Origin of the sequence: Marinobacter algicola DG893 (assembly GCF_000170835.1) — a bacterium.
Classification (GTDB): Bacteria; Pseudomonadota; Gammaproteobacteria; order Pseudomonadales; family Oleiphilaceae; genus Marinobacter; species Marinobacter algicola.
Map to the genome: position 1 here is coordinate 1 of NZ_ABCP01000013.1, position 56,942 is coordinate 56,942.

Here is a 56,942-nt window from a genome sequence, read left to right on the forward strand (position 1 = left end):
GGCGACCCATGCACCTAAGTTGGGTACAGGAATCACCGAATAAACAACTTATATACCATCTTGTGCGCCGTCGTTCCGTGCGGCGCATACACAAACTTGCCACTGTTGAACTTCTGCTTACTGAAAATCGCCCGTTGATGAGAGAAGGTCAGGAAGCCTTCCTTGCCGTGATAATGTCCCATCCCCGAATCACCAATACCCCCAAACGGCAGGTCATCCTGGGCAACGTGCATCAGCGCATCGTTGATGCACATGCCACCGGAATGGGTCTGGTTGACCACATGCTCCTGCATTGATTTGTCATAACCGAAGAAATACAGCGCCAGCGGGCGAGGACGGTCATTGATGTAATGAATGGCTTCGTCCAGATTGCCGTAGCTGATCACTGGCAGAATCGGCCCGAAAATTTCATCCTGCATGATCTTCATATCCGGCGTCGTCTTCAGCGCCAGCGTAATCGGCATCTTGCGGGTGCCATCCTTCAGGTTCTCGCTGGCCGGATTGATCTCAATCAGCTCGGCCCCTTTTTCCCGTGCATCCTCAAGGTACCCCTGCAGACGCTCGTATTGGCGCTCATTAATAATCGCCGTGTAATCCTCGTTGTCCCGCAGGCTCGGATACATCGCCGCAAACTGATTGCGATACTCATCCACAAACGCCTGCACACGGTCCGCCGGGCACAATACATAATCCGGTGCCACACAGGTCTGACCCGCATTCAGTGCCTTGCCGAAAGCGATACGCTGGGCGGCGTCTTCCATCGGAACATCCGGCGACACGATCGCAGGCGACTTGCCGCCCAGTTCCAGTGTTACCGGCGTCAGATTTTCCGCCGCCGCCCGCATCACCAGCTTGCCCACCGACGTGGAGCCGGTAAACAGAAGATGATCGAAAGGCCGGCTGGAAAAGTCTGCGGCGACATCCGCCTCACCGTTAATCACACAGACCAGATCCTCCGGAAACGCAGATTCGACAATCTCTTTGAACAAGGCAGAGGTGTGCGGCGTGAACTCCGACATCTTGATCATCGTACGGTTGCCCGCTGCCAGTGAGGCAACCAGCGGCCCGACCGCCAGATACAGCGGATAGTTCCAGGGCACGATGACGCCCACAACCCCCTTGGGCTGGTAGTGAACGCGGTTGCTGGCAGGCTGGAATAACACAGACACATGCCGTTTGGACGGCTTCATCCAGCCTTCCAGATTTTTCAGGGTGTAATTGATGCCCTGAATGGATGGCATCACTTCCGCAATCAGCGACTCATCCTTCGAGCGACAGCTGAAGTCCCGGTCGATGGCGTCCAGTATGCGTTCCTGATTGGACAGCAGAACCCGCTTGAGGCGCTTCAGATTCTCCTGACGCTCGGTCAGCGACGGCATCGGGTTGTTGCGAAACGCCTTCTTCTGGTCCTCGAACACACGATGCGTGTGCTGGATGTGCTTTTTGCTTTCAGTCAGCTGGACAACGGTGGCTACCATATCGCTCTCTCCTCGCGGCTCCGGGCCATGCCGGATCACCGCCCTTATTGTTCGTGGAACCGACGACAATTCCGGAATGCGGTGGTGAAAAAGTATTCAGTTTGCGCTTGGGGCTATTATTAGAGTATATACTCTAGGTAGTCAAGCTGGCCCTGATGGCTGATCGGGCCATCCACGCATACGAGGGCCGAAGCGCAGGCGCCCACTCAACAACACGCATTGCAGAGCCTATGAAAACCCGAGAAAAGATTCTTCTTTCGAGCCTTGATCTGTTCAACGAAAGGGGAGAGCGCAACGTAACCACCAACCACATCGCCGCTCACCTGGCGATATCGCCGGGCAACCTGTATTACCACTTCCGCAATAAGTCGGACATCATTTACGAGATCTTTCTCGAGTACGAAAAGCTGGTGGATTTTTACCTGGATATTCCGGAGAGCCGGCCCATTACCCTCGATGACCTGACCTTCTATCTTGAATCGGTCTTCGATGGCCTTTGGAGCTATCGGTTTTTTCACCGCGACCTGGAATACCTGCTCGATAGTGACCAGCGCCTGCGCCAGGACTACCGCGAGTTCACCAACCGCTGTCTGGCCGCGATCAGCCGGATATTCGAGAAGCTGGCGGAGGCGGGGATTATCGAGCCTCAGCCTGACGAGTTGCGTTCCGCAATGTCACTGAATGTGTGGCTGGTGATCACTAACTGGATGGCCTTCCTGAAAACCGCCCATGCCTCTGAGGCCTCTGCGAGCCTGACTCTGACCGAGCTGAAGCAAGGTATCTACCAGGTGTTGACGCTGGAAATCCCCTATCTGACGGCGGATTACCGGGAGCAGGTCATGGCGTTGCGGGAGAAGTATCGCCCGCGTTTGCCGGATTCGGCCGACGCACCGGTTTCAGGGCAGGGCGAACCCATCGGGAATCATTGAGGAACTTTTGATCAATTGGCGTGTCAATAGTTACGACATCGGGGATTCGGACATTCTCGGTGTCTCCTGAGTGAGTTCTCAGGTTTTAGCACGTCGCAAACCCTGACGTTTCACCGGCCTGTCTTCTGGCAGGTCGGTTTTTTATGCCACCGTTCCAAACCGACCTTCCATTGCATCCTTGTCAGAGCGTTTTAAATCCAATAGACTCGTGAATGTTACCGGTAACATATGCCGGCACAAAAACAATCAGGAGATACCAATATGTTCCCGACAAGACTCGCAGCTGGCCTTCTGTCAGCCACCCTGGCGTGCAATGCCCTTGCCGCCGATTTCACCTTCAAGTTCCAGTCTTCCGATCCTTCCGGCGTCAAGAACTTCGAGATCCAGCAGGCGTGGGTCGACCGAGTGGAAGCGATGACCGGTGGTCGTGTCGAGATTGACCTGCTGCCGGTGGGTAGCGTTGTCAGCCACACGGAAACCCTCGGCGCCATGAAAATGGGCGTGTTGGATGGCCATATTTCCGTGACCGGGTATTTCTCGGGAAAGGACCCCGCCTTCGGCCTGATCGGCAACACCGTGGGTGCCTGGTCCAGCCCGGACCAGCTCATTGACTACATCAACCACGGTGGCGGCTATGAGTTAATGAACGAGCTCTACAAGCCCTATGGCGTGAAGTTCGTCGGCGGTGGCGGTACCGGCGTCGAGTCGTTTGTGTCGAAGAAACCGCTTGATGGCGTCGAGGATCTCAAGGGTCTGAAGATGCGCGCACCGGAAGGGCTGGTGCAGTCCGTCTTTGCCGCCGCTGGTGCATCCCCCGTGAACCTGCCGGGGTCTGAGGTCTACACCGCGTTGAGTAAGGGTGTGATTGATGCAGCGGACTACACCGTGTTTTCCACCAACCATGAGGCGGGCCTGAACGAGATTGCACCGCACCCGGTCAATCCTGGTTTCCATTCGCTGCCGTTGATTGAGATTGCGATGGACCTCAAGGAGTGGAACAAACTGCCAGAGGACATCCAGGCGATCATGACGGTATCCGCCCGTGACTTTGCCCAGGATATCAGCACCCAGTTGGCGATGGCCGATCGTGAAGCCGTCAACGAGGCTCGGGCCAACCCGGACATTACCATCCACGACTGGTCCGCCGAAGAGCGTCGGAAGTTCCGCACCATCGCCCGTGACCAGTGGCAGGTCTACGCAGAACAGTCACCCAATGCCGAGAAGGTGTACCAGTCGGTGACCGAGTACCTGGAATCCCAGGGCCTCCTTTAATTCAAACCGCCTCCCTCGATATCTGCCTTCGGGTCCCTGATGGGTACCCGGAGCGAGGAGTTCGTTATGAACGATGAAGATGTAGGATTTACCTGGCTCGACAGGGCGATCGTCTGGCTGGGCAAAAAGTTGAGCCTGGTGTTTGCGGTGATCGTGTTGGTGTCCTTCTACGAAATCATCCGCCGCTATGTTTTTGATGCGCCGACCCTTTGGGTGCATGAAACCGTCACCTTCGCCGGCGCCACGCTGTTCGTTATTGGCGGGCTTTATGCCCTGGCCACCGACCGGCACGTCCGTATCGTGCTGGTCTACGATGCCGTTTCGCACCGCACCCAGCGCTGGCTGCGGGTCGTCCACCACCTGCTGGGCCTTGCCTTCTGCGGCATGCTGCTGTTCGCCAGCTGGTCGATGGCAAAGGGCGCGGTGCTGGCGCCCTGGGGCGGCATTCGCCTGGAAACCTCCGGCTCTGCCTGGAATCCGCCGTTTCCGGCGCTGCTGAAGGTGGCCATCCTGGTTGCGGTGGCGGTCATGACGCTTCAGTTCCTGTTGCACCTTATTCGCGACCTTCGTGGCAAGGGAGATAAATGATGTTTGAACTGGCCTCCCTTGGGATCGGCTATGGCAGCCTGTTGATGCTTGTCATGCTGATTGTATTGCTCCTGACCGGTATGCAGTTGGCGTTTGCCACCGGTCTGGTCGCTCTTGTGTTCGCGCTCGGCTGGTTTGGCCCGGATGCCCTGCCCATTGTCAGCAGCCGTCTGTACAGCTTTATCGGCAACTATGTGTTCCTGGCGGTGCCCATGTTCGTGTTGATGGCCTCGCTACTGGATCATTCCGGCATTGCACGGGACCTGTTCGATGCCATGGCCCGCCTGGGGCGCAAACTCCGTGGTGGCGTGGCCATCCAGACGCTGGTGGTGGCCGTGATCCTTGCATCCATGTCCGGTGTGATCGGTGGCGAGACGGTGTTGCTGGGTATCCTGGCGCTACCGCAGATGCTGCGCCTCGGATACGACCGAAAACTCGCCATTGGCACCACCTGTGCCGGTGGGGCGCTCGGCACCATGCTGCCTCCCAGCATCGTACTGATTATCTACGGGCTGACCGCCAACGTGTCCATTGGCGATCTGTTCAAAGGGGCCTTCTTGCCCGCACTGATACTGGCACTGCTCTATATGGGGTACGTGTTGGTTCGGGTATGGCTGAAGCCGGAGATGGCGCCGCTGCCTTCGGACCAGGACGCACCTGAAACGCCGATGCCGAACTTCTTCAAGGCACTGCTGTTTCCGCTGCTGTCCGTGGTTGTGGTACTGGGGAGCATCTATGGCGGTGTAGCGTCGGTTACGGAAGCCTCGGCCCTGGGTGTGATGGGCATTGCCATCAGCACCTGGATTCGTGGTGAGCTGTCCCTTGCCATGGTGCGCAAGGCCACCATCAGCACGCTGCGGGTGTGCGGCATGATCATCTGGATTGGTATCGGGGCCACTGCGCTGGTGGGCGTCTACAACCTCATGGGCGGTATCGACTTCGTTCGCGACATGGTTTTTGCCGTCAGCGGTGGCCATGGCCTGACGACGATCCTGTTCATGATGCTGATACTGCTTGTTCTGGGTATGTTCCTGGACTGGGTCGGCGTTGCCTTGCTCACCATGCCGATCTTTGTGCCGATTGTGACGGAGCTGGGTTACAGCCCCATCTGGTTCGGGGTGGTGTTCTGTATGAACATGCAGGTGTCGTTCCTGTCACCGCCGTTTGGCCCGGCGGCCTTCTATCTCAAGACCGTGACACCGAAAGACATCTCCCTGGGGGAGATATTCCGTGCCCTGCTGCCGTTCATCGCGCTTCAGGTGGTCGCCCTTGGTCTGCTGATTGCCTTCCCCCAGTTGGCGTTATGGTGGCAGTGACATGAGTGACAGGAAGACACCGAAAGTCGTTGTCATGGGCGTGTCCGGGTGCGGCAAAAGCCTCACCGGGACCAGGCTTGCAGAAGAGCTGGGCGTTCCGTTCTACGATGCGGACGATTACCACAGCCGTGCCAACGTGGAGAAAATGGCGGCCGGTATTCCGCTGACCGACGAGGATCGTCTCGGTTGGCTGGATGACCTTGCGGAGTTGATCCGGCGGGAAGAGGGCGGTCTGGTGCTGGCCTGTTCCGCCCTGAAGCGCATCTACCGCGAGCGTTTGCAGGGGCGCAGCCCGGAAACCCGGTTTGTCTATCTCAGGGGGGATTTCGAAACCATCTGGGCGCGGCATTCCAGTCGCACCGATCACTACTTCAATGGTCGCGCCATGCTGGAGAGCCAATTCCATTTGCTGGAAGAGCCGGGCCCCGCTGAAAATGCGGTTGCCGTCGATGTCTCCGGTACGCCGGAGCAAGTGATCCGTCACTGCCTTGCCGGGCTCGGGTATGATAGGCCCCTTTGAACGTTCTGGCTGGAGCCGTAAATGGTAAAGAACAAACGTCCCACATTGCAGGATATTGCGGACCGGGTTGGTGCCACCAAGATGACGGTCAGCCGTTGCCTTCGTGGCGCAGACAACGTCTCCAAGCCCATGCGGGAGCGGATCTTTGCCGAAGCCGAAGCACTGGGGTATATCCCCAATCGTGCGCCGGACCTGCTGTCCAAGTCCACCAGTCACGCCATTGGCGTGCTGCTTCCGTCACTGACCAACCAGGTTTTTGCGGATGTGATCAAGGGTGTGGAGTCGGTCACCGAGCCTGCCGGTTACCACTTGATGCTGTCCCATTACGGTTACAGCGCCGAGATTGAGGAACGCAGCCTGTCGTCGCTGCTGTCTTACAACGTGGATGGCGTGATTCTCTCCGAGAGCCAGCACACGGACCGCACCCTGAGGATGCTCCAGACGGCGGGTGTGCCGACGGTGGAAATCATGGACACGCACTCGGCCCCCTTCCAACAGGCTGTCGGCTTCGACAACGTCAGTGCTGCCAGGGACATGGTGCGGGAAATGATCCGCCTTGGGCGCAAGCGGGTGGTCTATCTTGCCGTGCGTCTGGATGCCCGCACCCTGCAACGTCAGGAAGGATACAGCCGTGCGATGGAAGAAGAAGGGCTGGCACCAGTCACCCTGCGCAGCGAGCAACGCTCTTCCTTCAGCGTGGGTGCCACCCTGATGGCGCGGATACTGGAGGAGAATCCAGACGTTGATGGCATCTTCTGCACCAACGATGACGTCGCCATTGGTGCGTTTTTCGAGTGTCAGCGCCGGGGTATTCCTGTGCCAGAGCGGATTGCGATAGCCGGTTTCCATGGCCACGATGTTGGCCGTGTGATGGTGCCGCCCCTGGCAAGTGTGATCACGCCAAGGGAGGCCGTGGGCCAGAGAGCGGCCCGGGAGCTGCTCGCCCGCCTGGGCGGTGCCGGCATCAGCGAGCCGCGTATCGACTTGGGATACCGGATAGAGCGTGGTGGCACGCTCTAGTTAGTCCTCGGTTTCCAGCCAGGCGGTCAGTGCCTCCCGGCACTCGTCGACTCCCCGTTTTGACGTTGCCGAGAACATGATCAGGTGTTCCACACACTGAAACGCTTCCAGCTTCTTCGAAATGCCCATCATGGCTGTCTTTGCCTGGCCAAACTTCAGTTTGTCGGCCTTGGTGGCAAGAATCATCAGTGGAAGGTTGTTATGTTCGCACCATTCCACCATCATTTGGTCGAAGTCCGTCAATGGGTGGCGTATGTCCATGACCAGTACCAGCCCCCGCAGGCAGCGGCGATCATTCAGGTAGTGGCCAAGGTGTTGTTGCCAGTCGTCTTTCATGTCCCGGGATACCTTGGCGTAGCCGTATCCGGGCAGATCCACCAGCCGGCAGTTTTCACGGTTGAGTGAGAAGAAGTTGATCAGCCGGGTGCGCCCTGGGGTCTTACTGGTACGGGCCAGTTTGCCGTTGGTGGTGATGCAATTGATGGCACTGGATTTGCCCGCGTTCGAGCGGCCGGCGAAGGCCACCTCGGAGCCGTGGTCCGGAGGGCATTCCTCCAGGCGCGAGGCGCTGATCAGGAACCGGGCGCTGTTGAACGAGAGGCTTTTTTGAGTCAGGTCAGATGACACGGGTGTTGGCATTCCTATTGGATTTCAGTTATCAGGGATTAATGTATAATGCTACACCAAATCCGGGCAGTACGCTGAGCGTTGCTGCTGAACAGCCCCGGTTTGAGCCTTCTTGGCCAGTGCCTGCCGGCTGCATAACGAAGAAAACTTTTGGATGAGAGAAGCGGAGCGAGCATGAAGAAACTGATCGCAGGAGTTGTTCTCGGTGTTGGCCTCACAGCGATGGCTCACGGGGCGGGAGATCCTGAAGCAGGCGAAGCAAATGCAGCGGTGTGTGCCGGGTGTCATGGCCAGGGTGGTGCCAAGCCGGTCATGGCGGTTTATCCGAAATTGGCGGGTATCGGTGAAGAGTATCTGCACCAGCAATTGGTTGCGATCAAGGAAGGCAAGCGTGAAATTGCCGAAATGACGGGCCTTTTGAGCGATATGTCTGACCAGGATCTGCAGGATCTTGCGGCCTATTTCGACAGTCAGGACATTACGGTGGCCCAGGCCAACCCCGATCTTGTGGATGAAGGGCAGGCACTTTACCGCGGTGGCAACATGGCCTCTGGCGTGCCGGCGTGTGCCGGATGCCACAACCCTCGAGGCATGGGAAATGAGCCTGCCGGCTATCCCAGGCTCAGTGGGCAGAACGCTGAATACGTTGAAAAGCAGCTAAAGGCTTACCGAGGTGGTGAACGTGATGCGGGTCAGAACGCGTCCATCATGATGGATGTGGCTGCCAAGTTGACCGATTCTGAAATCAAGGCCGTTGCGAGCTACGTGTCCGGTCTCCAGTAAGGTTTGGCACGCGCTACGACTAAAAAACCCCGCTGATGCGGGGTTTTTTATGGGTTGCCGCTGTTTAATCCATGCCCGGTGGAACTTTTCGTGCCTGCTGGGTCATAATCCCTTCACATCATCCAATCTGATAACCGGAGACCATGAATGATCCGATTAATCCGGAACGCCGCCGCACTATCCATCCTGGCTATGTCGTTTATTGCGCAGGCCAGTGCCGCCAACTGGGAAGAGGGGACGCACTACCAGGTGCTGGATACCCCGGTGAGAACCGCCAGTGAGAGTGGTATCGAGGTGGCTGAGGTCTTCTGGTATGGCTGCCCTCATTGCTATTCCTTTAAACCGATTGTTGAAAGCTGGGCGGAAGACCTACCGGAAGACGTCCACTACGTGAAAATTCCCGCGGCGCTCGGGCGTTCCTGGGAGCCCCATGCCAAGGCCTTTTACGCACTGGAAGCCATGGGAGAGCTTGATAAGGTCCACGACGCTCTGTTTGACGCGCTTGCGGGCGAACGTCGTCCACTGAACTCGGGTGAAGCTCTTGCCGATTTTGTGACAGGGCACGGTGTTGATGGCGAAGAATTCCTCAAGAATTACAACAGTTTCGGTGTAAACGCCAAAATGCAGCAGGCTCAGGCCAAGATTCGTGGTGCGCGTGTTACCGGCACACCGACTATGCTTGTGAATGGCAAGTACAGGGTTACAGCTTCCATGGCGGGTAGCCATGAAGCGGCACTGGAGGTTGTCGATTACCTGATTGAGCAGGAGCGTGCCGGTCAGGCCGAGTAAACGCATGGGCCCGGTCCGCTGGCCGTGACCGGGTCTTGTCAGGAGTCTGAGCTGCCATCATGTACAACCGTATTCGCAAGCAGCTGAATGGTATCCTCAGGTCGACGAACGGCCCGCGCGGGGCTTGTTCTGGCGATGAGCATGTTCCAGCGTTCGAGGCGCATCGTCATATTCGGCTACTGACCTTCAATATTCAGGTCGGCATCAACACTTCCTCCTACCGTCACTACTTCACCCGGAGTTGGCAGCACTTTCTGCCTCACCGCAACCGCATCCAGAACTTGGACCGTATCGCCACCCTGCTGAGTAACTACGATGTGGTCGCCCTGCAGGAGTGTGATGGTGGCAGTCTGCGCAGTGGTTACATCAATCAGGTGCAGTATCTGGCGGAGGCGTCGGGCATTCCTTACTGGTACCAACAGCTCAACCGAAACCTTGGGCAGCTGGCGCAGCACAGTAATGGCTTGCTGAGCCGCTATCGTCCCCTGGATGTGAAAGAGCACCGGTTGCCCGGACTGATTCCGGGGCGGGGTGCCATTATTGCCCGTTACGGGGCAGAGGAAGACCCCCTGGTGCTGGTGATGATGCACCTATCGCTCAGTAAGGCGGCTCAGCAGCGGCAGCTGGCGTATATTCAGGCGTTGATTTCCGAGTACCAGCACGTGGTTCTCATGGGTGACCTGAACAATCACGCTGAGGAGTTGTTGAGCAACACGCCGTTGAAGCATTCGAACCTGGTGCCGCTGCCCGAGACGGCTCACAGCTTTCCGAGCTGGCGGCCGGAGCGGGCACTGGACCACATACTGGTCAGCCCCAGCCTGGAGATACGCCGATCAGAGGTGGTCAGCTATCCGGTGTCGGATCATTTACCGATTGCCATGGATATCAAGTTGCCCAAAGGGTATCTGGAAACGTTTTAGGGCCAGGCACAAAAAAACCCGGCCGAGGCCGGGTTTTTTTTGGGTAACGAAAATCTTACTTGATCTTCGCTTCCTTGTACGCAACGTGCTTGCGGACAACCGGATCGTACTTTTTGATCTCGATTTTTTCCGGGGTGTTACGCTTGTTCTTGTTGGTCGTGTAGAAGTGACCAGTACCTGCTGATGAAACCAGCTTGATTTTCTCGCGCATGATGCGGCTCCTTAAAATTTCTCGCCGCGGGCACGAAGATCGGCCAGCACAGCGTCAATGCCTTTTTTATCGATAACACGCATACCCTTGGTGGATACGCGCAGCCTTACGAAGCGCTTCTCTGATTCAACCCAGAAGCGATGGTTCTGCAGGTTGGGCAGAAAACGACGACGTGAGTGGTTCATCGCGTGAGAAACGTTGTTACCGGTGACCGGTCGCTTACCGGTAACCTGACAGACTCTGGACATACTTGCCTCCGACCTGAGCTTTGGTCCTGAAAATGCGTATTTAAATCGTTTAATCGGGTCTCTGGTTGCTACCTGCGCCTCAAAAAATGCACGCTGCTCGCCAGACGCCGCCAGAAAGGGACGCTTTTATACCAGAACTGCCTCCCCAACGCAAAAATTTGTTGGGAATTTGGCCAGTTTTCCGATGAAGCACCGCCTGATTTACATCAGCCCCCGTTCTGCCAGCGATATTACCTCACCATGGCCGACAACCATATGGTCAAGAACCCTGATATCCACCAACCCCAGTGCCTCTTTCAATCGCCGGGTCAGTGAAATGTCCGACTGGCTGGGTTCTGCGACCCCCGAGGGGTGGTTATGGGCAAAAATAACGGCCGCTGCATTGAACTCCAGGGCTTGTCGAACCACCTCTCGCGGGTAGACAGCCGCGCCATCAATGGTCCCCCGGAACAACTCCTGATAGCGAATCACTCGATGCCGGTTGTCCAGAAACAGGCCTGAGAATACCTCGTGAGGGTAGGTGCCAAGGCGGCTGCACAGGAAGCGACGGGTATCCTCCGGTGAGCGCAATGGGTCCCCCTGGCGAAGCGGCTCGTCCATGACCCGTCGGGCCATTTCCATGGCGGCCTGGACCTGGGCGTACTTCGCGGTGCCGAGCCCTTTGACATCGCAGAATTGCCTGCGGGAAGCGGTCATCAATCCTCGCAGGCCACCGAAGGCTTCGGTGAGGTGACGGGCGAGTGCCATCACGGGCATGCCGGTGGTGCCGGTTCGCAAAAATATGGCCAGCAGTTCCGCGTCCGACAGGCTGGCGGCGCCATGGGCCAGGAGTCGTTCTCTCGGGCGTTCGTCGGTGGGCCAGTCTGAATTCGACATGATCGAGTCCTTTCTACCGTTATTGCGCGCATCCTGCGCCTGAAATACCGGGGTGGTGGTCGCCCGGTGAACGATTGGGATTCTAGCATGGCTGTGAGGCTGCCGGCAGCGCTCTGGCATGCTATCTTATAAGCCTTTCATTTCGTGATGAATACGGAGCCGTTGATGGCCGTTAAACGAATCCTGCTGGGTGTGACTGGTGGCATTGCCGCCTACAAGAGCGCAGAACTGGTTCGCCTGCTGAAAAAATCCGGTCACGAGGTGCGGGTCGTGATGACCCGTGGTGCCGAGGCCTTTGTAACACCGCTGACGTTTCAGGCGCTCAGCGGTGAGCCGGTCAGAACCTCTTTGCTGGATCCGGAAGCAGAGTCCGGAATGGGGCATATCGAACTGGCAAAGTGGGCCGATCAGGTAGTGATTGCGCCCGCCTCCGCGGATTTTATCGCCCGTCTGGCCCAAGGTATGGCCGACGATCTGTTGACCACTCTTTGTTGTGCCACAGAAGCTCCCATCGCGGTGGCTCCGGCGATGAATCAGGCCATGTGGAGCAACCGCAGGACCCAGAGAAACATTGAACTGCTGGCGGCGGATGCCCAGGTTACCCTGTGGGGCCCTGACCAGGGCGCCCAGGCCTGCGGTGATGTGGGGCCGGGCCGGATGCTGGAGCCCGCCGTGCTGTTTGACCTGATCTCCGGTGCTACCCAAGGCCCGCTGGCGGGGCGGCGTGTGGTTATTACTGCGGGCCCTACGCGAGAGCCGATTGACCCGGTGCGCTATATCAGCAATCACAGCTCTGGCAAGATGGGGTATGCGTTGGCCTCAGCCGCAAGAATGGCCGGTGCGAACGTCATCCTTGTCAGTGGCCCGGTGTCCATCGAAGCGCCGGTGGGCGTTGAGGTTCGCGGTGTGACAACCGCGCAGGAGATGCTGGAGTATGCCAGTGGCGCCGTGGATGAAGGCTGCGATCTGTTTATTGCGACGGCGGCGGTGGCGGATTATCGCCCCGACAGCTGTGCCGGCGACAAGATCAAGAAAACGGATGAAGGCATGAGTCTGTCGCTGGTGCGCAATCCCGATACCCTCGCTGCCATAGCGGCGCGTGCCGATGCGCCCTTTACCGTGGGGTTTGCGGCAGAAACCCGGGACGTAGAGCACTATGCCCTCGACAAACTGACACGCAAAAAGCTGAATATGATTGTGGCCAATGACGTGTCTGCACCGGGGTTGGGTTTTAACAGTGACAGTAACGCCGTGACCGCTTTCTGGCCTCAGGGCCGGGAGGCTATCGGGCCCGACACCAAGGTGGCAATCGCTCAGCGATTGATCGCACTGATAGGCGAACACCTCGAATCAAAGGCTGGCGCAGCCGGCACTCTGTAACAAGGAAAATCAATGACCCGCAAAACCTTTCAGGTACGCATCCTGGATGACCGGATCGGTCGTTCAGTTCCCTTTCCCGAATATGCGACGGATGGCTCTGCCGGCCTGGACCTGCGCGCCTGCCTGGACGCGCCGCTCACACTGAAACCGGGGCAGACCGAACTGATAAAGACCGGGCTCTCGATTCACATCGCGGATACTTCGTTGGCAGCGATGATTCTTCCCCGCAGCGGCCTCGGCCACAAACATGGGATTGTGTTGGGCAACTTGGTGGGCCTGATCGATTCCGACTATCAGGGCGAGTTAATGGTTTCCTGCTGGAACCGGGGCCAAAGCGAGTTCACCATCGACGTAGGTGAGCGCATTGCGCAGCTGGTGCTTGTGCCAGTGGTACAGGCAGACTTCGAAGTGGTGTCTTCCTTTGACGCCAGTGTGCGAGGTGACGGTGGTTTTGGTTCCACGGGAACGCGATGAGGCGCCAGGCGCAGATCGCTGCTCAGGGTCTATACTTCTCTGATCATTGAAGAATTCGGGCGAATAACACCTGCAGGATGGACTATGAAGCTTGGTAAAAAGAAGAACTCTGAGGACGCTGCACCTGATGCCAAACCGGACAGGACGCAGGGAAAAAAACAGAGCAAGGAGAAAAAAACAGCCACCGGCCCACGGCATAAACGGCTGACGTCCGTTGCTGTTTCCCAGGCTGTTGTGGTGGTGCTTGCCGGGGTGGCTTCGGCAGCACTGCTGTATTTTCTGTTGGCGGTTCCGGCAGAGTCCCGTCGTTACGACACCCAGGCTGCCCTTGAGGCAGACGCCGCGGCTGTGCGTGTCAATCAGCAGCTCGCCTTGTTGCAGGCCGCCGTTGAGGGTGTCGCCGATCAGGATTATGTGCGCGCCGCACTGAGAGGCGAGGCTTCCCTGAGCAGCGCAGCGGCGAATCTTGCCAAGGTGTTGCCGGATATTGAGGCGGTCTACCTCTTTCCCTACGGAGACATTCCCCGCACATCCTCCGAACCTACACTGGGTTTTTCCGGCCTGGATCTTGCCCGCCGCGCTGAGACGGGGCAGAGGCTTTTCCCGGATGCCTTCCCGCGCAGCGGCCAGTGGTATCTGCAGATGTCGACCCCGGTCCGCAACCCCCAGAGCCGAGCCGTCACGGGCAGTGTTCTGGTGGTGTTTGATGCCGTCCGCCTGCAACCCCTGATGACCGGTGTGAACTCGGCATTGGGCGGAGAGTTTTCACTGGTACAGTCGGTGAATGGTTCAACGCGTAACATCGTCAGCCGCGGTAGTGGCAATGGCCCGACGTACGAGCGGGATCTTGTCAACCCTGACTGGAAGCTCCGATACACACCGGCCTCCACACCAGCACCTCTTTTCAGTGGCACTTTGGCCGTCGCGTTTGCGTTGGCTCCGGCCCTGCTTGCCGCGATTATTGTCTGGGTCTTGCTCGGCAACGCCCAGCGAGGGCTGCGACAGGACGTGACAGCCGTTATCCAGTGGGCCCATAAAGTCTTTGGTGGCGAGCGGGTGAAGCCGCCGGCGCTGAAGTGGGACATGGTGGCGTCGACTGCGGAAGTGCTGCACCGGCTTGCCCAGATGGTGGAAAAACGGGTCGCCAAAGCCGGTGAATCGGCGCGGCCCAAACCAGGCAGTCGGCAGCCATCCCCGTCGACCGCCGATGAGCCATTGTTCCAGGACAAGGATGTGCTGGACATTGATATGCTTGATGGCGATGACGACGTGCTGGGCTTTGGCGGGTCCGATGGCCTTGATGATACGCCAGACGTCGAAGAAGTAAGCCTGCCTGAGGCCGAGGTCTCAGACACCATATTCAGGGCTTACGACATTCGTGGCATTGTTGGCGAAACCCTGACGGCGGATATTGTCACCGTCATCGGCCGTGCTATCGGCAGTGAGGCTATTGAGCGGGGCTTGGACAGTCTGTGCATTGGGTATGATGGCCGGCATTCCAGTCCGGACCTGGCCGACGCGCTGGCGCGGGGTGTCATGGCCACCGGATGCGACGTCATCCATGTGGGGGCCGTGCCCACCCCGGTACTCTACTTTGCGACCCACGAGCTGGATAACGGTTCCGGTGTCATGGTGACCGGCAGCCACAACCCGGCCAACTATAACGGTCTGAAGATCATGCTGGGCGGCGAAACCCTGTCGGGCGAGGCTATCCAGAAACTGCTGCAGCGAATCCGTACCGGTGACTTTGCCAGCGGTCATGGTTCCCAGTCTTCAGAAGATGTGCGCCGCGCTTATCTGGATCGTATCGTGGGTGATATTGCGGTTGCGGCACCTTTGAAAGTGGTGCTGGATGCTGGCAATGGCATCGCCGGCGAGCTCGCACCGCTCTTGATCGAAGAGTTGGGTTGCGAAGTGATACCGCTCTACTGTGAGGTGGATGGTGATTTCCCCAATCACCATCCCGATCCTGGCAAGCCGGAAAACCTGGTGGACCTGATCGAGCGTGTGAAGGCCGAAGGCGCCGATATCGGCCTGGCTTTCGATGGCGATGGCGACCGTCTGGGCGTTGTGACCAACACGGGAAAAATCATCTGGCCGGACCGCCTGTTGATGCTTTTTGCCCGGGATGTGGTGTCGCGCAACCCCGGTGCCGATGTGCTGTACGACGTAAAGTGCAGTCGTCGCCTCGCGGGTGTGATCTCCGAGGCCGGCGGACGGCCAATCATGTGGAAAACCGGTCACTCGTTGATGAAGGCCAAGATGAAGGAGTCCGGTGCCTTGCTGGCGGGTGAAATGAGCGGGCATATCTTCTTCGGCGAACGCTGGATGGGCTTCGATGACGGCTTGTACTCCGCTGCCAGACTGCTGGAAATCCTTGGCATCGAAGACCGGCACTGCGATGAGGTCTTTGAGGATTTCCCCGAAGATATCAGCACTCCGGAGCTGAACGTGGCCGTCTCCGACGAGACCAAGTTTCCGCTGATGGAGAAACTGAGTCGCGAAAGCGACTTCGGTGACGGAAACATCAGCACCATTGATGGCATCCGCGTTGAATTTACCGATGGCTGGGGCCTGTGCCGGGCTTCCAACACCACACCGGTGTTGGTGCTTCGCTTCGAGGCGGAAAACGAAGAGGCACTCGAACGTATCAAGGCGGTATTCCGTGAGCAGCTTCAAAAAGCGGCTCCGGACCTTGTCGCGGATTTCTGACAGCTCTGGAATAATGAACCGACTTTTCTGACTAACAAGGCAAGATGAATGGCTCTGGATCGTGAAACAGCAATGCAGGTGGCGGCCGTACTGAGTAAGGGGCTGCCCTATATCCAGCGGTTTACCGGAAAAACGGTAGTGATTAAATACGGCGGCAACGCTATGGAAAACGAGGAGCTGAAAAGCAGCTTCGCCCGTGATGTCGTTTTGATGAAACTGGTGGGTATCAATCCCATCGTGGTCCACGGTGGCGGCCCCCAGATCGGTGAATTGCTCGAACGTCTCAACATCAAATCCAATTTTGTGAACGGCATGCGCGTTACCGATAGCCAGACCATGGACGTGGTGGAAATGGTGCTGGGTGGCCAGGTTAACAAGCAGATTGTTTCACTGATTAACTCCCACGGTGGCACGGCTGTGGGCCTGACCGGGAAGGACGCCAATCTGATCCGCGCCCGCAAGCTGGAAGTCATGAACCGTTCTGCAGAACTGCAGCGTCCGGAAATCATTGATATTGGTCATGTGGGCGAAGTTGCCAGTGTGAACGTGGAAGTGATCGACATGCTTACCCGTAGCAATGTGATTCCGGTGATTGCTCCGATTGGCGTCGGTCCCGATGGCGCGTCCTACAACATCAACGCCGATTTAGTGGCGGGCAAGGTGGCGGAAGCCATGAAGGCGGAAAAGCTGATTCTGCTCACCAATGTGTCCGGCCTCAAGAGCAAGGAAGACAAAGTGTTGACCGGGTTGACCGCAAAACAGGTCAACGAATTGATAGACGATGGCACCATCCACGGCGGTATGCTGCCCAAAATCCGCTGCGCCCTGAGCGCTGTGGAGAATGGCGTTCGAACCTCCCATATCATTGATGGCCGTGTAGCCCACGCAACGTTGCTGGAAATCTTCACGGATGAAGGCGTCGGTACCCTGATCTCCCGTAACTGACCAGTGTCGCCCGTCGCCTCGCAGTGCGGGGCAGCACCCTGGCGTCACGCCCCAAGAGGATCAAATCATGAAGCGCCTGCTGACCTTTCTGGTTATCCTGGCCCTGATAGGCTACCTGTCGTTCAAGGGGGCTGTATGGTGGCTGGCTGACCAGCGGCTGGCCGATGCCCAGCAGGCAATTGAGGAACTGGGCGTTATTGATCGGGGGAATATTCGATCGGACCTCGTCGGCCGACTGGTGCTGGGTGATGGCAGCTACCAGGATTTCCGGCTTACCCGCCCGGTGGCGTTCGACCGGTTGATGTTCAATGCCGGGTCTCCGGTCGCCCTGGTGAGCGCGCTCTTGGACCCTGAGGACCTGCCCCCGCATTGGTCATTGGTGGCGGAGAACCTGAGCCTGGGGCTCGACACCAACATGTTCCGCAATTGGGTGACAGCAGCAGGCGACGCAACCCCGGCATTATTCTCACCGGTTTGCGGTCCTGACCATCGCCAGCAACTGGGCAGCGGCGATCTGATGCGCCTTGGTGTCGATGGTGTGTCCGGTGAGGCTATGGTCATTCAAAGCGACGATGGTCTCTACGCCGAGCTGACGACGGCCAACTCCGGCAGCGTGGAGCTGGACTGGCCCGGCGCGCGCCTGAATCCCCTGTCATTGCCGGCCCTGACGGAATCCACGCAGTCGCCGGTAACGGTGACACTGCGGGACGGAGGTCTGATGCGTCGTGTTGCGGCCTACTGTGCCCGGGAATCGGGTGTGGAAACCGGGGAATGGGCCGGAATCGTCATGGCAGCGTTTCGCGAGTCGCTGGCAGCTCGTGGCTTTGGCGCCAGTGACCAGTTGCTGGCTCTGTACCGGCAGTGGCTGACAGAAGGTGGAGAACTGACACTGGAATTGAATCCCCAGGCACCGGTATGGGGCGTGCCCGTTCGCAGCGATGAATCCGGAGACGCCAGCCTCGCTGTGCGCTACAACCGTTCGGTGGTGCCCGATGTCTATCTTGAGCGTGTCGAACCCGCGGTGCCGGACGTGCCGCGAGAAGTACTTGAACCGGTTGTGCCGGGAGAGAGTGCCCCGGTTGTTGATGGCTGGAACCTGGCCAACACGGAGAATGCGCAAACCTGGGTCGGGCGCACGGTGAGAGTTACGCTGGACAATGGTAATGTTGTGGAAGGCCGCCTGGCCAGCGTGGGTGACGAACGACTGGAAGTCGCACGGCTGATTGATGGCGGGGAAGTGGCGTATCCGATTGCCATTCGACTGATTGCAACGTTCGAGGTTTGGCGTCAAGGCCAGGCCCGCTAGCTCCAAGATAGGGGCGGAGAGTGTTTTATGTCCGGATCCATCCAACACCTGCCTGGCCTTCGCGAGATGCTCACCAGGCTGATTTCACAGCCGTCGATCAGCAGTGCGTCTGCTGAATGGGATCACAGCAACGAACCGGTGGTGCGTACCCTGGCCGAATGGCTGGAGCCCATGGGGTTCAACGTCGAGATACTGGAAGTACCCGGATTGCCCGGAAAATACAACATGATCGCCACACTGGGCAGCGGCCCCGGCGGTCTTGTGCTCTCGGGCCATACCGATACCGTCCCGTTTGACGACAAGCGTTGGCAAAGCGACCCGTTTACCCTGACCGAGCGGGACGACCGCTGGTATGGCCTTGGCACCTGCGACATGAAAGGCTTTTTTCCGCTGGCCATTGAAGCGGCCAAGGCCTTCGTGGACCAGGATCTGAAGCAGCCACTGATCATTCTTGCCACCGCCGACGAGGAAAGTTCCATGGATGGTGCCCGGGCGCTGGCCGAGGCCGGTCGTCCCAAGGCCCGTTATGCAGTCATCGGCGAGCCTACCGGCCTGAAACCGGTGCGTATGCACAAGGGCATCATGATGGAGCGACTGGTGTTCGAGGGCCAGTCCGGCCATTCCTCAGACCCTTCCCTTGGCCGCAACGCGATGGAAGGCATGCACGAGGCGCTGGGCGAACTGCTGGCCCTGCGGTCAGGGTGGCAGGCGAAATACAGCAACCCCAATTTCAAGGTTCAGTTACCGACCATGAACCTGGGTTGCATCCACGGTGGCGATAACCCCAATCGCATCTGCGCCCGCTGCGAATTGCACTTTGACCTGCGACCCTTGCCCGGCATGGACATGAAGGCACTGCGCCAGGAGATACTCGACACGCTGCAGCCGGTCGCGAAAAGCCGTGAGTTGTCGCTGACGTTTGAGCCGTTGTTCGATGGTGTGCCGCCCTTTGAAACCCCGGCCGAAGCTGAACTGGTCCGCGCCTGTGAGAAACTGACAGGCCATACTGCGGAAGCGGTAGCCTTTGCCACGGAAGCACCCTGGTTGCAGAAACTGGGTATGGAAACCCTGGTTATGGGCCCCGGTTACATCGACCAGGCACACCAACCCGATGAATTCCTGGAGTTGTCGCAGTTGGACCCGGCGGTAAAAATCCTCAAAGGATTGATCACAAAGTTCTGCCTTTGATCGTTTGGAAGGCAGCTCAGAGGTATAACGAGGGTATTGGCGGGACACTCTCCCAAAACCGTGGAGCCCCAGGGATGGCGCGACCGAGCCCTACAGGGACGTATTCACGGGCGTGTTTTGGGAGAGTGTCCCGCCAATAACCGAAAGACTCCAAAAAAAGCTGAAAACTCGCAGGAGAAGAGTTTGAAATCGAACGAATGGCTGCACGGATTCCGCCACTCATCGCCTTATATCAATGCACACCGTGGTCGCACTGTGGTATTGACGATTGGGGGGGATGCGATTGCCCATGACAACCTGATCAACATTATTCATGACATTGCTTTGCTTAGCAGTTTGGGTATCCGGCTCGTGGTGGCCTTCGGTGCAAGGCCCCAGATTCAGTCGCGTCTGGACGCGGCAAACGAAGAATCCACTTTCCACCGAGGCCTGCGGGTAACGCCGGAACAACAATTGACGCCGGTGCTGGAAGCCATTGGTGGGCTGCGGGCGTATCTGGAAAGCCAGTTGTCCATGGGACTGGTGAACTCACCCATGCATAATGCACGAATCAGGGTAAGCAGCGGCAACTATGTCACCGCGAGGCCGGTAGGCGTTCTGGACGGCATCGATTTTGGCTATACCGGGCAGGTTCGTCGGGTAGACGTGGCTGGAATCGAGAAGTTACTGGAGTTGGGGCATATCGTACTGCTGCCGCCGCTTGGGTACTCGCCAACCGGAGATGCGTTTAACCTGTCTTATGAGGATGTGGGTAGCCAGGTGGCCGCTGCGCTACAGGCTGAGAAGCTCATCATGTTTGCCGAGAATCAGGGTTTGCTGGATGAAAATGCCGGACTGATCCGTGAACTGTCCGCTCGTCAGGCATCTGACCGCCTGGCGGCAGGTATGGTGCAGGGGCATGATGGCGACCTGCTGCGGGCAGCCTGTGACGCCTGCGTGAAAGGTGTGCGTCGGGCTCATATTATCAGTTACGTCGATGATGGCGCGTTGCTGGAAGAGCTGTTTACCCGTGACGGAGCGGGCACGCTGGTCAGTGGCGACAACTACGAGCAGATCCGCCAGGCCCGGGTGGAGGACATCGGGGGTATCCTCGGTTTGATCCAGCCGCTGGAAGAGCAGGGCATTCTGGTGCGCCGTTCCCGGGAAATGCTGGAAACCGAAATCAGTCGGTTTGTGGTGGCTGAGCGGGACGGCACGATTGTGGGATGCGCCGCACTTTACCATTACCCCGATGAAGGTGCCGGAGAGCTTTCATGTTTCGCCGTGGACCAGGCCTATCGCCGCGCTGGTCGTGGTGATGACATCCTGGCGATGGTTGAGAAGCTGGCCCGGGGGCAGGGCATCCAACGGTTGTTTGTGCTGACCACCCAGACCGAACACTGGTTCCGTGAACGGGGGTTCCAGCCCTCCACGGTGCGTGAATTGCCGGGGCCGAAACTGGCCTCCTACAATACCCAGCGTAACTCAAAAGTCTTCGTGAAAGCGTTGTCCCAGACGGGATAGCCGGCGCTGGCGAATTTCCCGGGACTGACCTGCCAGGGTCTCAACCGCGTTATAGAAGTCGCTGAAGTCGCCAGCATGGTCACGGAGTAATTGCCGGAAGGCGGGCACATGCTGGTTGTATTGGCTGAACAGGGCGAGGTTGGCGTTGTTCAGTCCGGTCGGATTTTCTCCAAAGGGGCCAGGCTGTTCCCAGGTTGCCACCAGGGCCAGGTAATCGTCCTGGAGGGTCTGGAACAGCTGCGCTTTCTGGTGCCGGAGCTCCGTCTTGGGAAGGGTGTCCTGTTGCGCGTAGAGCGTTTCAAGCTGCCGTGATGCCTCCTCGATCAGGGCAAGGGTCTGGTTGCGCTGGCGCAGACGCGCCAATGCCTTTCGAAACCCCGAATCGTCGCCCTCTGTCTCCAGCCACAGCCGGAGCCCCTCCAGCTCCACGGCGGTTGCGAAGCTCTCATTAAAAGCCGTATCGTCGCTTATATAGACCACGCGATGCGCCAGTTCATGGAACATCAGCGCGACCATGCGGTCTTCTGACAAGGACGTGAAGCCGGTGTGCAGAGGATCGTCGAACCAGCCCAGGGTTGAGTAGGCGGTGACACCACCGATGAAGGTATCGTAGCCGTCCTCAATGAATAGTTGCTGCTCATCCCGGGCATTCTCCAACTCGTAGTAGCCCCGGTAAGCCTGGCAGCCGACCACTGGATAACACCACTGGTGGGCCTGGAGGGAAAACTCCGGAACGGCCACCAGGTTGACAACCACCCAGGGCCGCCCGAGCTCAGCGTATTCTGCAAAGGCATCTCCCACCGGCAGTGCCAGACGATGCGCGGCAAACTGACGGGCTTCGTTCGCCACCAGGAGTTTCTGTTTCAACGCCGTCGGCGTTGATGGTGCGTCGATCAGTCCGGACACGGATTGCGTGGACATCATCAGTGACAAGTGACCACTGACCGCCTGGCTGTAATAACCTAAAGTCGTACACCCTGAAAGTGTCGTTATCAGTAGCATAACGAGGTAGATCTGACTAAGCTGTTTCATAGTCCAGGCTGTTATTTTGTGGCTGGCTGGCATCGCTGCCAGGCGCTATATTACAGCCATGTTCCCCCAAAGTAGCAGGTAGCTACCGCTGCCTTTCAGGGATACCGGCCGGTGACAGAAACAGTTTACCCTATCGAGTCACTCGGCTTTACCAGATATCAGGTAGTTCATGGATCCGAAAGAACGTCGTTCTAGCCCCCGCCAACCGATTAAACTCGCTGCTCAGTTGGACGTTGGCAGTGGTGACAATCTGCCATGCCAGATCGCCGATTTTTGCGCGGAAGGCCTGTTTGTACGTTATTCCGGCGAAACGTCCAAAAAACTGGATCAGGTACTCTCACGGGGTGCCGAGGAACTGGTGGTGCGTTTTCGTAGCCCTGACGGCCGCAAGCGCCATGAGCTCCATGTGAATATCAGGCGGCGGATAGACGGCGCCATGGGGGTGAGTTTTACCCGCTCCAATCCGGAAGCGGTCAGCGCCATGCTGGAACAATGTGGTGCCAACCGCCATCAGGATCGTGCGTCACTAAGGGCGCCCAGTGACAAGGTCCAATTTGTTCTGCATCAATCCGCGAAGGCGGTGATTCAGTACATTGAGCCGTTGATGGATGCCTGTCTTGTGCAGATGACAACCGCCTTGCGGGATGCTGCCCAGAAAGCCGGTAATGACCAGCAGGCCAATGAATACATGGATGCCGCCGGCCAACTTCAGGCCCGTCAGCGGGTTATTTGGCACCAGATGGCGCGTAGCCTGGAGTCGCCACTAAAACCTGCTCCGAAGGGATTCCCTGGGTCTGAACTGTCGGTTGTCGATAAGGGCGAGTTCGAAGACTGGCTGACGATTCGGGTAATGGTCACGAAGGCGGATACCCAATATCGGGGTGAATTGCTTCAGTTGAAGTTGCGGCTCGATAAACTGGGTATTGCCAATTCCACGGGGCATCATAATCCGTTGGGGCCGTCGCTGATCTGCGAGTCCTTTCATGTTGGTTTGAGCCAGCTAAAGGCGGATCGCGAGGTTGAGAAAGTCTGCCTGCGTGTTTTCGAAAAAGCGGTACTGATGCACCTGGGGCCGCTATACCGGGAGTTGAACAGCATCCTGATTCGCCATGGTGTGCTGCCGGACCTGGATCTCAGCAAGTATCTCAGTGAACAGGCACCAAAGAAGCCCGAACAGCGCGAGGACAAACCAGCTGCGCCGCCGGAGGCACGGCAACCGGACGACTCTGGAACGGCGGTCAAGCAGGCCCCGGAGCAAAAGACCAGACGGCAGTCGTCCCACAAGTCGGTGACCGAGTTCCGAGGCTATGCCAGCGCCGCCCAGAACGCTTTCGCTACGGTGAAAAATCTCCTCGGAACCCTGTCTGCCAGCCGCCTGGCGAGGGGCGACGTTGCTCCAGCTGACTTTGCCCCCGGTGCGAGAGAGCTGTCAGCCGGAGAATTACAGAAGCAGTTGCAGGAACTCCAGGTTCAGGCTGCGACGGTAGCTCCGGACCAACCCTCTCTCCGCGAACGTGTCGTGGAAAGGGTTAAGGAAAGTGGTGAACATGCCCTGGGCGAAGAGCAACAGGGCACGCTGGATGTGGTGGACCGCTTCTTCAACAGTGTGGTGGAAAGCCCGAAACTCAGTGAATACGCCCAGTCACGGATGCGCCAACTGGAAGTGCCGGTGCTGAAAGTGGTGATGCGTGACCCGGAGTTTTTCGACGACCAGGAAAGCCCGGTGCGCGGCGTGATGAACCGCCTGGCCCAGTTGGGAGTGAAAGGCGGCCGCATCAATCCGGTGGTGCAGCGGCGTATTGATGAGCTGATCCAGCGGATAGCCACCGATTTTGAGCAGGATACCAGCGTGTTCGAGAACGCAGTGCAGGAGTTGGACTCGCTGATTGATCGCCAGAACCTGGTCTACCGCCGCAACGTGGAAAGGGTAACGGCAGCGGCGGAGGGTGCCCAGAAGGTTTCGGAATCCAAGAAGGCGGTTGCCCGGGTGCTGGAGCTGAAACTGGCTGGAAAAAAAGTGCCGAAAGCCGTGGTCAGTCTGCTGGATGGCGGCTGGCGAGACCTGCTGTCGCTGACCTGGATACGCCAGGGGGAAGACAGTCCGCTGTGGCAGGATTACCTGTCGGTGATCGATTCACTGATGACCTTCGCGGAGGATCCGCAGAGCAATGTTAATCTGCCCGAGTTACTGCGGGTGATCCAGGATGGGCTGGCGTCTATTTCCAGCAACCACATGCCATCGTCCCAGATACGCGACGAACTCAAACAGTTCCTGGTGCGCAGCCCTGAACACCCGCCCGAGATGGTGGAAATTCCACCGTCGAAGAGCGAGGACGACAAACGCCAGGCATTGTCCGAACGTGATCAACGCAGTCTGCATCGGTGGATCAACCGGGCCCAGCAGCTGCGCACCGGGGACTGGTTACGGGATCAGGAAAAGCCGGATGAACCCCAGTATATCCGCCTGGTATGGGTCGCCCGCGGTTTCAGTCGATTTGTGTTCGTCAATCACCAGGGCATGCGCGTGGTCGAGCTGGAGCTTGAGGCTCTGGCCCAGCACATGCGCAAAGGCATTATCGTTCCGGACAACCAGTACGACCGGCCGTTGGTGGATGAGAGCATCGACCGGATGGTGCGCAAGGTCTATGACCAATTGTCGTGGGCGTCCACTCACGACGAGCTGACCGGCTTGCTGGGGCGCCGCGAATTTGAACGTATGCTGGATCAGCAACTGGCCCGGCGCGAAGACCAGCGGGCTCTGGTGTTGCTCGATCTGCGCCAGTTCCGTCTGCTCAACGACACGGCCGGCTACCAGGCCGGTGATGAGGCGTTGCGCAGGGTGGCTGATGTGCTCCGCAGCCATGTTGGTGATGGCATGCCGTTGGCCCGGTTCTCGGGGAACGAGTTCGCGTTTATGTTGCCGGCGGAAAACGCCCTGGACGCGTCCCGTGGGATAGTCTCGGCGATAGAGGCCATGGAGTTTGTTTTCGACAGTGGCAGTTACCATCTCTCTGCCAGTGTTGGCCTGGCACCTGAGTTGCCGGCGCTGGCGAACGCCGAACGTTGGCTGAAGGCGGCGGAGGAAGCCATGAAGTCGGCCAAGAAACGCGGCCATGGCAAGGTGATGGAATATTCCCTGGACGAGCACGACCATGCCCGTCAGGAGCAGATTGCAGCGAAGGTGGCCAGCCTCGGTGATCTCAACGAAGAGCGTATGTTGCTGCGTTGCCAGAAGATCATTCCGCTGCACGCGCGTACGTCCATGGCCGCGCAGTATGAGGTTCTCATCAGTATGTACGGTGACGATGGCAACCTCATCACCGGCAAGGACTTTGTCCGCATGGCGGAGCGCTATGATCGCATGCAGGCGGTGGACCGCTGGGTGGTGGGACATATGCTGGACTGGCTGCGCGACCACGCACCGGACCCGGAGCACATGGGGGGTATCTGCATCAACCTCTCTGGCCACTCGCTGAACGATCAGCAGTTGATGGAGTTTATTTACGACAAGCTGAGCCAGAAGGACGCTCCTATTGAACGATTGTGGTTCGAAATAACCGAGGCGTCCGCGATCAACGACATTCAGGGGATTTCAGAATTCATCGAGGAAATGAAAGAGCTGGGGTGCCGTTTCTGCCTGGGGGATTTCGGCAGTGGACCAACGTCGTTCCAGTTCATGCGCAGCCTGCCGGTGGACCTGATCAAGCTGGACAGCGCTTTCACCAGCCAACTGAATACCAGTGAAACCGATCAGGCCATGGTGAAGTCGATGGTGGATATGGCGCACTACATGAAACGGGAAGTCATCGCCTCACGGGTTGAAACCCGCGCGGTTCTCGATATGCTGACCAGTCTGGGTGTGGATTACGCTCAGGGTTTTGCCATCGAAAAGCCGCGGCTGCTGACCAGCCTGGACTGACTTTCCGGAACTCCTGTTATGTCTAAACGCCACCCGATTATCGCGGTTACCGGCTCTTCCGGCGCTGGAACCACTACGACAGGTGAGATCTTCAGCCGCCTGTTTGCCAGCGAGGGGCTGCGGGCCGCCATGGTCAGTGGCGACAGCTTCCATCGCTACAACCGTGAGCAGATGGCCCGCCTTGCGGCCAAGGGGCAGTTTGGTGAACGCAACCATTTTGCCCTGGCGGCGAACCATATCGACAAGCTGGAAGCGCTGTTCTATGACTATGGCCATACCGGCAACGGCCAGTTCCGTCAGTACGTTCATGACGAAGACCGGCGGTTGATTGAGGCCGGCCACAAACCGGGTACCTTTACCCCCTGGGGGCCGCTGGCCGCGGAAACCGATCTTCTGTTTTACGAGGGGCTGCACGGTGGCGTGGTCAGTGATGCCTACAACATTGCCCAGTATGTGGATCTGTTGGTGGGAGTGGTGCCGATCGTCAACCTGGAGTGGATTCAGAAGATTCACCGCGATACCAACAAGCGCGGGTACTCCCAGGACGCCGTCGTTCAGACCATCGTCAACCGTATGGACGATTATGTCCACGATATTGTCCCGCAGTTCGCCCACACCCATGTGAACTTCCAGCGCATTCCGCTGGTCGACACATCCAACCCTTTTGTGGTCCGCGATGTGCCGACAGAAGACGAAAGCCTGATCGTTATCCGCTTTCGAGACCCTTCGGAAGTGGACTTCCCCTACTTGTTGCAGATGATTGGTGGTAGCAGCCTGTCCCGGTATGACACCCTGGTCATTCCCGGAACCAAGCTATCGCTGGCCATGGACCTGACCATGCGCCCGCTGGTGCAGGAACTGATCGCCCACAAGCCCTTTGCCTGAAGGCCCTCAGGCCGTCAGGCGACCATCCCTGTAGTCTCGCAGAGTCTGCTCGATTTCTTCACGGCTGTTCATCACGAACGGGCCATATTGCACCACTGGCTCGCCAATCGGTTTGCCGGCAATCAGCAGCAGGCGGGCTTCGTGTTCTCCGGCGCCTACGCGGACACTATCGCCTTTGGAGAGAATGCTGGCTGCTGAGCGTTTCAGGGGCTGGGGACCTGCCGCTGAAAGCAGGGATGCTTCTCCGGCATACAGGTAAAGCAGGCCTTCCAGTTCCGGGTCAATCGGCAGCAGGGTTTCCGTTCCCGGTTGCAGGTGGATATCCGCATACAACGGTCGTGTGCTGCCGCCGGTGACGGCACCCTGGTGTATCTGGCCGTCAACGACTAGCTCTCCGGCCACCAGCTTGATCAATCCACCATCCAGGGTAATGGCTGGTATTTCATCAGGCTGGATATCACGGTAACCCGCCGGCTTCATTTTCTCCGCAGCTGGAAGATTGAGCCATAGCTGGAAACCGCGCATTTGCCCCGATTCCTGCTGGGGCATTTCGGAGTGGACAATGCCGCGTCCAGCAGTCATCCATTGCACGCCGCCATTCTTCAGATTGCCCCGGTTACCCAGATGATCCTCATGCAGCATGTGGCCTTCGATCATGTAGGTCACCGTTTCAAACCCACGATGCGGATGGGACGGGAAGCCGGCCATATAATCCTGAGGCTGGTCGGAACCGAATTCGTCCAGCATCAGGAACGGATCGAGACGGACGTTCTGCTGCTGTCCGAGGGAGCGCTTGATGCGAACGCCAGCGCCATCGGACGTTTCGGTACCGGGAATAACCTGTCTGAGGGTTCGTTCTGTCATGACGGATCTCCTTCCAAAGCCAAATTGCCGGGTTCAGGCAGTCAGGGTTTCAATGGCCCGTCCGGCCTCTTGCAGGGAATTCTCTTTTCTATCATCCCCCATATTCAGGCCCTCGGCGTAGACAAAGTGAACGTCCTTGAGGCCGATAAAACCAAGGAAGGATCGAATGAACGGCGTCTGGGAGTCGTTCGGCGTGCCGGCGTACAGGCCGCCGCGCGCCGCCAGAATGTACACCGGCCGATCTTCCAGCAGGCCAACAGGGCCATTTGCGGTGTATCGGAAGGTGATGCCGGCACGGGCAATGTGGTCGAAATAGGCTTTCAGCACCGACGGTACACCGAAGTTGTACATCGGCACGCCCATCACAATGACGTCTGCATCGACAATTTCACTGATCAGCAAATCTGAATAATCGACAACGCCTTGCTGTGAGCCGTCGCGGTCGTCCGCGTTGGTCAGGAAAGCGCCAAATCGTTCGGCGTCCAGATGCGGTACCGGTTCCGCGGAGAGATCCCGATAGGTGGTCTGGATGTCGCCATAGGTCTGCCGGAGCTGCTCCAGCGTCTGGCTGACCAGCCTGGATGACTGGCCGTCCTGGCCAAAGATGCTTGCGGTAATAACGAGAATATTCTTCATGTTCAGAGCCTCTTGGTTGATTAGAACGCTATGAGGCTATTGAACTGCGTGACGGGAAAAGATGAAATCGGAGAATCTTGGAAAGGTTGTTCAGTTAAATTGATCAAGCTGGCCTGCGCCCCGATAAGGCGCAGGCCGATCTTTTTGTGCGAGTGACTACTCAACGTTACGGGAGTAGAAAATCTCCAGCATCTCCCGGCGCAGACGATCCTCGATGGATTGCGCCTCCTGGTGGCCAAGGTCGCTGGCATTGACTCCGAACACATAGTTATCCAGATCGAAATTCTTGAGCATCATCTTGGTGTGGAACAGGTTTTCCTGATACACGTTGACGTCAATCATCTGGTAGGCGTTCTGGGTGTCTTCGGTCAGGTAGTTCTGGATCGAGTTGATGTCGTGGTCGATGTAGTGCTTGGTGCCGTCCACATCGCGGGTAAAGCCGCGTACACGATAGTCCACCGTGACCACATCGGAGTCGAAGCTGTGGATCAGGTAGTTCAGTACTTTCAACGGCGAGATCAAGCCACAGGTCGACACGTCGATATCCGCACGGAAGGTACTGATGCCTTCGTAGGGGTGGCTCTCCGGGTAGGTATGTACGGTTACGTGGCTTTTGTCCAGGTGGGCCACGATAGCATCCGGCAGAGGGCCTGGTGATTCCTCGTTGTCAGGCTCACCGTTGCTGAGTTCGTGCTCGGCAATCAGCATGGTCACAGAAGCGCCGTGGGGCTCATAGTCCTGGCGGGCAATATTGAGCACGTTGGCACCGATGATCTTGACCACGTCGGTGAGGATCTGGGTCAGGCGTTCGGCATTGTACATCTCATCGATGTAGTCAATGTAGGCTTCACGTTGCTCTTCGGTCTGCGCATAACAGATGTCGTAGATGTTGAAGCTCAGTGATTTGGTCAGGTTATTGAAACCATGTAACTGTAGTTTGGTTTCCATGTTCAGCCCCCCCAATTGTCTGGAGATGAATGTCAGTGGTCATGTCTGTCTGATGCATGCCACCAAGGCCGCCACCGATAACTGACCGGATTGTTTACCTTTTGCGCAGACCGGCGGAGAAGGGTGCGTATTATGCACACCGACCTTCAATTTGGGTAGAGTACGGGGCAACATTCTAGCATCCGTAATAACCGCCGGTCGGCCACAGACTAGCAGGCCTCTGTGACCGTGCTGTGAGAAACTGTTGCTTGCCGGTTCAGGCAGTGTCGCGTATCTCATGGCTGTGAGTGATGGCAACGCCCGCCTTTTCCAGCATGATGGATGCAGAGCAGTATTTCTCGGCCGACAGGCTGACGGCGCGCTTCACCAGATTTTCCTTGAGGTTTTTTCCGGTGACCACGAAATGCAGATGGATACGGGTGAAGACTGCGGGAACGGCGTCGGCCCGCTCCGCTTCGAGTTCGGCATGGCAGGCGGTCACGTCCTGACGGCTTTTCTGCAGAATGCTCATGACGTCAAAGGACGAGCATCCCCCCAGCCCCATCAGCATCATTTCCATGGGGCGTGGCCCCAGGTCCTTGCCGCCATGGTCGGGTGGCCCGTCCATTTGCACCGAGTGGCCGCTGCCGCTGGTTGCCCGGAAGCTGGCGTCGCCGGTCCAGTCAATGGTTGTTTTCATCTGATTTCGCGCTCCGAGTGGGATATAACGTACGATTGGCAGCGATGCTAGCATATTCCCGTTGGCACCAGCAGCCCGCTAAAAGTGGCTCCTTTAATGTGGTCTATACTGTTTCAGGTTGCCGAAACCGGGCCATCTTGTTATAAGTTGCGCTCATAATGAATAAACCCGCAGGGAAAGCAGGGTGAATAAAAACATCGGGATCCCGCCAGTACAAAGGAGGCATGACTCGCACTATGGCCACTATCGTCAAGCCGGTTGAGCAGAAAACCAAGCATCTGGATTATTTTCTTTCGCAATGCCATCGCCGGCGTTACCCTGCCAAAAGCACCATTATTTATGCAGGGGACAAAAGCGATTCCCTGTTTTACATCGTCAAGGGCTCCGTGACCGTCATTATTGAGGACGACGATGGCCGCGAGATGATCATGGCTTACCTGAACGCTGGGGATTTCTTCGGTGAGATGGGGCTGTTCGACAACATGGATTCGCGCAGCGCCTGGGTAAAAGCCAAGACTGAGTGCGAAGTTGCCGAGATCAGCTATACCAAGTTTCGTGAAATCGCCCAGCAGGACCCGAGGGTTCTGTACTTTATCGGCGAGCAGATGGCTTCGCGCCTGCGCCAGACCACTCGCAAGGTGGGCGATCTTGCCTTCCTCGACGTCACCGGGCGGGTTGCCCGCACCCTGCTGGATCTGTGCAAGGAACCGGACGCCATGACGCATCCTGATGGCATGCAGATCAAGATCACCCGTCAGGAGATCGGTCGGATCGTTGGTTGCTCCCGGGAGATGGTCGGGCGGGTTCTGAAAACCCTCGAAGATCAGGGCCTGGTGCGAGTCAAGGGCAAGACCATGGTGGTGTACGGTACCCGCTGAGCGCGGTTGTCATCATCCCTTAGAAAGGCCGCTGGAATCAGCGGCCTTTTTCGTTGTCGGGGACAGCTCAGGAATGTGCGGCCACGAACGTGTGAACGGCCCGAGATACAGCTTCGGGTTCTGTCAGTGGCGCCCAATGGGTTGTGTTCAGCTCTTGCAGGGTTAGTTTCCCGGTCCAACGAGCCAGGTGCTCATTCAGTTGAGGGCGTACATAGGCGTCTCTGGTCGGGATGATTACCTGGACCGGGCAGCGGGCCATACGGGACTGCGGTCGCAGCAATCTGGTCAGGAAGTTCGCCCGATAGAGCTTGACCCCATACAGCCCGTCGGATTTCTGGGATGCACTGAACCTGGCATCGGCAATGTGCTCATGATGCTTCAGGTACCCTGGCCAGAGCCTGTCAAGACCGGCTTTCCAGACCATTTCCGGGATTACCGGCACCTGGAACAGAAATACGTACCAGGAGCTTGTGAGTTGCTGGAGTACTTTCGCCGCCCCTGCCAATCCGGGTGTTTCCAGTTGTTTCCTGAGCCAGAAGCCGACGTGATCCAGGCAGGGGCCGGAAATGGAGGTGTAAGAGCGAATGCGATCCCGCAAGGGCTCACCGGTGACGGATTCCCAACTCTGGATTGACCCCCAGTCATGTGCGATCAGGTGGAACTCGCGACCGGGGATCAGGGTGTCGACCACCGCTTGGAGATCGTCGGCCAGCAAGGCGAGGCGGTAATCACGGGTTTTTCGGGGCTTGTCGGACTCGCCGGCACCACGGACATCGTAACGGATCACCAGATACTCCTGGCTCAAGGCGGCGCTGACCTTGTCCCAGACCCGAAGATTGTCCGGGTAACCATGGACCAACACCAACGGCGTGGAGTCGGGATGGCCTTCGGTAACGGCATGGATAGCGAGCCCGCCGCTTCTGACCCAGTGTGTTCGATGGTTGCCCACGATGAATACCTGCCCGGTGGTTGAGAATCAGGTAAGGGTAACCATCCTGGCCCCGCCTTCGGATGGCAAGGCGGGCCAAATACCGGGCCAGAAGTGTCAGTCCACAAGCGCCACGGATTTTATTTGCATCCAAACGTTCTTGCCGGGTGCAAGTGCGAGCTGGTCTACGGCCCGGGTGGTCAGTCTCGATAACAGCGGCGTTGGGCCTGCCAGCAACCTTACAAGGCTGACGCCCGGCGCCACATCCGGATCGACCTGATCGATGATGGCCGGAACCAGATTCTGGATGCTCTGGTCGGAATGTTCGGCCAGTGCGAGACTGATATCCCGCGCCAGGACCTGCACTCGAACCCTGTCTCCGGGGGTCAGCCGGTCATCCTGACGTAACCACAGTTGGCCGCCGTCGAACTGGAACAGCGCCAGATGCCAGCGCGGGTCCAGATGGTCGATCCGCCCTTCCAGAAGAACCCCGGCGTCATCTTCCAGCCGAAAGGGGTTGTTGGTGCGAGCGAGCGTTTCCTGCAGCGGTCCCTGCGCTACCACCCGGCCATCCTCCATCATCACGATATGGTCAGCCAGGCGGGCGACCTCTGGCGTGGAGTGGGATACGTAGATGATGGGGATTGCGAGAGTGTCCCGCAGCCGTTCCAGGTAGGGCAGGATGTCCTGTTTGCTGGCGCGGTCCAGAGCAGACAGCGGCTCATCCATGAGCAACAGTCGTGGGCTGGTCAGCAGCGCCCGCGCAATCGCGACCCGCTGGCGCTCCCCGCCGGACAATCCGGCAGGCATACGGGCCAGGTGAGATTCCAGGCCAAGCCAGCGAACGGCATCGTCGAATTCGATCTGACGTTCGCTGGCGGGAATGCGACGGTAGCCGAATTCCAGGTTCTTGCGTACGTTCAGGTGGGGGAATAGTTGGGTTTCCTGGAATACGTAGGCCAGGGGGCGCTTGTGTACCGGCCGGAAGAACTCTTCAGTCTGCCAGGGTTCGCCCAGAACGGTCATGGTCCCGGGAGCGTTCTGAAGGCCTGCCATGCAACGAAGCAGCGTGGTCTTGCCGCAACCGGAATGCCCGAACAGGGCGGTAATGCCAGTACTCGGGAGGGTCAGGTCTACGTCCAGGTCGAATCCCGGAAATGCACAACGGAAGCGGGCATGGATGGTGGTGGTCATCTGAGAGCTCCCGCGCGGGCTTTGCCATTAAGCGCGTAGAGGGTCACCAGAACCACAAAGGAGAACACCACCATGCCGGCGGACAGCCAGTGGGCCTGAGCGTACTCAAGGGATTCCACGTGGTCGTAGATGGCCACCGACAACACCTTGGTTTCACCCGGAATGTTGCCACCGATCATCAGGATCACGCCGAACTCACCGATGGTGTGGGCGAAGGTCAGTACGGACGCGGTCAGGAATCCGTTTCTTGCCAGGGGGACAGCGATAAACAGGAAACGCTCCCACGGAGCGGCTCGAAGGGTTGAGGCGGCTTCCATGAACCCTTCGCCCACGGCCTCAAAGGCATTCTGCAAAGGTTGAACGGTGAATGGCAGGGAGTATATGACCGACGCCACCACCAGGCCCTCAAAGGTAAATGGCAACAGGCCAATGCCCAGGGACTGTGTCATCTGGCCAACCCAGCCATCGGGCCCCATCACCAGCAACAGGTAGAAACCGAGAACGGTCGGTGGCAGCACCAGGGGCAAGGCGACGATCGCTGCAACCGGTTGACGCAGCCAGCGCCGGGAGCGGGCCAGCCACCAGGCGATGGGCGTGCCTATAAGCAGAAGCAGCAATGTGGTCGTCGTCGCCAGCCTGAGCGTCAGCCAGACCGGGTCCCAGTAGGTTTCAATCATCAGTCAGCCGTGTCGTAAGCGGGGTCATAACCATGGCCCCGGATGATGGCGATGGCCGTGTTCGATTTCAGGAAGTCCATCCAGGCCAGGGCTGCCTCATTGCTGATTCCCCGGTTCAAAAGAATAGCCTGTTGGTCAATGGGTTGGTAATAGTCCTGGGGCACATTCCATAATGTGCCTTCCTTGTCGTCCCAGGATGTTACCTGCGACAGGGCCACAAAGCCGGCCTGGGCGTTGCGGCTGACCACAAACTGAAAGGCCTGGGCGATGGAGTCGCCACGAACGAGCTTCGCCTGCAGTGCCTGCCAATGGCCCAAATGTTCCAGAACCTGCTGTGCTGCAAGGCCATAGGGCGCGGTCTTCGGGTTTGCCATGGCCAGCCGTGAGAATGCCTGTTGGGCCAGGTAGCTCTCTGCGTCCCCGAAAGCGCCCGGGGTCGGGCTCCAGAGCACCAGCTTCCCCCGGGCATAGGTGAAGCGCGTATTGGGGACGCCGGCCTGGGCCTTCTCAATAAGCGCCGGCCTGCGTGCATCTGCGGCCATGAACACGTCGAAGGGTGCACCGTTTCTGATCTGGGCGTACAGCTTGCCGGTGGACCCGAAGCTGGCTGAAACCGTGTGGCCGGTCTCGCCTTCAAACTGTTTGGCCAGTTCGCGGGTGGTATCGGTGAAATTGGCGGCAACACCGAGGCTGACTTCACCGGCCAGGGCCGGGAGGCTGGCTATTGAGAAAAACAGCAGCGTGGCAATGTGTAAGAGACAGGCTCTTGGCGGATGATCCGTTGACGTGGGTTGGTACATAACCGTTTTCAGTGACTCCAGGTTCAGTTCTGCTTGCGCGCCAACTTAAACATCATCTCGGGAGCGACATGCTTAACCCAAAGCGCTGCCACTCCCGCGCCGAAGGCAGACCTATCGGCTGCCAGGGCGTCACCCATGCCTGACGAGGCGCCGGTGATCCACACGACTCTGTTGGTGAACATGGGATTGCTCCGATTAGTTGGGTGGCATTGATCTTAGCGCCCCGGGCTGGTCGGCGTCATGTTTTTACACGCCGGAGTCTGTCTCGGTACGCAGGCAGTCGAGGATGTGGTGCCAGACCTCGTCAACATTGGTTTCATTGACCAGTTCGTGACGGGCGCCGGGAAATAGACTGTCGGAGGCAACGAGCAGACCGGCGCCACGAAGGTCGGCAACATGCCGGTTGAAACCACGTCCCATCTCGCCAACCGGGTCGCGGTCACCGGCTAGCAGGTGGATCGGGAGATCTTCGCGCCATGATCTTGGGTTGATGGTCAGCATGCCGCTGATGAAGTCGGACCATAGGCCGGCTGTGCAGGGGAAGCCGCAGAGAGGGTCTCTCAGGTAACGGTCCACCTGTTGCGTGTCGCGGCTAAGCCAGTCATGGCTGGTGCGATTGGGGGAGAACGCCTTGTTGAAGGCACCGAAGGTCATCTTGTCGATCAGGCGGCTGTGGTGGCGTTTCCCGCGCAATGCCCGGATAGAGCGGACCAGTGCCAGGGAGGTCCGCAACTTTGGCTTGTCGATACGATTGGTCGCGCAGAGGATCAGTCTGTCGATCTCGTCACCATACTGCTGGGTGAAGGCCTGGGCGATGAACGAACCCATGCTGTGGCCGAACAGCGTTAGCGGGAGGTCGGGGTGTTGCTTTCTGGCGTGGACAACGACTTGCTGCAGGTCGTCCACCACCTTCTGCCAGCCCTTCTGGTCGGCGTAATGGCCAAGATCGGTCTCGGGGCAATGTGGGCCATGGCCTCGATGCTGGATCGCAATCACCGACACCCCCTGTTGGTTCAGCCAGAGCGCCAGAGGCTGGTAGCGAGCTGCATGCTCCGCCATACCGTGGGCAATCACCAGCACGGCCGACGGGGTCTCCGCCGCCCACGACAGCAACGGGATTCGATGGTGATCGGGGCTGTTGATGAAGCTTTCCTGCAGATCCATGTTGGTCGATTCCGGGCGGGTTGTTGGCGTAAACGGGAGTCTAGCCGGAAATCGAGCCTCAATGTGAGACAAAGCCGGAAAATCCGAGTTTTGTGGTGCTAGTCGGCGTCCCGGTCCCATTCAGGTGGTTTCCACAGGTGCTTCAGGCGGGATTGCAGGCCACCTGGTCGGGCCATGGCCCGGAACAGGTCCACGTACTCGTGGGTCCATAGCACCAGCAGGTTCCTGGAGTGTACCGGTCGGGTAATGCCGTACTCCGGTGGTGCCTGTTCGTTCTCGGCGACAAAGGTGCCGAACAATCGGTCCCAGACAATCAGGGTGCCACCATAGTTGCGGTCGATATAGCCGGGATTGCGGCCATGGTGAACCCGGTGATGGCTGGGGGTGTTGAACACGGTTTCCACCCAGCCCGGCAGCTTGCCAACCAACGTGGTGTGAATAAAGAACTGGTACACCAGTGACAGGGCATACGCCACGCCGATCCATACCGGATTGAAACCGATCAACGCCAGGGGCAAATAGAACAGCCACATGCCGTTGAAAATATTGGTGGCGTTTTGGCGCATGGCGGTGGAGAAGTTCATGCGCTCGGAGGAATGGTGGACCACATGGGCGGCCCAGAACCAACGTATGCGGTGGCTGGAACGGTGCATCCAGTAAAAACAGAAATCGACCCCGAGAAACGTCAAAAGGCCCGTTGCCCAGTTCAGCTCCAGGTCCAGCAGGCGATGGTGGTAGAGAAACGCGTATACGGGAAAGGCAATCAGGCCCGCGAACAGCAACTCTGTCAGTTGGTAGCCTGCACCCAGGGCAAAATTCCGCAGGGCTTCCGGTACGTCCATGCGCGTGGGGTCGTGGCGAATCCGCAGGTACTCCCACACGGTAACGGCAATAAATACCGGCGTAGCGACAACGAATATCAGTTGTCGTTCGTCCAGTGCCAGCCAGGGGGCGAGGGCGTTCCATAGGGGCAGCAACCCGCTCTCCTCGAGAACCGCCATCATCATGTCCATTAATGCCATGGTGTAACCGTATTGTGATTGTAGGTGTGACTGTATTTTGCGCCGATGGTGACGCCATAAATTGACAATAAACGCCACGAAATTGATGATTAATGCCAACAGTGAATGACGCGGTGTGTGGAGGGCTGTGAACCATGGCCAAGGTAATGCGGGTAACCGGCGCCTGGACGGGACTGCTATCGGACTGGCTTGACCAGGAAGGACTGGATCGAGACGGACTGGAGAATGCCCCGGTCAGGATCGCGCTGGCGCGCTGGGCGTTGGAAGACAACGTACCGGTGCCGGTGTGGCGTGACCTGCTGGCGCAGGGACTGGCTCTGGCACCTCAGCATGCCGCACCCGAGCTAAAGGTGGGGGCCTGTGTACGCCCGGCTCATGTGGGAGTGCTCGGCTATCTGGTGCTGGCGTCCGACACCCTCGGCGAGGCCATGCTGGCCTACCAGCGCTACGAAACCCTGTTTTATGGTGCCAGCCTGGCGGAAATCGAGGTCGTCGGTGATCAGGCGGAAATGCGCTGGCCGCCCTCGGAGAATGAGCTCGGCCAGCAGGCGGACGGCGCTGCAATTGCCGCATTGGTGACCTTTATGCGTCGCCAGATTGATCAGCCCCCTCCGCCCTCGTTAGTGAGTTTTCTGGGTGACGTCAGTGCTGAGGCGGCCAGGGAATACGAACGGTTTTTTGGCTGCCCGGTGACCTGGAACGACAGCCATGTGCGGGTCCGGTTTCCGCTGCATTACCTCAGCCTGCCCATGCCCCGGCGAGACCCGACACTTCGCGAGTTGCTGGACCGGCAGGCCCGTGCCTTGCTGCGGGCGCTGCCGGAGGCATCACAGGCGGGCTCGGGCACCGATCGCCAGCTACAGCAGGTACTGCTGAAACTGCTGTCCGATGGCGAGCCCACCCTGGTGCGTGCGGCCCATGCCATGCATATGTCACCGCGTACGCTGCAGCGGCGCCTGGCCCGGCATCAGTTAAGCTGGCAGCAGTGGCTTGATCGGAACCGGGAACAGCTGGCGCGACAGTACCTGGACGACACCTCCCTGACGCTGACCGACATTGCTCTGTTATTGGGCTTCTCCGAGCAAAGTGCCTTTACCCGGGCCTACCGCCGCTGGACCGGCAATTCACCCGGCCGAGAACGCCGTCAGTGGCTCAGCGATTAGCAGCGTAGATCTTTTCCAGCGTGTGGATCTGTGGCTGCCAATGATCCAGCCAGGCCTGGATGTCTTTGGGGATTTTGGCCGGTTTGGGCCAGGGCACTGGGTATTGGCCGGGCTGGAACATGGGTGCGAACAAGGCTGCCGCGGCGAGGTCGGCGCGGGAGAAACTGTCGCCAGCCAGGTAAGGTTTTTCCTGGTACGCGTCGGCCAGCTCGTTCAGGTAGCGCTCCATGGTTTCCCGCGATTGCGCGGCGGTTTTCTCATTGATCTTCATCCATTTGCGCATAACCTCGTCCACCCGGCTGAAGGCCAGTCTCAGTAGAATCCGATTGTAGAAGGGGGAGCCGGCAGCCAGCATGGGAACAACCACCTTGGGGCGCTGCAGGAAATGGTGGTAGGAGTAACAGCGCACGCTGGGGCCGGCCTCGTCGTCCAGCCGCTGCTCCCAGGACAGGGCGGCCTCGCGGGCCTGCGGGTCTGCCGGCGTCAGCGGGTTTTCGGGAAACGTGTCGTCCAGATAGTCGATGATGGCCTTCGATCCCTGAACCCGATGACCGTCATGGTCCAGTACCGGTACCGATGAATCAGCGCCCGTCAGTTTGCGGATGGTGTTGATGTGTTGGCCAGGCAGAAGGCTGATGGCTTCGTAGCTCAGCCCTTTGTGATCCAGGGCCCAGCGAACCTTTTCGCAGTAGTGTGAAATAGCAAACTGGTAGAGTTTTATCGCCATGACGTGGAATGCTCCCGGGTGCTTTGATGGCCTAAGCGTAATGCTTTAAGGCAGGAAATGGTAACGGCTCTGCTTTAAAATCGGCAGTCATCATGGATAATTTGCAACCGTTACAAACACATGGAATGAGGAAGAACCAATGAAAGGAATCGCCGCATCTTTGCCGGCTTTGCTCAGCATCCTGCTGATCGCGGGCTGTGCATCCACCGAGAATCAACGCCGTGGTGAAGGTCTTGCCGTCAATACCATGACGTGCGGCCAGGCAGATATAGGGCTCGACTACCACGAAGACCGCAGTGGTCTGACGATAACGTTCGGCAGCGACAAAATGGTGCTGAAGCAGAAGGAAAGTGCCTCCGGTGCGCGCTTTGTGGACCCCGACAACGATGACACCCAGTTCTGGAATAAGGGTGACACTGCCACATTGACAATAGACGGGCAGGCGTTGCCGCTGTGCCTGGTTCCGGGTGCTGTCGAGAAGCCGTTTATCGCCCGGGGGAACGAGCCGTTCTGGCGGGCGGTTCTGGAGCCGGGGCAACTGGTGGTGGAGCAAATGGGCAAGGAGCCGCTTGCACTGCGATACGAGGTTGTTGAAAGCGGTGCCACGGGGCGTACTTTCGAGGCCGACGGTGATGGCGTTCGGGTATCGCTGAAGACAGCAAGCCAGCTGTGTCGCGACTCCATGACCGACATGCCTTATCCCCAACAGGTGCGGTTAGCTATAAACGGGGAAGAACTCCACGGCTGCGGAGGGAATCCTGAGCGGCTGCTGCGAGGAACCGAGTGGGTCGTTGAAGACATTGGTGGCCGTGGCATCATTGACAGTTCCCGGGTGACCCTGAACTTCCTGGCGGAGCAGCGTGTGGCCGGGCGTGCGTCCTGCAATCAATTCAGTGGCGGATGGACGCTGACTGGCGAGGAGCTCGGTTTTACCCGGATGGCGTCAACCAGGAAAGCTTGTGCGCCCGCATTGATGAACCAGGAGGACCGGTTCCTGTCGTTGCTGGGTGAGGTGCGACGCTTCGACATCGGCCGCCACGGTGAGTTGCTGTTGGTGACCGAAGATGGGCGTCAGATCAGGGCGTTTCAGTCCACAGACTGAGCCCATACTGGTCCAGGATCTGCTGTATTCGGCCGCTGGCCAGCAGTCGCCGGGTGCCGTTTGCAAGCAGTTCCGCCAGTTCCTTCGCATCTTCCCGCGCTGGGGAAAACGCGACGAAGGCTTCGATTTCGTCGACCACTCCTGCGCGCCGGGGCGGGGGAATGGCTTCGTTATGGTTCCTTTCCCACCAGGCCATCACGTAGATATCTTCTGCAAAAATGTCGGTACGGTGTTGGTCCAGCAGGTAGATCGCCCGGTCAAGGGGTGACGGCCCCGCGATCACCCAGATTCTCTCCGGGTTGGCCTGATGCTCCTCAATGTACCGGTCCAGCTCATCGGTGTAGGAGTACCCATTGATGACCAGAAGTTTCTGGTTATGGAGCGACCCCAGCCCGTTGAATACCCAGTGGTTGTCAGGGTGCGTAAACAGCGCAATGGTTGAGCGTCCCTGGGGGGTGTCTGGAAACACGAAATCCGGGGCATCGGTCATGAAGGCGCCGACCACCGCGTCCAGTTGACCTTCCCGAGTCAACTGCAGCGCCCTTGCCCAGCTGACATTGACGTACTCCACGGTATAGCCTGCTTCGCCAAGGACCTCGCGGGCAATGTCCACCATATAGCCCTCGCGATCGCTGCCCGCTTCGCAGTTGTGGGGGCACCAGGGATCGGATGCTATAACGATCGTCCGGGGCCGGGTCGTATTGGAAAGGGCAGCGGACAGGGCCTTATTGGTCGACGTTTGCGTGTCGACACCTGAAGAAAGGCTCTCTTCGTCAGGAGGTGGTGAGCAGCCGTACAAAAGGAATACGGTTAGTAGAGCCACTGCCAGTCTGTGCATGGTCGTTGTCTGGGGCACCGCGAAGCTACGGCGACCTGTTTATAATAGCTCGCCTGTCACGATGCTGTCATCCGGGTGCCCACCTCCACCGGAATGACCTCCGATCAATAACGGCTGCGATTGTCTCCTTCCGAAGCATCGACCGGCACCAGTGCCTTGACCAGTTCTTTCATTTCGAGAATGCCTACCTGATTGCCTTTTTTGACCACCCGATAGACAAGGTCGGTATCGCCCTCGGACCTGGCGATCACTGACTCCAGGTTGTCCCGGTCGGAAATGTCGCCGGCACAGTCAGCGGGTGGCTCCGTGGTTTTTTCCATCACCGAACGCACTCTCAGAACCCGCGCGCGATTGATGTCGCTGATGAAATCCGTGATGTACGGATCGTTGGGCTGCATGAGAATTTCCTGGGGTTCTCCCTGCTGGACGATGTGCCCGTCCTTGAGAATGACCAGGTGGTCCGCCAGCTTTAGCGCTTCGTCCAGGTCGTGGGTGATGAACACCACGGTTTTCTTCAGTTCCTCCTGCAACTCCAGCAGAAGGTCCTGCATGTCGGAGCGAATCAGTGGGTCCAGGGCCGAGAAGGCCTCGTCCATCAGCATCACAGGCGAGTTGGATGCCAGTGCCCGGGCAATGCCCACGCGCTGCTGCATACCACCGGATAGCTGGTGAGGATACTGGTTCTCGTTGCCTTCCAGCCCCACCCGGGCGAGCCATTTCTTGGCTTCGTCCTCAAAGTCCCGCACCGTATGGCCCCTTACCAGCAACGCCATGCCGGCGTTCTCCAGCACGGTCTTGTGGGGGAGCAGGGCGAATTTCTGGAAAACCATCGACATCTGTTCACGTCGCAGTTTCCGCAACCCATCCTCGTCGAAGTTGAGCACGTTCTTGCCGTCTACCTCGATTTCGCCGGCAGTGGGTTCGATCAGCCGATTGAGATGGCGTATCAAGGTGGACTTGCCTGAGCCCGACAGGCCCATGATGACGGTGATCTCGCCTTCACGCATATCGACGTTGATATCCTGAAGGCCCAGTACGTGGTTGTGCTTTTCCAGCAGTTCGGCCTTTCCCATACCCCGACGCACATACGCCAGGGCCACATCGGGAATGGGGCCGAAAATCTTGTAGAGGTTCCGGATGGAAATCTTGATATCCCGGTCCACGATTCGCTCCCTTACTGTTTCTGTGAGGCGTTGATGCGCGCCAGTGATGCCTTGGTTACCCGGTCAAGGATCACCGCCAGAATAACGATGCCAAGACCGGCAACCAGCCCGACACCCAGCTCCAGGTTGCGAATGCCCTGAAGCACCAGCACCCCGAGCCCCGGTGCCGACACGAGGGAAGCGATAACCACCATGGCCAGGCTCATCATAATGGTCTGGTTTACACCCGCCATGATGTTGGGCAGCGCCAGTGGAATCTGGACCTTGAAGAGTTTTTGCTGGCTGGTCATGCCAAAGGCATCGGCGGCTTCGATCACGTCCTTGTCCACCAGGCGGATACCCAGGTTGGTGAGACGGATGACCGGCACGATGGCGTACAGGATGATGGCAATGCCGTAGAGCTTGGACTCAGTCACGCTGAACAGGAAAATCAGCGGAATCAGGTACACAAAGGGCGGCAGTGTCTGCAGCATGTCGAGCACGGGAATGGTCAGGCGTTGCATCATGTCGCTTCGGGACATGGCAATGCCGATGGGCACGCCCAGCAGCACACAGAGAAACGCGCAGACAAAGATGATCGACAGCGTCTCCATTGCGTACTGGTAGTAGTCAATAAAGGCCAGCAGAATCAGGCTGCCGGCCACGAATCCTACCAGCTTCCAGGATTTGGTGACGACAAACACCACCGCAAGCAATGCCGGGATCACGATCCACCAGGGCGTGTTCAGCATGCCGTAGAGTGTCCCGTCGAGGAACCAGCTTAGCGGTTGGGTCAAAGGGTCCAGAACAACGCTCAGACTGTCCTTGATGGACAGGAAGCCCTCTTCAAGACCTTTTGTCAGTTCCCGCGATTTGGGGAAGGCCGCGCAGGAGTCATTAAGCGCGTCCATGGATGGAAAAGGCAGGTCCCATAGTGACTCTGCTTCGGCGTCCGTTCCTTTGGTTTTTTGCAGCAACGCCGCCATCGACATGGGGGCATCACTTTGGCCATCTGAGCACCAGTCTTCCAGTCCCAGTGATGAAAACACGAAATCGTAGGTTGCCATTTACAGTCAGTTCCCAGGAGCATTCAGGTGTGAACAGGTCAAGTGAATTTGCCAGTTCGGTTTGACAGGGCCGGTGGCCGGCCCTGTCAGGGTAGGTGGGGAGATTATTCTCCCAGCACCGAAGCCAGGCGTTTCTTGGCCGAATCGTTCAGCCAGCTTGACCACTCGTCGCTGTTGTTGCTCAGGAAATACACGGCCGCTTCTTCTGCAGACGCGTTGTTGGAGTCCATCCACGCCAGCAGGGCGCTCATGGTGTCGGTCTTGAACGTCAGTTTGCTGAGCATTTCCGCGACTTCCGGTTCACGATCCTTGAAATCCGTGGTCACTGAGGTCAGTACGGTTGCGGCCGGGAACTCAGATACGCCAGGGTTGTCGGCATCCTGAGTCTGGTTGCGGGTGTGAACCTCCGGCTTGTAGTCACCCAGTTCGACGCGGGTCATATCGAACTTGCCGAGCGGTACAGTGGGACCCCAGTAATAGCCAAACCAGGGCTCTTCAGACTGCACGGCGGAGGCCATGGACGAGGCCAGGGTTTCACCGGAACCGTGGTTGAACACCTCAATGCCTGAGCTTTCAAGGTCAAGCGCCCTGATCAGGTTGTCACTGACGACACGACAACCCCAGCCACTCGGGCAGTTGTTAAACCGGTTTTCCACCAGTTCCGGGTTTGCCATGACACCTTCGATAGTGGTCAGTTCGGGGTGTTTTTCGGCCAGATAGGTCGGAATCCACCAACCCTCGACGCCACCGGGTTCCAATACTTTGGTCAGGCGCTCGATCTTGCCCTGCTCTTCCAGTTCCAGGTAGGCCTCGCCAGCGGAGTTGAGCCATAGCTCGGTAACGATGTCCGGCTCACCATTTTCGGCGACCGAGGTAACAGCCGGGACGGTGTCGGAGGGGACTACGGTGACGTCACAGCCGTACCCCTGCTCCATGATGAATTTGGCGACGCTGGTGACAACGGTGTTGGATGCCCAGCCCATTTCGGTGATGGAAACTTCACCGCAATCGGCCTGAGCAAGTGCAGGCACGGACATCGCGCAAAGCAGCGCGACTGGCGTTAGCTTTCGCATGATCGGTTCTCCTTATGGGTTTTAAAAATACGCGGAAACAGATCCGCTGGAGCGGTTCTAAAGACCGCTCTAGAGGTGAAGACGCCGTACTGATACTGCGTTTTCAAAGGGCGAGACAAATGTTGTGACCTCGGTTACTACGTATCTTTAAGAGTAACGCCCTGAGCGTGAGTTACAAGCCATTCATGTAAAATGTCGCCAAAACAAGCAGATGCTTTTCCATGTTTTGAGCCCCAGTGTCAACGAACTGAAGCAATTCAGCAGTAGCTTGAAGGGTTGTCCTAAACGGGAGAGCATCATGACTGAATTGCGCAAACTGACTCCTCATTCTGCTATTCCTGCCGAACAGGCCCGCCGGGATAGCCGTCAACGCCACCTGCTGAGAACCTTTCTGCCGGAAATGATTCGTCTTGAGCGTGTGCTGGCGGAAGCGCCGGAACAGGTTGCTGTGAAGACGCTCTCTCGGGTTGCCCTGAAAGACATCGACTTGCCAATCTACCGGGTTGACCTCGGCAGCGAGGCACCCGATGCGCCAGTGGTTATGCTGGTGGGTGGCGTTCACGGTCTTGAGCGCATCGGCAGCGAAGTCGTGATGGCCTGGCTGCGCAATCTGTTGGCGCGAATTTCCTGGGACGGACATCTCCAGGCCCTGTTAAAAAAAGTACGGGTTACGCTGCTCCCCATTCTCAATCCCGGTGGCATGTACCTCAATCAGCGCAGCAACCCTAACGGGGTCGATCTGATGCGCAACGCACCCATCACCGCCCAGGACCGCAGTGCGTTCCTGCTGGGCGGGCAGCGTTTCTCCCCGCGCCTGCCGTGGTTCATCGGTGATCCCGAGCAGGGTATGGAAGCGGAGAACCAGGCCCTTGAGTCGGTGATATCGGAGCTCCTGCCCGGCCGTCCTTTCAGTGTCGCACTGGACTGTCATTCCGGTTTCGGCTGGCAGGATCAGATTTGGTTCCCCTATGCCTACCGTCGTCGCCCCATGCGACGGATTGAATCGGTGATGGCGCTGAAGCTGATCTGGGAGCAGGCGTGGCCGGAACACAACTATCGCTTCGAGCCCCAGTCCCGTCATTACCTGACCCACGGCGATCTGTGGGACTATTTCTACAAGAAGATCAACCGCAGCGGTGAGGGCGCCTTCATTCCCCTTACCCTGGAGTTGGGCTCCTGGCGATGGATCAAGAAGCGCCCGCGGCAGTTGCTGCGCCTGGACGGCTTTTTCAATCCACTGGTTCCCCATCGCCATCGGCGCGTACTGAGAAGTCACCTGACCTTTATCGATTTCCTCGTCAGCGCGGCCGCCCATCATGAAAACTGGTTGCCGCAGGCGGATGAGGCGTCCATGCTAAGGGAGGCCGCCATCGCCCACTGGTACAGGGATCATCACTGATAATGCACTGGATTCTGTTGCGCGGACTGACCCGGGAACAGTCACACTGGGGTTCTTTTCCCCACAGGCTTGAAGAAGCCTTTCCCGGCCATCAGTTTCATCTGGTTGATCTTCCGGGCACGGGCGTGCACTTCAAGGACCCCAGCCCTGACCGTATCGCGGAGATCCGGGAGAAGGTTCGCCGCAGTGTTGGTCACATTCCAGCGCCATACAACCTCATCGCTCTGTCCATGGGCGGAATGGTCGCCCTGGACTGGGCTCAGCATGTCACCGAGGGTGAAATTCAGAACCTGGTGCTGATCAATACGAGTTCCGGATTCAGCCCGCCCTGGCGCCGGATGCGTCCGGGGGTCTGGCCTCGTATCGTTCGCCTTCTGGCACGCCGGGAGCTTTTCGATCGTGAGGCGGATATTCTGCGGTTGACGAGCAACCGACCGGTCGATCTGGACGTGATGAAACACTGGTACAGTATCCAACGTCAGAGGCCAGTCGGCTTTGCCAACGCCTATGCCCAGATGAAAGCGGCGATGGCCTACAAACCCCTGCCTCAACGCCCTCTGCCTGACGCACTTGTACTCGCCAGCAAGGGTGACCGTATTGTTCATTGGAGCTGCAGTAAGGTGTTTGAGCAGCGCTGGCAATGGACACTGAAAATCCATCCATCCGCTGGCCATGATCTGCCAATGGACGACCCTGAATGGGTCATCCATCAGATAAAAAACTGGCTGCCCAAATGATTACGGTTGCTTGACGCAACCGGTGTTCCGCGTCAGTCTTCTACACAATTCCTGAGATTCACCCAAGTTACTGTTTTGGATTGGAGTCGATAGCAATGAAAATTTTTGAGACCAAGACCGCGCCCAACCCACGTCGGGTGAGGATGTTCATGTCTGAAAAGGGACTGTTGGACAAGGCCGAGTTTGTCGAGATCGATCTGCAGAAGGGTGAGAACCTGACGCCGGAGTACGCGGCCAGGAACCCGATGAAGAAAGTCCCCGTAATGGAACTGGACGACGGCACCTGCATTGCTGAAACCATGGCGATTTGTCGCTATTTCGAAGAAAGCTATCCGGACACGCCAACCCTGCTGGGGGACACCGCATTGGAGAAAGCGCAGGTGGAGCAGTGGCTGCGGTGGATCGAGTTCTCCTTCTTCCTGCCCACCGGCATGTGTTTTCAGCACACCAGCGGCTATTTCAAGGACCGCATGAACCCGATCAAGGAATGGGGTGAGGAGTGCCGCACCTCGGTGGAAAAATTCATGCACTTCCTGAATAAACACCTGGATGGCCGGGAATACATTTGTTGCGACCGATTTACGGCCGCGGATATCAATGCCTTTACCACCGTGGCCTTCGCCCGTGTGGTGGATATTCGCATCAAGCCCGAGCAGGCCAACCTTCAGGCCTGGTATGATCGTATCAAGCAACGTTCCTCGGCCCAGGTATGACCCGATGACCCAGCAGACTCATCTGACCTGTGCCCTGCATAAGATCGATACCGCCAACCACGCAGACCCTAATGTCGAGCAGGTTGGCGGCGAATCCCTGCCCAAGGAATATGCCTACAGCCAGCACATGTCCCGCTGGCTGTTCGAGCTTGAGCCGCAGCCCTCTGAACGCATGCAGATTGCCTGCCGCGCCCAGCACATTGAGCGCTGGACCATCCCCCGTAGCGATTTCCCGGAGGGGCGCAAGGCCTATTACGAGTGGCGCCAGGCCTGTGGCCGTATGCATGGCCGCCGGGCTGCCGGAATCATGGCGGAGTGTGGCTTCCCGCAGGAAGAATGCCAGAAGGTAGAAACCATCCTGACCAAGCGGGAGTTGCGCAAGGACGCAGACACACAGCTGCTGGAAGACGTTGCCTGCATGGTCTTCCTGGAACGCTATTTCGCGGATTTCTATGAGGAAAAAGCCGATTACGACCGGGAGAAATGGTTGCGGATTGTCCGCCGTACCTGGGGCAAGATGTCTCCGCGTGGGCATGAGGCTGCCTTGAAGCTGGCTGAAGGCATGCCGGCGCATTTGCTGGCGTTGTTGCAGGAGGCCTTGGAGAAGCCTGAAAATTAGGTTGGTGCCGGCACTTTGTCGGATTTATGATTCAGAAATACGCTGTGAACACGTCCGTGTGCGCTTGGGCTCCGCCATCCCTGGCTCCGCACAATTTCTGAATCATAAATCCGACAAAGTGCTCAGACTTCTGAGTAGTCTTCCAAAGCTTCATCGAAAATTCAGTAGTCAGGGAAGAAGAATTCGGCCAGTCTTTTTCCTGGCTCTTCAGCCCTCATAAACGACTCTCCCACCAGGAAGCCGTAGATGCCGCGATCGGTCATGGCTGTCACATCGTCACGGGTCATGATGCCGCTTTCGGTGATCGTCAGGCGATCGGCCGAAATCCGTTCATGCAGGTCGAAGGTGGTATCCAGCGAGACGTCAAAGGTGTGCAGGTTGCGGTTGTTGATGCCCACCAGCGGTGTTTTCAGGGTGAGGGCATCGTTCATTTCCTCGCCGTCGTGAACCTCGACCAGCACGTCCAGGCCAATTTCATGGGCAATGCCTTCCAACTCCTGCATCTGGTCCCTGGTCAGGCAGGCGGCGATCAGCAGGATGCAGTCAGCCCCAATGGCCCGGCTTTCGTACACTTGGTACGGCGCTACCATAAAGTCCTTGCGGATCACCGGCAGGCTGCAGGCGGCGCGGGCGGCTTGGAGATAGTCTTCATGGCCCTGGAAAAAGTCTTTGTCAGTGAGTACTGACAGGCAGGCGGCTCCGCCTTTTTCGTAGCTTTCGGCAATAGCTTCGGGCACAAACGGATCGCGGAGAACGCCTTTGCTGGGGGAGGCTTTTTTGATCTCGGCAATGACTGCAGGCGTTCGCTGTTCGATGCGTCGGCGAAGGGCGCTCGCAAAGCCCCGCGCTGGCGGTTGATCGCCAGCCATGGCCTTCAGGTCGCCAATGGAAACCCTGCGCGTACGCTCATCAATTTCCTCCCACTTCCGATCAACGATCTTTCGCAGGATGGTAGGCGTTTTGTCCAGATGTCTGTCAGTCATTATCAGGCCCGTATTAGAAACACTGCGAAAAGTCAGCAAGCTCGGACATCTTGCCGGCTGCCAAACCTGAGCCCATAGCGTCCAGCGCCATCTCTACGCCTTCCGTCGCCGTTTTTGCCAGGCCAGCCACATAAATTGCTGCGCCGGCGTTCAGGGCGATCAGGTCGCGGGCTTTCTCAGCCATTTCATCATGGCCACGACCGAAGGCGGCACGGATCAGTTTCAGGGAGTCTTCTGCGGTATCCACCGTGAGACCAACCAACGCCTGGCTCTTGATGCCCAGGTCTTCCGGGGTGATGTCGTACTCAGTGACTTCGCCGTTTTTCAGCTCCGCCACATGGGTGGCGCTGGCCAGGCTGATTTCGTCCAGGCCATCTTTCGAGTGCACCACCATGATGTGCTCGGCGCCCAAGCGGTGCAGAACCTCCGCCATGGGGCGGCACAGCTCTTTCGTGAACACACCGATCAACTGGCGCTTGACGCTGGCGGGATTGGTCATGGGGCCAAGAATATTGAAGATGGTGCGGCAACCCAGTTCCTTGCGCGGCCCGATGGCGTGTTTCATGGCGCCATGATGAGCCGGGGCGAACATGAATCCGACGCCGATTTCCTCAACGCAGCGGGCGACTTCCTCGGGCGCCATCTGCAGGTTGATGCCCAGCTTTTCCACCAGGTCCGCGCTGCCACTTTTGGAAGACACTGCGCGGTTGCCATGCTTGGCGACAAATCCGCCTGCCGCTGCCACCACAAAAGACGCGGCGGTGGATACGTTGAACAGATTGGCACCGTCACCGCCGGTGCCCACGATATCCACCAGCGGGTCGGCGTTGACCGTTACGCGGGTGGCCAGCTCCCGCATGACTTCGGTGGCGCCGGTGATTTCGTCGATGGTTTCGCTCTTGAGGCGCAATCCCATGAGAAAGGCTCCAATCTGCGCATCGGTGGCTTCACCCTTCATGACGATGCGCATAACGTCCTTCATTTCCTCCGTGGACAGGTCCAGATTGGAGGCGATGCGGTTCAGTGCTTCTTTCATGTCCATGTGGTGGCCTCTTATCGTGTCTTCAGAAAGTTGCGCAGCAGCTCATGGCCCTGTTCCGTCATAATAGACTCTGGATGGAACTGGACACCTTCGATGGGCAATGTTTTGTGCCGAACACCCATGATTTCCTCCACCGAGCCATCGTCATTGCGAGTCCATGCAGTGACTTCCAGACAATCGGGCAGGGTTTCCTTGTCGATCACCAGGCTGTGATAGCGCGTCGCCTTCAACGGGTTACTCAGGCCACGGAAAATGCCTTGGTCCTGATGGTAGACCGCAGATACCTTGCCGTGCATAACCTGCCCGGCGCGAATAATCTTCCCGCCGTACACCTGCCCGATCGCCTGGTGGCCGAGGCACACACCCAGAATCGGCAACTTGCCGGCAAAGTGGCGGATGGTGGCCATGGAAATGCCCGCTTCATTGGGCGTACAGGGGCCGGGAGAGACAACGAGGCGTTCCGGTTTCAGGGCTTCAATGCCCTCCACGGTGATCTCGTCGTTGCGGTAGACATGAACATCTTCGCCCAACTCGGCCAGGTACTGCACCACGTTGTAGGTGAAGGAGTCGTAGTTATCGATCATCAGCAACATAGCGTGTATAACCTCCCGTTTTAGCGGTGAGTTTTTTCGCCATGCTGGCGGGGTTACTCACAATGTTACTCACAGTGATCTTTGCTTGGATTCGATTCGACGGCATGGCGGGAATTATCGCAGCAGGCAGGCCCCGGCACAATGTCACACCGGGGTTGATCGTAGGAATGGAATCTGCGAAGCGGGGAATTCAGCGAAGGAGAGGGATAGTAAATAGGAGGCTGATGGCTATGCTAATATAGTTTTGGTGGCGGGACTGCCAGCCGGTTAGAGCCGGTAAACATCACAAAACCGCACTGGGTCTCCCAGACCAAACGCGGACAAAAGTCAGAGTAGAGCCACCCTCAACATGCCTGCAATGCGAAAGTATCAGGCGATGTCCGGCCATTGGAAAGCTGGTAGTTCGGCCAGAAGTTCTTGCTCAGTCGGCACCGGCCGGTCACCAGCTTCCACCTCGCCCATTACCTGGTAACAGGTAGCCCATACGTTATCTCGCCATTCGACCCCGGCCTGCCCCTCTGCCTGGAACTTGCCGTTCTGGCTGGCGGCATAGGTGCACAGGCTCAGGATGCCGTCATACCCTCGCTCCTGCGCAGTGGTGTCCAGATGCCTCTGAACCACCGATGTCAGGCGGCTTCGGATTGAGGCCTCTACTTCAGCCTGCTTCTGCTCAGCGGTTTTTACTTCTGCATCATTCAGCCAGGTCATTGATGACCTCCGGATTGTCGTAGGCTGGTAATTCCACAGGGCCATCGCGCGTTACTTCGATCGGATCGGGAAAGCGCGTTGATTCCGGAGCGTTAGAGCCGTGTGGCAAGTGTAGGGTGCATTCGTAGTTGTCACCACTGCGCTCTACCGTGCCCAGCAAAGAATGCTTCGCTGTAGCCCCGTCGGGGAGTTCAGAAAGGTCATACTGTGCGCCATCCACGATCAGCACCGGATGCTCAAAAAAGACTTCCGGCTGCTTCTCTTCGGCGCGCACCGGTGAAAAGTTGAGGTTCAGCATTAGAACCACCTCCCCTTAACGATAACTGACACATTCGCTTTATCTCCGCTGGCGAAGTCGGCAGACCCGGAGGGTCGGTAAACTGTCAGGGAGAGGCTGTTGCCCGACGCCGTACCGGAGGGGCAGGATACGGTAAGTTCCCCTATTGTGTTTACAAATGTTCTGTTGGTAAAAGAGAAATTCACAGTCCCGTTGGCGCCGTAGCCTACGAGGTTGGCTGTCCACCGAGGAATGTCCGCAAAAGCCGCAGGGTAAGTCCAATCGACACGCATGCGGTTGGCTGTGTCATAATCGATTTGAAGAATGGCAGAGCATTCTAGTGTTCCGTCCGCAAACTTGGTGTACTCCCCGTTCGCATTACTGCCGCGCTCGATGATGGCGCCAGTTGGAATGCCGCCTGATTGGGAGGCTGTACCTAGGATATTGTCAGATTTGTAGTAGTCGCCTTGAATATCAGCTAGGGAGCCGTCAATAAGGCGCATGGCTCGGGTGAATGTAGTTGCTGTTTCTATATCCCCTTGGCTCATCTCGGGTAGATTGTTTTGTGCCGTGAAGTCTCGCCAGATCGCATAGGCCAGACCAGAGCCCGACGGTCCAGCGTAGTTGGCGTTCAGCGTGATCTGCGTGTCGCTATCAACGCTACCCACTGTATACGGAACACCGGTGCCAGCAACGGTGAAGCCATCGCCCGGGCTGACATTGGAAAGCCACAGCGTGCCGGTGCCGGTGACTACCTGGCTGCCGTTTGTTACTGAGACTGCACCCGTTTTGTACTGACTCATATATCATCCTCAAACATCGTGAGCCTTAACCTGGCCCGCTAGGGTTGAACTCAAGAAGTATTCCGTCTCCGCTGATCCCATTTGGAGTCACATTCACGACGCCCCCGGTAGACGCCGACGACCTGCTAACGAAGCACCCATCAACCATGGTCAAATCGTCAGGACCGCAATTTAAGTTCGACCCTACTCTGGCCGTGCAGGACCGCTCCATAAAGACGCCTCCCGTGTTGCTGGCATCCCACTGGAACGACGTATGCACTTCGCAAGAATCGGTCATGAATGCGCTCGAACCATTGTTGGTTGTCACCATAGATGACGCCCGTATCGTCGAGCTGCCGACCATGAAAAGGGGTCTATTAGCGTTGCTGTCGCAGGTTATTTCTGACCCGCAAGTGATGGACGAAACACCCTGAACAGCAATTCCAGAGCCGTTGTTATTGCAGTTGATATCTTCTGTGACATTTACCGTGGAACTGCTGCCCACAACCAAGCCACGATTTCCCCCTCCATTCGAAGTCAAGCTTCCCGTAACCCTTATTATTGAGTTGTTGGCAACTTCAATCCCGTTATCAATTTGAGTGTCATAACACTCAACGTCTCCATCGGAATGGACAATTCCCCCACCAACACAAAGAATGGAAAAGTACCCTGCATTCTCGATATAGATCTGGTCTGCGGCGACTACGCTTCCTTCCCCGCGGCAATAAATTCCTGATCTGGGTGTCACACCTGTCGAGTAACCCATTCTGAAGTTTATTCTCGGAGAACGACCGCCCCCGATGCAGTTCCAGACGGCGTGCACAGTTCCCACCAAAGCTGTGTTTTCGGTTATGGCCGTTTCATCTATCTGGTGGATCTCCCCGCTGGCACTACTTATCGTGATCCAGGAAAGGTCAATACCGTTGACGTAGATCTGTTCGGCTATAACAAATCCGCTCATCAACTCAATGGTTGCGTTGAACCCACCGGACTTGTAGGCAGGAACAACCCTGCTCAGAGCTTCAAGCGCCAGGTTTATCGTTGCGTAGTCACCTCCCGCGCCTACCGTCACCGTCCTATCGGTGTTTTTCCCGATAGTCACACCAGGGCCAAGCTCGACCGTTGTGCCGTCATAGCTTACGTACTGGTCCGTAGCATCATCTCCCAGTACAACCTTGCTCCCGTCCAACTGAAGGAACGGCGTGGCTATGTTCAGATTTGTTCCGTCGAACTGGACATATTCGCCGCCACCCACATCACCAAACGTGAATGTTCCAGTGCTGACAAGGTTGCCCTGAGCATCAATGCTCAATTCATCGTTGGTGAAGCTCGACGCCTCAATTTCCCCGCTGAGGTAAACATTGCCCAGCTCGTCGGTGGCGAACGTGACGCCCGCGGCATTGAAAGACCACATGAGGGCAGTGAACGGAACTCCACCCAGAGTGAGCTCCACTGGGCCAAGGCCGGCCTGTACAGTCGGTGTATTGATATCGTCGACGGCCCTGATCAAGCCTTCAGTGGTGACGGTCTCGGTGGCTAAGAGCGTGCCGGTAGTCACCTTGGCCGCCGTCACATTCTTAATCTTCTGAGACGGAATCGCGTCACCAGCCAGGTTGTCGTTAATGAACTGCTCATCGACCGGATCCAGCTCATAAGCCCATCCGCTCAGGCCCGCCAGCTGCTGGCCCGTGCGGGTGGTCACCATGATCTCGGCAGTAGGTGTGGTTCCCTCGATACCGAAAGCGTCAAAAGGCCGCAGCCGGATGTAGTAGTTCTGCCCCTGGTTCAGCCCGCCAGCTACATAACTGTTGTCGCTGATGGTGGCCACCGGAGAAACGACATCCGGATCAAACCCGGACGTGGCCGAAACCCACACCTGGACACCGGCAAAGTCCAGGTCGCTCGGCTTCGTGTATGCGATTTCTAGGGCATTGAAGCCGGCAGTGACAGCCAGGCCGGTGATGTTTGTTGGGGCAGGGTTGCTTACGGACAGGCTGGCCGCCACATCGCTCACCTGGTTGAGGCGTCCTCGACAATACACGCGTATCTCGAACGATCGCCAGGCGCCGGCGGATCCGTTTTCCCGGGCATAGTCCTCAGCATTCTTCTCATAGAGATAAACAAATGCAGGATCCTGGACCCATTCAGTCCTGACGATCTTGTTCTGGGCCCAGATCTCCACCTGGTAATCACGGAAGTACAGATCCAGTTCACCGGCGCTGGCGCCGAGCTGACCCTCCGAACCGATCTCGAACCATTCGCCGATGGAAGTGGCCCGCCACACGAACTTTGCGTCTCGCCCGGTAAACTCCGTGTCGTTCCCTTGCCCCTCAAGCTCCAGTCCTCGAACTCGTGGAATCCGGATCTTCTCGTCGACATTTGGATCACCAGGTTCTGCACCGATGATTTTCGTGGTCGTGATCGCCGTGGAAATGAAGTCGTTCGATATCACGCCGGTGGTCGACACTGATCGGGCGCGGATATCATATGTGGTGCCATCCGAGGCCACGGTGATCAGGGCCTCCGGTGAGGCAGGGCCGGCCTCTGTCCATCCTGCCTGGCCTTGGGGCCGGAACTCCACCAATGCATAGCTGTAAGCGCTATCCGCCGGGGCCGTGACAGAGACTTCCAGTGTTGAGATGTTCGCGTTGGGCGTCTTCGGAGTGTTCAGCGCCTCGGTAACCAGGATCGCCGCCGGCTTCTCACTGTGCTCAGGCACATCTGGTGCGGGTTCGATTTCGCCGTTGATAAACTGAATGCGAGTAAAACCCACATACTCGTTCGGGTTTCCCCTTGGCTGATCGTTGTGGGCGCCATTAACCGTGAAACTGGAAACGCCCGGGCCCAATGATGAGTATTGGATGCCCCGACCTGCCTCAGCCGCAATGGTGACTTCTGCCTGGTTAGAGGATGAGTCGCCATAATAGAACGACGAGTTCGCGGATGTGAGCGTGGGCGGGTTGCTGGTGGCACCAACCACGGCGACATACATTGCCCCGGGAGACCCGCCGGCGCCCCTGCCGCCATAGAGATCTTTATTATCGAACGGGCCGCTGGTACCGCTGGGTATTGCATATTGAGCGCTGTCTGCCGGGTGGCCAGCCTCGCCTGAAAGATCGATTTCCCCGCCAGATCCAAGCTCCGAACCGCTGCAAAGGATAAACAATCCCGCGCCGCTTTTACCGCCGGCACCGCCAGCAGCCCTGTATCGAATATAGGACAGAGATTGCGGCTGGAAGGTCTGGGGGCCAAAGACTTTGCGAGCGCGCTGGCCATCGATTCCCGGGCGGCGCGGAACATCGTTGATGTTTGTGTTGATCTGGACCGCGGATCCACCACCGGATCCGGGTTGGCCAACGAGTTTTGAAGGCAGCCCCTCCAGGTTTCCCTCCACCAGGTCTAACGCAATCTCGCGCGCCGAAGGGTTCGCACCACGGTTACGAGTGTCCGTTACGAACTTCTCGATGAGCGTTGCCTCGACGCCGTGCTCAGATCCACCCGGAGAGGTGTTCACACCACCGCCACCCGCAGGCTGCCCGATATATCCACTATTGATGGGGTACAGCTTCGCCAGACTGGCTTCAAGGTTCTCAACGTTGGCACCTGGCACGAAATCCATGCCCAGTCCGCCATCCCACCCCCGGGCCTTGCCATCGATCTTTCCGTTAACCTGGAAGAAACCTTTTACGCGGAGCTGGGTGTTTCTGTTAACCGTGACAGTCACGCCCGCATTGATGGTCAGGTCCTCGAGGCAATAGTAGATCGCCGAAGGATCGCGGAGATCATCGTGGCCAGCCAGATCGATATCATCCGTAATGCTGGTTATGCCGCTGGAAGAGCTGACAGCCCCTGGGAAGTTCACCGCGTTAATCTCTGTTGCTCCAGCTACGGCGTACACGGTTTCTGGGAGAGCAGCACCTGGTTGTTCCGGGGGCAGGGGCTCCGCTTTCTGGGAGCTGCCGAATAGCTCAACGTCGACGCGACCGGTTTTCCAGTTCACCTTTACCTGCTGGATCTCGAAGGCTCGGTCGATGCCGACGAGTTCGCCGGTGTAGTCTTCGACCTCCGCCAGCTTTAGGCGGACGATATCACCCACCTCCAGATCGTTCTGGTCCGGCATCAACTCCAGGGAGATCCGCAGGGGCGGGCCGGCGTAGCGATCGCGCAGGGCGTCAAAGCGATGTCTCAGGGTGTTGTAGGAGTGGCGGGATCCGTGGAGTGCACGGAACTCTAGCTGCTTGAGGTCCGCATCGCCGTGGGTATCGATAGATTTCTGGTCAATCAGCAGGTTTGTCCGGGTGAACTCCTCCCGCTGATCCACCCAGTTCCAACTGATAACGATCCGGTTGATGATCGCTTCCATGTCGTGCTGCAGCGCGCCATACCCTGCGACATTCTCGCGGTCCAGGGTGCGGGTGGCCGTGGCGGATGACACCACCCCAGTCATTCTCCGGAGACCAATCTCCCCATTGGCATAGATCGGTGCATAGCAGCCCATCAGCAGGAAGAACTGTTCCTCCACGAACTGCTTGCCATCCTCGTCGGTGACGCCTGCAATGCGGGCGGCCAGGCCGATATCAGGGTTCGATAGGTCCCACAGGTCCTCACCGATGTTGACGTAGTCGGATGTACGAATGAACTCCGGAGCAATGCCAAGATGCCAGTGGTCCGGCAGGGTCTCCCCCGGCTCACCATAGATGTTCCCGGTCAGGATGGCGTAGGCCAGCATCGGCGCGGGCATTTCCAGGTAAACGTACTCTTCCACCTTGGGGGCGTTGTCCGCGCCTTCGTCCTCGGATTTCTCGACACGAATCGGCCGGGTACCCAGCACACCACGCGTGCAGCCGGTGAACGTTGTCGACGTTTTACCGGTGTAGCGGATGATTTCTTTCTGGCCATCCTCTTCCAGGATGATGTAACCGACAGTCTGGCCCGGGGCATCGGTCCGGCCAGAGGGGGAGGGCGGCTGCTTTACGGTCTGGAAGCCTTCGGTGTTGAAGACCTCGACCTCGTCATCATCGGGCTCGAGAGTTTTTGCCAGTGATGTGGACTTGACCTCGAAGACGTTCTTCCGCATCTCGCGCTGGATGTCGGAACACTTCCAGGAATAGACCAGACCCTTGTAACTGGCAGATCGGATGATCTGGGTCTGAACCAGTGTGTAGGTAGACCAGTCCAGTCCACGGAAGCCAGCATAGAACCGGGCCCGCTTACCACGCAGCCCTAGCCCGGCACTGAGTTTTGATCGCTGCTTGTCCGTCAGGCC

54 protein-coding genes (1 of these 54 running past the window's edge) are annotated in these 56,942 nt (G+C 58.0%); 25 read left to right on the top strand and 29 right to left on the bottom strand.

Features of this window, described 5'->3' with window-relative positions:
- Positions 1-32: 32 nt before the first annotated feature.
- Positions 33-1,478 carry a coniferyl aldehyde dehydrogenase gene (locus MDG893_RS10350; protein ID WP_007153728.1) on the bottom strand — a complete coding sequence of 482 codons (1,446 nt, stop codon included), beginning with the start codon at positions 1,476-1,478 and terminating at the stop codon, positions 33-35.
- Between the two features lie 230 nt (positions 1,479-1,708).
- On the opposite strand from MDG893_RS10350, the gene MDG893_RS10355 reads away from it, so the two are divergent.
- The 6 genes from MDG893_RS10355 to MDG893_RS10380 all read left to right on the top strand — a co-directional run bounded on the left by MDG893_RS10355 (position 1,709) and on the right by MDG893_RS10380 (position 7,123).
- The gene (locus tag MDG893_RS10355) at positions 1,709-2,407 is read left to right on the top strand and encodes a TetR/AcrR family transcriptional regulator (protein WP_007153729.1); all 699 of its coding nucleotides are present in this window, start codon (positions 1,709-1,711) and stop codon (positions 2,405-2,407) included.
- Between the two features lie 261 nt (positions 2,408-2,668).
- Positions 2,669-3,679: a TRAP transporter substrate-binding protein gene (locus MDG893_RS10360; protein WP_007153730.1), complete on the top strand. Its 1,011-nt coding sequence runs from the start codon at positions 2,669-2,671 to the stop codon at positions 3,677-3,679.
- Positions 3,680-3,745: 66 nt separating this feature from the next.
- On the top strand, positions 3,746-4,267 hold the full coding sequence (locus tag MDG893_RS10365; protein WP_007153731.1) for a TRAP transporter small permease subunit: 522 nt from the start codon (positions 3,746-3,748) through the stop codon (positions 4,265-4,267).
- Entirely contained in the window at positions 4,267-5,583 is a 1,317-nt protein-coding gene (locus MDG893_RS10370) for a TRAP transporter large permease (protein WP_007153732.1), read from the top strand. Before MDG893_RS10365 ends, MDG893_RS10370 begins: the two co-directional genes overlap by 1 nt.
- Position 5,584: 1 nt before the next feature.
- The gene (locus MDG893_RS10375) at positions 5,585-6,103 is read left to right on the top strand and encodes a gluconokinase (protein ID WP_040474505.1); all 519 of its coding nucleotides are present in this window, start codon (positions 5,585-5,587) and stop codon (positions 6,101-6,103) included.
- 21 nt (positions 6,104-6,124) lie between these two features.
- Positions 6,125-7,123: a substrate-binding domain-containing protein gene (locus tag MDG893_RS10380; RefSeq protein WP_007153734.1), complete on the top strand. Its 999-nt coding sequence runs from the start codon at positions 6,125-6,127 to the stop codon at positions 7,121-7,123.
- On the opposite strand, the gene yihA is transcribed toward MDG893_RS10380, so the two are convergent.
- On the bottom strand, positions 7,124-7,750 hold the full coding sequence (gene yihA / locus MDG893_RS10385) for a ribosome biogenesis GTP-binding protein YihA/YsxC (RefSeq protein WP_085985286.1): 627 nt from the start codon (positions 7,748-7,750) through the stop codon (positions 7,124-7,126). It abuts the gene before it with no gap.
- 174 nt (positions 7,751-7,924) lie between these two features.
- Between yihA and MDG893_RS10390 the strand changes: the two genes are divergently transcribed.
- The 3 genes from MDG893_RS10390 to MDG893_RS10400 all read left to right on the top strand — a co-directional run bounded on the left by MDG893_RS10390 (position 7,925) and on the right by MDG893_RS10400 (position 10,242).
- Positions 7,925-8,533 carry a c-type cytochrome gene (locus MDG893_RS10390; RefSeq protein WP_007153736.1) on the top strand — a complete coding sequence of 203 codons (609 nt, stop codon included), beginning with the start codon at positions 7,925-7,927 and terminating at the stop codon, positions 8,531-8,533.
- Between the two features lie 147 nt (positions 8,534-8,680).
- The gene (locus tag MDG893_RS10395; protein WP_007153737.1) at positions 8,681-9,322 is read left to right on the top strand and encodes a thiol:disulfide interchange protein DsbA/DsbL; all 642 of its coding nucleotides are present in this window, start codon (positions 8,681-8,683) and stop codon (positions 9,320-9,322) included.
- 59 nt (positions 9,323-9,381) lie between these two features.
- Positions 9,382-10,242 (top strand): endonuclease/exonuclease/phosphatase family protein, encoded by an 861-nt coding sequence (locus tag MDG893_RS10400; RefSeq protein WP_007153738.1) that lies wholly within the window; start codon positions 9,382-9,384, stop codon positions 10,240-10,242.
- 55 nt (positions 10,243-10,297) lie between these two features.
- On the opposite strand, the gene rpmG is transcribed toward MDG893_RS10400, so the two are convergent.
- The 3 genes from rpmG to radC form a co-directional block, all read right to left on the bottom strand.
- Positions 10,298-10,453: a 50S ribosomal protein L33 gene (gene rpmG / locus MDG893_RS10405; protein WP_007153739.1), complete on the bottom strand. Its 156-nt coding sequence runs from the start codon at positions 10,451-10,453 to the stop codon at positions 10,298-10,300.
- An 11-nt stretch (positions 10,454-10,464) separates the two neighbouring features.
- On the bottom strand, positions 10,465-10,701 hold the full coding sequence (gene rpmB / locus MDG893_RS10410; protein WP_007153740.1) for a 50S ribosomal protein L28: 237 nt from the start codon (positions 10,699-10,701) through the stop codon (positions 10,465-10,467).
- A 201-nt stretch (positions 10,702-10,902) separates the two neighbouring features.
- Positions 10,903-11,577 (bottom strand): RadC family protein, encoded by a 675-nt coding sequence (gene radC / locus MDG893_RS10415; RefSeq protein ID WP_007153741.1) that lies wholly within the window; start codon positions 11,575-11,577, stop codon positions 10,903-10,905.
- A gap of 165 nt (positions 11,578-11,742) precedes the next feature.
- Between radC and coaBC the strand changes: the two genes are divergently transcribed.
- The 7 genes from coaBC (at position 11,743) to argA (ending at position 21,085) form a co-directional block, all read left to right on the top strand.
- Complete coding sequence (gene coaBC / locus MDG893_RS10420) at positions 11,743-12,957, top strand: bifunctional phosphopantothenoylcysteine decarboxylase/phosphopantothenate--cysteine ligase CoaBC (RefSeq protein WP_007153742.1); 1,215 nt, start codon at positions 11,743-11,745, stop codon at positions 12,955-12,957.
- A 12-nt stretch (positions 12,958-12,969) separates the two neighbouring features.
- Positions 12,970-13,431, top strand: a complete 462-nt coding sequence (gene dut / locus MDG893_RS10425) for a dUTP diphosphatase (RefSeq protein WP_007153743.1) — start codon at positions 12,970-12,972, stop codon at positions 13,429-13,431.
- 84 nt (positions 13,432-13,515) lie between these two features.
- Entirely contained in the window at positions 13,516-16,143 is a 2,628-nt protein-coding gene (locus tag MDG893_RS21325; protein WP_007153744.1) for a phosphomannomutase/phosphoglucomutase, read from the top strand.
- 48 nt (positions 16,144-16,191) lie between these two features.
- Positions 16,192-17,088 (top strand): acetylglutamate kinase, encoded by an 897-nt coding sequence (gene argB, locus MDG893_RS10435; protein WP_007153745.1) that lies wholly within the window; start codon positions 16,192-16,194, stop codon positions 17,086-17,088.
- Between the two features lie 67 nt (positions 17,089-17,155).
- Entirely contained in the window at positions 17,156-18,394 is a 1,239-nt protein-coding gene (locus MDG893_RS10440) for an LSm family protein (RefSeq protein ID WP_007153746.1), read from the top strand.
- 27 nt (positions 18,395-18,421) lie between these two features.
- Positions 18,422-19,582 carry an acetylornithine deacetylase gene (gene argE / locus MDG893_RS10445; RefSeq protein ID WP_007153747.1) on the top strand — a complete coding sequence of 387 codons (1,161 nt, stop codon included), beginning with the start codon at positions 18,422-18,424 and terminating at the stop codon, positions 19,580-19,582.
- A 183-nt stretch (positions 19,583-19,765) separates the two neighbouring features.
- Positions 19,766-21,085, top strand: coding sequence for an amino-acid N-acetyltransferase (gene argA, locus MDG893_RS10450; RefSeq protein ID WP_007153748.1), 1,320 nt, complete (start codon positions 19,766-19,768; stop codon positions 21,083-21,085).
- Here argA and MDG893_RS10455 read toward each other — a convergent pair.
- The gene (locus tag MDG893_RS10455; RefSeq protein WP_050776495.1) at positions 21,047-22,117 is read right to left on the bottom strand and encodes an aminopeptidase; all 1,071 of its coding nucleotides are present in this window, start codon (positions 22,115-22,117) and stop codon (positions 21,047-21,049) included. The two genes, argA and MDG893_RS10455, sit on opposite strands and share 39 nt — an antisense overlap.
- Positions 22,118-22,286: 169 nt before the next feature.
- Between MDG893_RS10455 and MDG893_RS10460 the strand changes: the two genes are divergently transcribed.
- A complete protein-coding gene (locus tag MDG893_RS10460) occupies positions 22,287-26,036 on the top strand; it encodes a DUF1631 family protein (protein ID WP_007153750.1) in 3,750 nt (1,249 codons plus the stop codon).
- Between the two features lie 18 nt (positions 26,037-26,054).
- Positions 26,055-26,921: a phosphoribulokinase gene (locus tag MDG893_RS10465; RefSeq protein WP_007153751.1), complete on the top strand. Its 867-nt coding sequence runs from the start codon at positions 26,055-26,057 to the stop codon at positions 26,919-26,921.
- Between the two features lie 6 nt (positions 26,922-26,927).
- On the opposite strand, the gene MDG893_RS10470 is transcribed toward MDG893_RS10465, so the two are convergent.
- The 4 genes from MDG893_RS10470 to MDG893_RS10485 form a co-directional block, all read right to left on the bottom strand.
- Positions 26,928-27,785: a pirin family protein gene (locus MDG893_RS10470; protein ID WP_007153752.1), complete on the bottom strand. Its 858-nt coding sequence runs from the start codon at positions 27,783-27,785 to the stop codon at positions 26,928-26,930.
- Between the two features lie 33 nt (positions 27,786-27,818).
- Positions 27,819-28,421 carry an FMN-dependent NADH-azoreductase gene (locus MDG893_RS10475; RefSeq protein WP_007153753.1) on the bottom strand — a complete coding sequence of 201 codons (603 nt, stop codon included), beginning with the start codon at positions 28,419-28,421 and terminating at the stop codon, positions 27,819-27,821.
- Between the two features lie 156 nt (positions 28,422-28,577).
- The gene (gene speD, locus MDG893_RS10480) at positions 28,578-29,369 is read right to left on the bottom strand and encodes an adenosylmethionine decarboxylase (RefSeq protein WP_007153754.1); all 792 of its coding nucleotides are present in this window, start codon (positions 29,367-29,369) and stop codon (positions 28,578-28,580) included.
- A 256-nt stretch (positions 29,370-29,625) separates the two neighbouring features.
- Positions 29,626-30,048 carry an OsmC family protein gene (locus tag MDG893_RS10485; RefSeq protein ID WP_007153755.1) on the bottom strand — a complete coding sequence of 141 codons (423 nt, stop codon included), beginning with the start codon at positions 30,046-30,048 and terminating at the stop codon, positions 29,626-29,628.
- 236 nt (positions 30,049-30,284) lie between these two features.
- Between MDG893_RS10485 and crp the strand changes: the two genes are divergently transcribed.
- On the top strand, positions 30,285-30,926 hold the full coding sequence (gene crp / locus MDG893_RS10490) for a cAMP-activated global transcriptional regulator CRP (RefSeq protein ID WP_007153756.1): 642 nt from the start codon (positions 30,285-30,287) through the stop codon (positions 30,924-30,926).
- Between the two features lie 67 nt (positions 30,927-30,993).
- Here crp and MDG893_RS10495 read toward each other — a convergent pair whose 3' ends face one another.
- The 7 genes from MDG893_RS10495 to MDG893_RS10520 form a co-directional block, all read right to left on the bottom strand.
- Complete coding sequence (locus tag MDG893_RS10495) at positions 30,994-31,875, bottom strand: alpha/beta fold hydrolase (protein WP_007153757.1); 882 nt, start codon at positions 31,873-31,875, stop codon at positions 30,994-30,996.
- 96 nt (positions 31,876-31,971) lie between these two features.
- Positions 31,972-33,048: a molybdenum ABC transporter ATP-binding protein gene (modC, locus tag MDG893_RS10500; RefSeq protein WP_007153758.1), complete on the bottom strand. Its 1,077-nt coding sequence runs from the start codon at positions 33,046-33,048 to the stop codon at positions 31,972-31,974.
- Complete coding sequence (gene modB, locus MDG893_RS10505; RefSeq protein WP_007153759.1) at positions 33,045-33,725, bottom strand: molybdate ABC transporter permease subunit; 681 nt, start codon at positions 33,723-33,725, stop codon at positions 33,045-33,047. Before modB ends, modC begins: the two co-directional genes overlap by 4 nt.
- Positions 33,725-34,525: a molybdate ABC transporter substrate-binding protein gene (gene modA, locus MDG893_RS10510; RefSeq protein ID WP_007153760.1), complete on the bottom strand. Its 801-nt coding sequence runs from the start codon at positions 34,523-34,525 to the stop codon at positions 33,725-33,727. The genes modB and modA overlap by 1 nt, the downstream gene beginning before the upstream one ends.
- A 23-nt stretch (positions 34,526-34,548) precedes the next feature.
- Positions 34,549-34,707, bottom strand: coding sequence for a hypothetical protein (locus tag MDG893_RS20920; protein ID WP_007153761.1), 159 nt, complete (start codon positions 34,705-34,707; stop codon positions 34,549-34,551).
- 64 nt (positions 34,708-34,771) lie between these two features.
- The gene (locus MDG893_RS10515; RefSeq protein ID WP_007153762.1) at positions 34,772-35,689 is read right to left on the bottom strand and encodes an alpha/beta fold hydrolase; all 918 of its coding nucleotides are present in this window, start codon (positions 35,687-35,689) and stop codon (positions 34,772-34,774) included.
- A 98-nt stretch (positions 35,690-35,787) separates the two neighbouring features.
- Complete coding sequence (locus MDG893_RS10520) at positions 35,788-36,711, bottom strand: sterol desaturase family protein (protein ID WP_040474507.1); 924 nt, start codon at positions 36,709-36,711, stop codon at positions 35,788-35,790.
- 134 nt (positions 36,712-36,845) lie between these two features.
- Between MDG893_RS10520 and MDG893_RS10525 the strand changes: the two genes are divergently transcribed.
- Positions 36,846-37,874, top strand: a complete 1,029-nt coding sequence (locus tag MDG893_RS10525; protein ID WP_007153764.1) for a helix-turn-helix domain-containing protein — start codon at positions 36,846-36,848, stop codon at positions 37,872-37,874.
- Here MDG893_RS10525 and MDG893_RS10530 read toward each other — a convergent pair.
- Positions 37,864-38,601, bottom strand: coding sequence for a glutathione S-transferase family protein (locus MDG893_RS10530; protein ID WP_007153765.1), 738 nt, complete (start codon positions 38,599-38,601; stop codon positions 37,864-37,866). The two genes, MDG893_RS10525 and MDG893_RS10530, sit on opposite strands and share 11 nt — an antisense overlap.
- A gap of 139 nt (positions 38,602-38,740) precedes the next feature.
- Between MDG893_RS10530 and MDG893_RS10535 the strand changes: the two genes are divergently transcribed.
- Positions 38,741-39,703, top strand: a complete 963-nt coding sequence (locus tag MDG893_RS10535; RefSeq protein ID WP_007153766.1) for an META domain-containing protein — start codon at positions 38,741-38,743, stop codon at positions 39,701-39,703.
- Here the strand turns inward: MDG893_RS10535 and MDG893_RS10540 are convergent.
- From MDG893_RS10540 to MDG893_RS10555, 4 genes are all read right to left on the bottom strand, one after another.
- On the bottom strand, positions 39,678-40,541 hold the full coding sequence (locus MDG893_RS10540; protein ID WP_040474508.1) for a substrate-binding periplasmic protein: 864 nt from the start codon (positions 40,539-40,541) through the stop codon (positions 39,678-39,680). The two genes, MDG893_RS10535 and MDG893_RS10540, sit on opposite strands and share 26 nt — an antisense overlap.
- A 104-nt stretch (positions 40,542-40,645) precedes the next feature.
- A complete protein-coding gene (locus tag MDG893_RS10545) occupies positions 40,646-41,704 on the bottom strand; it encodes a quaternary amine ABC transporter ATP-binding protein (RefSeq protein ID WP_007153768.1) in 1,059 nt (352 codons plus the stop codon).
- Positions 41,705-41,715: 11 nt separating this feature from the next.
- Entirely contained in the window at positions 41,716-42,750 is a 1,035-nt protein-coding gene (locus MDG893_RS10550) for an ABC transporter permease (protein ID WP_007153769.1), read from the bottom strand.
- Between the two features lie 104 nt (positions 42,751-42,854).
- Positions 42,855-43,823: an ABC transporter substrate-binding protein gene (locus MDG893_RS10555; RefSeq protein WP_040474509.1), complete on the bottom strand. Its 969-nt coding sequence runs from the start codon at positions 43,821-43,823 to the stop codon at positions 42,855-42,857.
- Between the two features lie 298 nt (positions 43,824-44,121).
- Between MDG893_RS10555 and MDG893_RS10560 the strand changes: the two genes are divergently transcribed.
- From MDG893_RS10560 to MDG893_RS10575, 4 genes are all read left to right on the top strand, one after another.
- On the top strand, positions 44,122-45,222 hold the full coding sequence (locus MDG893_RS10560; protein ID WP_007153771.1) for a M14 family zinc carboxypeptidase: 1,101 nt from the start codon (positions 44,122-44,124) through the stop codon (positions 45,220-45,222).
- 2 nt (positions 45,223-45,224) lie between these two features.
- Complete coding sequence (locus MDG893_RS10565; RefSeq protein WP_007153772.1) at positions 45,225-45,959, top strand: alpha/beta fold hydrolase; 735 nt, start codon at positions 45,225-45,227, stop codon at positions 45,957-45,959.
- A gap of 95 nt (positions 45,960-46,054) precedes the next feature.
- On the top strand, positions 46,055-46,672 hold the full coding sequence (locus MDG893_RS10570) for a glutathione S-transferase family protein (RefSeq protein ID WP_007153773.1): 618 nt from the start codon (positions 46,055-46,057) through the stop codon (positions 46,670-46,672).
- A gap of 4 nt (positions 46,673-46,676) precedes the next feature.
- Positions 46,677-47,291, top strand: coding sequence for a DUF4202 domain-containing protein (locus MDG893_RS10575; RefSeq protein WP_007153774.1), 615 nt, complete (start codon positions 46,677-46,679; stop codon positions 47,289-47,291).
- A 161-nt stretch (positions 47,292-47,452) separates the two neighbouring features.
- On the opposite strand, the gene trpC is transcribed toward MDG893_RS10575, so the two are convergent.
- The 7 genes from trpC to MDG893_RS10615 all read right to left on the bottom strand — a co-directional run.
- On the bottom strand, positions 47,453-48,274 hold the full coding sequence (trpC, locus tag MDG893_RS10580; protein WP_007153776.1) for an indole-3-glycerol phosphate synthase TrpC: 822 nt from the start codon (positions 48,272-48,274) through the stop codon (positions 47,453-47,455).
- 13 nt (positions 48,275-48,287) lie between these two features.
- Complete coding sequence (trpD, locus tag MDG893_RS10585) at positions 48,288-49,316, bottom strand: anthranilate phosphoribosyltransferase (protein ID WP_007153777.1); 1,029 nt, start codon at positions 49,314-49,316, stop codon at positions 48,288-48,290.
- An 11-nt stretch (positions 49,317-49,327) separates the two neighbouring features.
- Complete coding sequence (locus tag MDG893_RS10590; RefSeq protein ID WP_007153778.1) at positions 49,328-49,909, bottom strand: aminodeoxychorismate/anthranilate synthase component II; 582 nt, start codon at positions 49,907-49,909, stop codon at positions 49,328-49,330.
- A 369-nt stretch (positions 49,910-50,278) separates the two neighbouring features.
- A complete protein-coding gene (locus tag MDG893_RS10600; RefSeq protein ID WP_007153780.1) occupies positions 50,279-50,617 on the bottom strand; it encodes a hypothetical protein in 339 nt (112 codons plus the stop codon).
- On the bottom strand, positions 50,601-50,915 hold the full coding sequence (locus MDG893_RS10605; RefSeq protein ID WP_007153781.1) for a hypothetical protein: 315 nt from the start codon (positions 50,913-50,915) through the stop codon (positions 50,601-50,603). The genes MDG893_RS10600 and MDG893_RS10605 overlap by 17 nt, the downstream gene beginning before the upstream one ends.
- The gene (locus MDG893_RS20925) at positions 50,915-51,697 is read right to left on the bottom strand and encodes a hypothetical protein (protein WP_007153782.1); all 783 of its coding nucleotides are present in this window, start codon (positions 51,695-51,697) and stop codon (positions 50,915-50,917) included. Before MDG893_RS20925 ends, MDG893_RS10605 begins: the two co-directional genes overlap by 1 nt.
- A 25-nt stretch (positions 51,698-51,722) precedes the next feature.
- Positions 51,723-56,942 carry the 3' portion of a phage tail protein gene (locus tag MDG893_RS10615; RefSeq protein ID WP_007153783.1) on the bottom strand. 249 nt of this gene lie beyond the right edge of the window, so only the last 5,220 of its 5,469 coding nucleotides appear in the window; its start codon lies beyond the right edge, outside the window; the stop codon is at positions 51,723-51,725.

Coding starts and splice junctions, on each gene's coding strand:
- MDG893_RS10350 (WP_007153728.1), bottom strand. CDS start 1,478: ATGGTAGCCACCGTTGTCCAGCTGACTGAAAGCAAAAAGCACATCCAG.
- MDG893_RS10355 (WP_007153729.1), top strand. CDS start 1,709: ATGAAAACCCGAGAAAAGATTCTTCTTTCGAGCCTTGATCTGTTCAAC.
- MDG893_RS10360 (WP_007153730.1), top strand. CDS start 2,669: ATGTTCCCGACAAGACTCGCAGCTGGCCTTCTGTCAGCCACCCTGGCG.
- MDG893_RS10365 (WP_007153731.1), top strand. CDS start 3,746: ATGAACGATGAAGATGTAGGATTTACCTGGCTCGACAGGGCGATCGTC.
- MDG893_RS10370 (WP_007153732.1), top strand. CDS start 4,267: ATGTTTGAACTGGCCTCCCTTGGGATCGGCTATGGCAGCCTGTTGATG.
- MDG893_RS10375 (WP_040474505.1), top strand. CDS start 5,585: ATGAGTGACAGGAAGACACCGAAAGTCGTTGTCATGGGCGTGTCCGGG.
- MDG893_RS10380 (WP_007153734.1), top strand. CDS start 6,125: ATGGTAAAGAACAAACGTCCCACATTGCAGGATATTGCGGACCGGGTT.
- MDG893_RS10390 (WP_007153736.1), top strand. CDS start 7,925: ATGAAGAAACTGATCGCAGGAGTTGTTCTCGGTGTTGGCCTCACAGCG.
- MDG893_RS10395 (WP_007153737.1), top strand. CDS start 8,681: ATGATCCGATTAATCCGGAACGCCGCCGCACTATCCATCCTGGCTATG.
- MDG893_RS10400 (WP_007153738.1), top strand. CDS start 9,382: ATGTACAACCGTATTCGCAAGCAGCTGAATGGTATCCTCAGGTCGACG.
- rpmG (WP_007153739.1), bottom strand. CDS start 10,453: ATGCGCGAGAAAATCAAGCTGGTTTCATCAGCAGGTACTGGTCACTTC.
- rpmB (WP_007153740.1), bottom strand. CDS start 10,701: ATGTCCAGAGTCTGTCAGGTTACCGGTAAGCGACCGGTCACCGGTAAC.
- radC (WP_007153741.1), bottom strand. CDS start 11,577: ATGTCGAATTCAGACTGGCCCACCGACGAACGCCCGAGAGAACGACTC.
- coaBC (WP_007153742.1), top strand. CDS start 11,743: ATGGCCGTTAAACGAATCCTGCTGGGTGTGACTGGTGGCATTGCCGCC.
- dut (WP_007153743.1), top strand. CDS start 12,970: ATGACCCGCAAAACCTTTCAGGTACGCATCCTGGATGACCGGATCGGT.
- MDG893_RS21325 (WP_007153744.1), top strand. CDS start 13,516: ATGAAGCTTGGTAAAAAGAAGAACTCTGAGGACGCTGCACCTGATGCC.
- argB (WP_007153745.1), top strand. CDS start 16,192: ATGGCTCTGGATCGTGAAACAGCAATGCAGGTGGCGGCCGTACTGAGT.
- MDG893_RS10440 (WP_007153746.1), top strand. CDS start 17,156: ATGAAGCGCCTGCTGACCTTTCTGGTTATCCTGGCCCTGATAGGCTAC.
- argE (WP_007153747.1), top strand. CDS start 18,422: ATGTCCGGATCCATCCAACACCTGCCTGGCCTTCGCGAGATGCTCACC.
- MDG893_RS10455 (WP_050776495.1), bottom strand. CDS start 22,117: ATGAAACAGCTTAGTCAGATCTACCTCGTTATGCTACTGATAACGACA.
- MDG893_RS10460 (WP_007153750.1), top strand. CDS start 22,287: ATGGATCCGAAAGAACGTCGTTCTAGCCCCCGCCAACCGATTAAACTC.
- MDG893_RS10465 (WP_007153751.1), top strand. CDS start 26,055: ATGTCTAAACGCCACCCGATTATCGCGGTTACCGGCTCTTCCGGCGCT.
- MDG893_RS10470 (WP_007153752.1), bottom strand. CDS start 27,785: ATGACAGAACGAACCCTCAGACAGGTTATTCCCGGTACCGAAACGTCC.
- MDG893_RS10475 (WP_007153753.1), bottom strand. CDS start 28,421: ATGAAGAATATTCTCGTTATTACCGCAAGCATCTTTGGCCAGGACGGC.
- speD (WP_007153754.1), bottom strand. CDS start 29,369: ATGGAAACCAAACTACAGTTACATGGTTTCAATAACCTGACCAAATCA.
- MDG893_RS10485 (WP_007153755.1), bottom strand. CDS start 30,048: ATGAAAACAACCATTGACTGGACCGGCGACGCCAGCTTCCGGGCAACC.
- crp (WP_007153756.1), top strand. CDS start 30,285: ATGGCCACTATCGTCAAGCCGGTTGAGCAGAAAACCAAGCATCTGGAT.
- modC (WP_007153758.1), bottom strand. CDS start 33,048: ATGACCACCACCATCCATGCCCGCTTCCGTTGTGCATTTCCGGGATTC.
- modB (WP_007153759.1), bottom strand. CDS start 33,725: ATGATTGAAACCTACTGGGACCCGGTCTGGCTGACGCTCAGGCTGGCG.
- modA (WP_007153760.1), bottom strand. CDS start 34,525: ATGTACCAACCCACGTCAACGGATCATCCGCCAAGAGCCTGTCTCTTA.
- MDG893_RS20920 (WP_007153761.1), bottom strand. CDS start 34,707: ATGTTCACCAACAGAGTCGTGTGGATCACCGGCGCCTCGTCAGGCATG.
- MDG893_RS10515 (WP_007153762.1), bottom strand. CDS start 35,689: ATGGATCTGCAGGAAAGCTTCATCAACAGCCCCGATCACCATCGAATC.
- MDG893_RS10520 (WP_040474507.1), bottom strand. CDS start 36,711: ATGGCATTAATGGACATGATGATGGCGGTTCTCGAGGAGAGCGGGTTG.
- MDG893_RS10525 (WP_007153764.1), top strand. CDS start 36,846: ATGGCCAAGGTAATGCGGGTAACCGGCGCCTGGACGGGACTGCTATCG.
- MDG893_RS10530 (WP_007153765.1), bottom strand. CDS start 38,601: ATGGCGATAAAACTCTACCAGTTTGCTATTTCACACTACTGCGAAAAG.
- MDG893_RS10535 (WP_007153766.1), top strand. CDS start 38,741: ATGAAAGGAATCGCCGCATCTTTGCCGGCTTTGCTCAGCATCCTGCTG.
- MDG893_RS10540 (WP_040474508.1), bottom strand. CDS start 40,541: ATGCACAGACTGGCAGTGGCTCTACTAACCGTATTCCTTTTGTACGGC.
- MDG893_RS10550 (WP_007153769.1), bottom strand. CDS start 42,750: ATGGCAACCTACGATTTCGTGTTTTCATCACTGGGACTGGAAGACTGG.
- MDG893_RS10555 (WP_040474509.1), bottom strand. CDS start 43,823: ATGCGAAAGCTAACGCCAGTCGCGCTGCTTTGCGCGATGTCCGTGCCT.
- MDG893_RS10560 (WP_007153771.1), top strand. CDS start 44,122: ATGACTGAATTGCGCAAACTGACTCCTCATTCTGCTATTCCTGCCGAA.
- MDG893_RS10565 (WP_007153772.1), top strand. CDS start 45,225: ATGCACTGGATTCTGTTGCGCGGACTGACCCGGGAACAGTCACACTGG.
- MDG893_RS10570 (WP_007153773.1), top strand. CDS start 46,055: ATGAAAATTTTTGAGACCAAGACCGCGCCCAACCCACGTCGGGTGAGG.
- MDG893_RS10575 (WP_007153774.1), top strand. CDS start 46,677: ATGACCCAGCAGACTCATCTGACCTGTGCCCTGCATAAGATCGATACC.
- trpC (WP_007153776.1), bottom strand. CDS start 48,274: ATGACTGACAGACATCTGGACAAAACGCCTACCATCCTGCGAAAGATC.
- trpD (WP_007153777.1), bottom strand. CDS start 49,316: ATGGACATGAAAGAAGCACTGAACCGCATCGCCTCCAATCTGGACCTG.
- MDG893_RS10590 (WP_007153778.1), bottom strand. CDS start 49,909: ATGTTGCTGATGATCGATAACTACGACTCCTTCACCTACAACGTGGTG.
- MDG893_RS10600 (WP_007153780.1), bottom strand. CDS start 50,617: ATGACCTGGCTGAATGATGCAGAAGTAAAAACCGCTGAGCAGAAGCAG.
- MDG893_RS10605 (WP_007153781.1), bottom strand. CDS start 50,915: ATGCTGAACCTCAACTTTTCACCGGTGCGCGCCGAAGAGAAGCAGCCG.
- MDG893_RS20925 (WP_007153782.1), bottom strand. CDS start 51,697: ATGAGTCAGTACAAAACGGGTGCAGTCTCAGTAACAAACGGCAGCCAG.